The organism is Streptomyces sp. NPDC006463, assembly GCF_042870715.1.
Classification (GTDB): Bacteria; Actinomycetota; Actinomycetes; order Streptomycetales; family Streptomycetaceae; genus Streptomyces.
Genome location: NZ_JBIAHP010000021.1, coordinates 1 through 57,671, shown reverse-complemented (window position 1 = coordinate 57,671; position 57,671 = coordinate 1). Strand labels below are relative to the sequence as shown.

Sequence of the window (57,671 nt, the reverse complement as noted above, 5' to 3'; positions counted from 1 at the left end):
GGCAGGGCAGTCCGCGCGAGGGGTCGCGCACCTCCACCCGGATCCAGCCGCGCCGCCGCTTCATCTGTAAGCCGAAGGTGCGGGCCCCGGTGTGCCTGACCGCGTTGCCGACGAGTTCGGAGACCAGCAGGACGGCATGCTCGGCGATCTGCGGGGAGAGGCCCCAGAGGCGGACCACCACGCACTGGGCGAGCCTGCGCGCGGTACCGGCCGATTCCGGCATCGACGGCAGGATCACCTCGCCCTCGGCCGGGTTCCCGTACAACTCCAGCGCTTTGAAACCCTGTTCGTCCTCGACCGCCGCCGTGAGCCGTACGGCCGAAGCGCTGCCGCGCTGCCGCGGCTGTTCCACACCCTCCAGGCCCGCCATGCACCCATCATGGACGGCCGCCCCGTCCGTCCGGGCCGTTCCACAGGAAAACACCCCCCGGATCCGATGGACCCGAGGGGGTGTCCTGTCATATGCGTAAGGCAAGCGGAGGGTGCCGCTACACGCCCTGACCTGCCGTGACGCAGCGCACAGAGATGATCACCATGAGTGGATCAACGATTTCGCTTAAGGCTCTTTTAAGGCCTGGCTAATCCACCCACAGGGAGGAACGGGCCGCCGCGCCCCGCACGACCGCGCCTATACGAACTTGGCCTTGCCCGGCCCCTCCTCGACGAAGCTGCGCATGCCGCGCTCGCGGTCCTCGGTGGCGAACAGGCCCGCGAACCAGTTGCGTTCGATGGTCAGACCGGTGTCGATGTCGGCCTCCAGGCCCGCGTCCACGCACTCCTTGGCGGCGCGCAGCGCGATCGCCGGCCCCTGGGCCAGCTTGGCGGCCCAGGCGTGGGCCTGCTCGTACACCTCGGCGGCGGGGACCACCCGGTCGACCAGGCCGAGGGCCAGCGCCTCGTCGGCCTTGACCATGCGCCCGGTGAAGATGAGGTCCTTGGCCTTGGACGGGCCGATCAGCCGGGACAGCCGCTGGGTGCCGCCCGCACCCGGGATCAGACCGAGCAGGATCTCGGGCTGGCCGAGCTTCGCGTTGTCGGCGGCGATCCGGTAGTCGGCGCACAGCGCGAGCTCGCAACCGCCGCCCAGCGCGTAGCCGGTGACGGCCGCGACCACGGGCTTGGGGATCCGGGCCACGGCGGTGAAGGCGTCCTGCAGCGCGCGGGACCGGGCGATCATCGCCGCGTGGTCCATCGCCTGCATCTCCTTGATGTCCGCGCCCGCCGCGAACACCTTCTCGCCGCCGTAGAGGATGACCGCTCGGACGTCGGCCCGGTCGGTCGCCTCCACCGCGAGCTCGCGCAGCCGGTCCTGGGTGGCGATGTCCAGGGCGTTCATGGGCGGCCGGTCCAGGCGGATGGTGCCGACGCCTTCGGAGACTTCGAGAGAGATGGTCATACGAGGAAGGTTAGCGGCGGTTAACGGCAGGTGGCCCGGTGCTGTGTGTCACAGCACCGGGCCACCTGGAACTACGTACGGGGGACTACTTGATCCACTCCGCCCAGTCCATGTTCCAGCCGTTGAGGCCGTTGTCCGGGGCGATCTGCTTGTCCTTGGAGTTCTTCACGATGACCACGTCGCCGATCAGCGACTCGTTGAAGAACCAGGCGGCGGGCTGGTTGCCGTCGCCGGCGCCGCGCACGTCCTTCAGACCGACACAGCCGTGGCTGACGTTCTCCGAGCCGAAGGTGCCCGAGGAGGCCCAGTAGTTGCCGTGGACGAAGGTGCCCGAGTTCGACAGCCGCATCGCGTGGGGGACGTCGGAGATGTCGTACTCGCCGCCGAAGCCGACGGTCGCGCCGTTCATCCGGGTCACCTTGTACTTCTCGCTGATGACCATCTGCCCGTTGTACGTGGTCGTCGACGGGGCGCCCGCGGTGATCGGGACGTTCTTGAGCACCTGGCCGTCGCGGACGACCTCCATGGTGTGCTCGCTCGCGTCGACCGTGGAGACCTGGGAGCGGCCGACGTTGAAGGTGACCGTACGGGTCTGCTTCCCGTAGACGCCGGGGCGGCCTTCGACTCCGTCGAGGGCCAGCTTCACGGTGACCTTCGTGCCCGCGGCCCAGTACTTCTCGGGGCGGAAGTCGAGGCGGTCGTTGCCGAACCAGTGGCCCTCGACCGGCACGGCCGGCTCGGCCGTCACGGTGATGGCCTTCTCGACGGCCTCGGGGTTGGTGATGCCGCGGCTGAAGTTGATCGAGACCGGCATGCCCACGCCGACGGTGGCGCCGTCCTCGGGCGTGTAGTGGCCGACGAAGGTGTTCGTCGGGGTCAGCGTGGTGAAGGTGGTGTCCTTGGCGGACTCCCGGCCGGCCTCGTCCTTGGCGACCGCGTGCACCTTGTACTCGGTGGCGGAGGCCAGGTGGCGGGACGGCTCCCAGCTCGCGCCGTCGTCCGCGACCTTGCCCTCGACCGCGTTGCCCTTGGTGTCGGCGACGGTCACCGTGGTGAGCTTGCCGCCCGTGCTGGTTATCTTCAGGATGCCGCTGGTCGCGACCTCCTTGGCGCCGTCGTCCGGCTTGACGTTGACCACGGCCTTGGACGCCTCGGTGCCGGTCTTGGCACCGTCCCCCGCCTTGTCTCCACCGCTGCCGCTGCTGTTGCCGCCGCCGCCACTGCACGCGGTGGTCAGCAGCAGGGCCGCCCCCAGCAGAAGGGCCGGCAGGCCGGTGCGGGCGCGGCCGCGTATCGGCTGCAGGTTCACTCGTGTTCTCCCCATGTCCCCCGCGCGCGGGCAATCGCGCGCATGTCGACAGGTAATCACATGGGGAGGGCACGTAAAGCCACGGTCTTGTCACCGTTCCGTCCCAACTGTCGGTGCGGAAACGGTGACGGTGTCGCAGGTCAGTCGTCGGTTCCGGGTTTGGTGCCCCAGACGTAGACGGCGTCGCCCTCGGTCAGCAGGTTCCAGAGGCGTTCGGCGTCGGACACGGTGAGGTTGACGCAGCCGGCGGATCCTCCGTGGGCGTAGAGGTAGCCGGTCCGGCCGTGCAGGGCCTGGCCCCCGTCGAAGAACTGGGAGTACGGCATCGGGGAGTCTGCGTACAGCGTGGACTTGTGGTCCTTGCTGCGCCAGTACACCTCGTGCCAGCCGGGACGGGTCTCCTGGGTGTCGCGGCCGGTGCGGATGGGCACGACCGGGAAGACGATCCGGCTGCCCTGCTGCACCCAGAGCAGCTGCCGGTCCATGTCCACGCACGTCACACGGTACGAGCGGACGGGGCAGTCGCCCTCGGCGTTGGGGTTCGGGCGGGCGGCAACGACGAGCATCGTGCGGTAGGTGGCCACGCCCGGGTAGCCGTCCGCGGGACTGACGCCGTTCTCCCGCTGGAAGGCGCGGACGGCGAAGCAGTCCGCCGAGGACTGCACCCCGTCGACCGGCCGGCCCAAGTGCTCCTCCAGCTGCCGCTGGTAGGGACCGGTGCCCGCCGCGCACGCGGACTCCGGGCCGGGCCCGGGCGCCGCTGCCGCTGCCGCCGGGTTCAGCCCCGCCAGTACGAGCAGGGCGCCGAGCACGGCCGCCCGGACACCGCCCCGGGGGCTCGTCGCCTGACCTGTAGTCATCCCGGCCTCCTCGGGCCCGCCAGCCGGACCCTCGCAGCCCAGCTAACCCGCGGGGCGGGCGGACGGCCCGTGCTGCTCCGCCGAGGGGGTGAGCGGGCCACTCCGGCGGCGGACCCGCCGGGCGGCCTTGTCCTCGTCCGGGTCCGTGATGGGGACGCCGGCGTAGGCGTCGCGCTCGTTCTGGAGGGTGACCACGCGCCGGCCGCCCGGGGTGTCCTCGTCCAGGCGGAGCGGGCCGGTCACCGTTCTCGCCGGCAGGACGTACCCCTCGGGGACGTCCGTCTCGACCAGGTAGTACTCGCCGTCGGGGAGCCCGTCGAAGTCGCAGACCCCGTCGTCGTCGGTGGCGCAGCCGGGCCTGACCCGCTGGTCGGCGTTGATGCCCCGGGTCTGGAGTCCCTCGGTGCTGTTGGTCTCCTTCCAGAGCTCGAACACCGCGCCGCCCAGCGGTGACCCGGTCTTGGCGTCCTCCTTCAGGACCCGGACGGCCCCGCTGTACACCGCGCCGCGCTTGCGGTGCGGGACGTTGAGGACGATCCCCGCCGTGGCGTCGGCCTCCTTCACGGTGAAGCCGGTGACCGGGTCCTCGGGGGCGTCGTACCCGGCGGGGACGACGGTCTCCCGCCAGTAGTACGTCTCGCCGACCGGCAGCTCCACCGTGCAGCTGCCCTTGCCGTCCGTTTCGCAGGCGCCCTCGTTCTTCTCGTCGGCGGCCGGTCCGGCGGTCTGGAGTCCCGGCTGGTCGTTGACCTCCCGCCACAGCTCGAAGCGGGCACCGGGCAGCGGTGTGCCGGTGTCCAGGTCCGTGTTCCGCAGCACCACCTGGGCGCTGGGCACCGGTCCGTCCACGCCCGCGCCGTGGGCCGGGGCCGCCGCGACGACCACCGCTGCGGCGGCGAGGCCGAGCGGCCACACCCTTGCTGTCCTGGCTGCCATGACACTCCGTCCGTCGCCTGGGGCTGTCGCGCCCTGACAGGCTGGGGGAGCTTCGTACGCGAGTACGGGAGGACACTCGGCCGCTACGGCATTCCGGTCATACCGATCACCCTCCCGTGGCCACGGGAGGGTGATCGGGCGCGGCGGGCGGCGGCCCTCAGGCGATGGCGGAGCCCGCGACCCAGTCGGCCCAGGACATGTTCCAGCCGCCCAGGCCGTTGTTCGGGGCGACCGTCTTGTCCTGCGAGTTCACGACCTCCACGACGTCGCCGACCAGGGTCCGGTCGAAGAACCAGCCGGCCGGGGTGTCCGAGCCGCCGCCCTTGTCGTCGCGCAGGCCCACGCAGCCGTGGCTCATGTTGCTGCTGCCGAACGTGTCGGGGCTGAGCCAGTAGTTCCCGTGCAGGAAGGTCCCGGAGGAGGTGAGACGCATGGCGTGCGGGACGTCGGGGATGTCGTACTCACCGCCGAAACCAACGGTCTGGCCGTTCATCCGGGTGACGTCGAACATCTCCATCACCACCATTTTCCCGTTGTACGTGGTGGTCTTGGGGGCTCCGGCGCTGATCGGCACGGTCGACAGCAGCTGCCCGTCCCTGCGGACCTCCATGGTGTGCGCGGCCGCGTCCACGGTGGAGATCTGGGAGCGGCCCACGGTGAAGGTGATCGTCTTGTCCTGGATGCCGTAGGAGCCGGGTGCGCCTTCGATGTCGCGCAGCTTCAGCTTCACCGTGACCTGGGTGCCCGCCTTCCAGTACTCCTTGGGCCGGAAGTCGAGCCGCTCCTTGCCGAACCAGTGGCCGACGACCTGCACGGCGGGGGCGGAGGTGACGGTGATGGCCCGCTCCACCTCTGCCCGGCGTTCGATGGCCCGGTTGAAGTTGAAGGAGAGGATCATGCCGGTGCCGACGGTGGAGCGGTTCTCGGGCTTGAAGTAGCCGATGAACCGCTCCTCGGGGACATAGGTGGTGAAGGTGGTGTGCCGGGCCTGGCGGCGGTTGTGCCCGTCGAGGGCGACGGCGTCCACGGTGTACTTGGCCGCGAGCGAGAGCCGGGCGGCCTCGGGGTCCGGGCTCCAGCTGAGTCCGTCGGCGGCGATGGCACCGGGGACCTGTTCCTCCTGCGCGTCCTCCACCTTGGTGACCACGACCCGCTCCAGCCGGCCCTCGGGCACGGTGACGCCGATGCGTCCGTCCGCCGGGACCGCCTTGGCGTTGTCGTCGGGGGTGATCCGGATGGCCTCGTCCGGCGAACGCGGTTTGCCCGGCAGCTCGATCTCGACCGGGGCCCGGCCGTCCTGGGTGCATCCGGTCAGGCCGCCGAGGAGGCCCGCCCATGCCGCCACGGCGGCCAAGCCCGCCCCTGCCCGCCTCGTCAGAAGTGTCACGATCCCTCCAACGACCGGCCCCCTCCGGGGGAAACGTGGGCGGGCTGCACGTTCCGGCCGGATCAGTCCGGGCAGAACAGTGGGAAGGACCAGACGGGGGCGGGCCCTGGCCGGGACGCCGGGGCCGCACTCCCCTCCCCGCAGGTACCCAGGAGCCGTGGAGGCGGGCAGTGTCGAGCGCAGCCGAGCAGGAAGAGGCGGTGGAAGCCGTCGGGAACACGGTGGACGCCGTGGATGCGGCGGATGCCGTTGATGCCGTGGACGGGGTGGCGAGCGGCCGCGCCGCGCCCGCGCCACGGCTGGACGAGCCGCCCGGCGGGCGGCAGAACGGCCAGGTCAGAGGGCAGGTCTTACGGGCGTCCGGGCGCCCGGGACCACAGGTGTGGCCCGGGTCCTCGCATCCCCTGGGGGCGCGGTTCCATCACGGTCCGGACGGGACGGCGGGCACCAACTTCGCCCTGTGGGCGCAGGGCGCGGAGGCGGTGGAGGTCTGCCTGTTCGATGCGGGCGGGGCCGAGACACGCTGCGCCCTGACGGAGCTCACGCACGAGATCTGGCACGGATTCGTGCCGGGCGTACGCCCCGGGCAGCGGTACGGATTTAGGGTGCACGGGCGCTGGGACCCCTGGACGGGCGCCCGGCACAATCCGGCGAAGCTGCTGCTGGACCCGTACGCCCGGGCCGTGGACGGTGACTTCAGGCTGCCGCCGGAGGTGTACGGGCACGTCCGGGACTGGCCGCAGCAGTACATCGCCGACACCGTGCGCGACGACCGGGACTCGGCGCCGTTCGTCCCCAAGGGGGTCGTGGTCCACGATCAGGACGACTGGGCGGACGACGTCCGGCCGAAGACCCCCTGGGCCGATTCGGTGATCTACGAGCTGCACGTGCGCGGCTTCACGATGCGCCATCCAGGGGTTCCCGAGGAGCTGCGCGGCACCTACGCGGGTCTCGCGCATCCGGCGGCCGTCGAGCACCTGGTGAAGCTGGGCGTGACGGCGGTCGAGCTGCTGCCCGTGCACCAGTTCGCGCACGAGGACCACCTGCTGCGCAGGGGGCTGCGCAACTACTGGGGCTACAACTCGATCGGCTACTTCGCGCCGCACGCGGGGTACTCGTCGAGCGGTACGGCGGGCCAGCAGGTCGGGGAGTTCAAACGGATGGTGCGGGCCCTGCACGCGGCCGGCATCGAGGTCATCCTCGACGTGGTCTACAACCACACGGCGGAGGCGGGCGAGCTGGGTCCGACGCTGTCGCTGCGCGGGATCGACAACCGGGGCTACTACCGGCTCCAGTCGGACCAGCGCCGGTACGCCGACTACACGGGCTGCGGGAACACCCTGCACGCGGGCCGCCCGCACGTGCTGCGCCTGATCACGGACTCGCTGCGCTACTGGGTCACGGAGATGGGAGTGGACGGCTTCCGCTTCGACCTGGCGGCGGCGCTGGCTCGCTCGATGCACGACGTGGACATGCTGTCGCCGTTCCTGGCGGTGATCGCCCAGGACCCGGTGCTGCGGCGGGTCAAGCTGATCGCGGAGCCGTGGGACGTGGGCTCGGGCGGCTACCAGGTGGGCGCCTTCCCGCCGCTGTGGACGGAGTGGAACGACCGGTACCGGGACGCCGTACGGGACTTCTGGCGGGGCGCGCTGCCCGACGTACGGGACCTCGGGTACCGGTTGTCGGGGTCGAGCGACCTCTACGCGTGGGGCGGGCGGCGGCCGTACGCCTCGGTGAACTTCGTGACCGCGCACGACGGTTTCACGCTGCGGGACCTGGTGAGTTACGAGCGCAAGCACAACGAGGCGAACGGGGAGGCGGGCCGGGACGGGACGAATGACAACCGGTCGTGGAACTGCGGCGCGGAGGGCGAGACGGACGACGCCGGGATCGCCGCGCTGCGCCGCCGGCAGCTGCGGAACCTCCTCACCACCCTGCTGCTGTCGACGGGCGTGCCGATGCTCGTCGCGGGGGACGAGTTCGGGCGCACCCAGGGCGGCAACAACAACGCGTACTGCCAGGACAACGAGACGGGGTGGGTGGACTGGTCGCTGCTGGAGGACCCGGCGTGGCGGGAGCTGTTCGCCCTGACGGCGCGGCTGATCTCGCTGCGGCACGCCCATCCGGTGCTGCGCCGACGGGCGTTCTTCTCGGGGCGCCCGCAGGGGGTGGACGGGCTGCGGGACCTGGCCTGGTTCATGCCGACGGGTGCGGAGATGACGGAGCGGGACTGGTACGCGCCGGGCGCCGCGCTGGGGATGTACCTGTCGGGGCGGGACATCCCGGGCCGCGACGAGCGGGGCCGGCAGGTGACGGACGACAGCTTCCTGGCCCTGCTCCACACCGGGGACAGGCCGGTGGCGTGGGTGCTGCCGGGTGCGCCGTGGGCCGACGGCTACGAGGTCGTCCTGGACACCTCCCGCGAGGACCAGTCCGCCGCCCCGCTCACCCGCCACCGCGGCGGTGAGACCGTGACGGTGCCGGCCCGGTCGGTCGTGCTGCTCAGGGTGGTCGGCTGAGTCGCGGCCCAGGGTCCGGCACGGAGCCCGTACTCCAGTTCGCCCTGCGATGATGTGTTCGACATCGTCACTGAGGGGGTCCCTGCATGGGCAGAGTCGGAGCCGCGCTGCGGGAGTTGCGCGGGGCGCAGAAGTCGGCGAAGGGGGTGTCGCTCTACTCGCGGTTCGTCAACCGGCCCGCCGGACGCTACCTGGCCGCCGGGTCGTACGGGCTCGGGCTCACCCCGAACCAGGTGACGCTGGTCAGCGCCGCGTTCAGCTTCGCCGCCGCGGCCGCGGTCGCGCTGACCGAGCCCTCCTGGGGGCTCGGGATCGCCGTCTGGGCCGCGCTCGCCGTCGGGTTCGCCTTCGACTCCGCCGACGGGCAGCTGGCCCGGCTTCGCGGGGGCGGCAGCGCGGCGGGTGAGTGGCTCGACCACGTCGTGGACTGCGCCAGGCTGACGGCCCTGCACTCCTGTGTGCTGATCGCCTTCTACCGCTTCCCCGACTCTTACGGGATCGGCGGGGCCGGGACGGGCGGCGACGGCTGGCTGCTGGTGCCGCTCGGCTTCCAGTTCGCCGCGATCGTGACCTTCTTCGGCGGACTGCTGACCGAGAAGCTCAAGCCCAGGCCTGCTCCGGGGAGTCCAGCCGCCGCGCCGTCGACCGTACGCGCGGTGGCGTTGCTGCCCGTGGACTACGGGGTGTTCTGCCTGGTGTTCCTGCTGCTCGGCGGCGGCGGGCTGTTCCGATGGGCGTACGCGGGGCTGGGGGCGGTCGCCGGACTGTTCCTGCTGGCGTTCCTCGCCAAGTGGTACCGGGAGCTCAGCGCCGTTCCGCGGTGACCGGCTCCGTGAGGGGTTCGGCGAGCGCGTCCAGCGCCCGGCGCAGCTGGGTGCTGGAAGTGTGGACGGTGTAGGGGAAGTAGACGACGTCGACGCCGTGGGCGGCGAAGTCCTTCTCCAGCTTGTCGCCCTTGGGGGTGCCCCGCCAGTCGTCGCCCTTGAAGATGACGTCGAAGCGGACCTGCTTCCAGGTCTCCACCTTGTCCGGGACCGTCTCGACGAAGGCGGCGTCCACGTACTTCACGCTGCGGACGATCTCCAGCCGCTCGACGAGCGGGATCATCGGGCGGCGTCCCTTGGCGAGTTCGGCCATCTCGTCGGAGACGACTCCGGCCACCAGGTAGTCGCACTGGCTCCGGGCGTGCCGAAGGATGTTGAGATGTCCGATGTGGAACAGGTCGTATGCGCCCGGCGCGTAGCCGACTCGATACGGTTTGCGCGCGGACGCGCGAAGTTCGGACATGTCACGGTCCGTCATCTCTTACCCCCCAGCAGCCACACCCCCCGGCGTAGCGGATTAGCAGACAATAGCGTGCACGTTCCGCACCGTGCGGGTGAACGAATAGGGTGACGTGCGCATCATCCTGGGGAGAAGGGGACGTTCAGTGTCGAGATCCGGTCACCGGCGCATGCTGCTGGTTTCCACCAACTACGCTCCCGAACACGCGGGGATTGGGCCGTACGCCACCCAAATCGCGGAGCACTGGGCAGATCTCGGCCACGAGACCCACGTCCTCGCCGGAATGCCGCACTACCCGGCGTGGTCGCTGGAGCCGGAGTACCGGGGGGCCCTGCGGCGCACGGAGCAGCGCGCGGGGGTCACCGTGCACCGGCGTGCGCACACCGTGCCGCAGCAGCAGACCGCCGTGAAGCGGGCCCTTTTTGAAGGATCGATTCTGCTGCACGGCGCCGTGGCCCCGCCCCGGATGCCCAAGCCGGACGCGGTCCTCGCCCAGATGCCCAGCCTGGCCGGCGGCGTGCTGGCCGCCCGGCTCGCGGCGCGGTGGAAGGTCCCCTACGTCCCGGTCGTCCAGGACCTGATGGGCGCCGCCGCCGCGCAGAGCGGGATCAGCGGCGGCGACAAGGCGGCCGCGGTCGCCGGCCGCGCCGAGGCGTACGCGCTGAAGCGTGCCACCCTCGTCGGCGTCATCCACCAGACCTTCGTGGACCGGGTCGTGGGCATGGGCGTGGATCCCGGCAGGATCCGCCTCGTCCCCAACTGGTCCCACGTCGCGGTGCCCACCAAGCCGCGCGGCGAGACCCGTCACCACCTCGGCTGGGCCCCCGGCCAGACCGTCGTGCTGCACTCCGGGAACATGGGCCTGAAGCAGGGACTGGAGGTCCTCGTGGGCGCCGCCCGGCTGGACCCGAGCGTCCGCTTCGTCCTCATGGGTGACGGCAGCCAGCGCTCGGCGCTGGCCGAACTCGCCGCCGACGTCCCGAATCTGGACATCATCCCCCCTGCCGCTGACGGCGAGTTCCCCGATATCCTCGCGGCGGCGGACGTACTCGCGGTCACACAGCACGCCGCCGTGCTGGACATGAGCGTTCCGTCGAAGCTCACCTCCTACTTCCAGGCGGGCCGGCCGGTCGTCGCCTCCGTGGCGGCGGAAGGCGGAACCGCCCAGGAGGTGGAGCGCTCGGGGGCAGGGGTGCTCGTACAGCCCGAGGACCCCGGGGCCCTGTTGAAGGCCGTACGGGCCCTGGCGGAGGACCCCGAAGGCGCGGACGCACTGGGAGCGGCCGGACCCCGCCACGTGGCTGCCCACCTGAGCCGCGAAGCGGGTCTGGCCCGCATCGACGCACTGATAGACGAAGCACTTGGGGGATCCCGGCCGTGATCGAGACGAACCGCCCAGCAGCGGCCCCGGCCGAGGACGAACCGGACCTCCTCCGGGATCAGTTCCGCCAGCTCCTGCGCTACCGCAGACTCCTCGGCGCGGGCATCGGGGTCGGCCTGCTGGGCGGCGTCTACCTCGGCATCTCCACGGCCGACACCTATGTCGCGACCGCCGACGTCGTCCTGCGCGCACCCACCGACGACCCCTTCAACCCGAGCCTCGCCCCCGACAAGGCGATCAACATCGGCTCGGAGCGCCAGGTCGCGCTCAGCTCCTCCATAGCCAACGAGGCCGCCAAGAAGCTCGGCGTGTCCGCGTCCGGCTTCGCGGCCCTGCGCAGCGGTCTGCAGGTGACCAACCCTCCGCAGACGATGGTGCTCCGCTTCACCTACACCGCGTCCTCCCCGGGCGAGGCCGCCAAGCGCGCCAACGCGATGACCGAGGCGTATCTGCTCAAGCGTCAGGAAGCCCTCGACGCCACCCGCGACAAGATGGTCAAGGGGTACAAGGAGCAGCGCGATCCGATCGCCAAGCAGCTCGACGAGCTCTCCAAGGAGATCGCCCGGATGCCCGCCGGCTCCGGGCGCGACGCGGCCTCCTCGGCCAAGACGGACCTCCAGAGCGAGGTCGGCGGCTACAACACCAAGATCACCAAGCTCGAAGCCCTCGACATGACCCCGGGCCGGGTCACCAGCGCCGCGACCGCGCCCACCGCGACGGACGGGCCCGGCATCGTCATGTCGCTCGCGCTCGGCGCGGCCGTGGGCCTCGCGCTCGGCCTGCTGGCCGCCTGGGTCCGGCTGGTCTTCGACCCGGCACCGCGCTCCGAGGGCGATGTGGCGCGGTCCCTGCGCGCGCCCGTACTGGGCTACCTCCCCCGGGACAGGACGGGCGGCGGACCGCTGCTCGCCGCCGGCGAGGCCGATCCCCGGGTCGCCGAGGAGTACCGCTCGGTGGCCTTCCGGCTCGCCTACGACTCCCGCTTCGCCGACCGGCGCCGGCTGCTCGTCGTCGCCCCTCGCGGCAGCAGCGAGACCGCCGCCGCGGTCGCCGTCAACCTCGCCGCCTCCTTCGCGGAGACCGGCAAGGACGTCCTGCTCATCGAGGCCGACCTGCGCACCCCGGTACTGGCCAGCCAGCTGCCGACGGACGCCGGCGGCCGGCCCCGGTGGAGCCGGACCCCGGGCAGCCCCGCCGCCGCCGGACGCCACGCCGACTCCGAATGGCCCGACGGACGCCAGCTCGTGGTCGACGCCGGGGAGTCCGGCACGTTCGAACTGATTCCGGGCGAACGGGCTCGCAACGTCCCGCGCGCGCTGACCTCCGCCCGCGCCACCCAGCTGATCTCCGAGGCCGACTCCCCCAACTCCACCGTGGTCGTGCTCGCACCCCCCGTGCTCTCGTACGCCGACGCCCTCGCCCTCGTCGACCGTGTCGACGGCGTCCTGGTGGTCTGCAACCCGCGCGCCGTCCACCGCAGCGACCTGTCCCGGATCCGCGAGCTGATCAGCGGCGCCGGCGGCACGGTGCTCGGCGCGGTGCTGCACGCGCCGCTGCCCGGCGAGAAGCGCGGCCGGAGCAAGGACAAGGGCGTCCCGGCCGCCGGCGGCCCGGCCGCAGGCTCCGGAAAGTCCGGGAAGCCCGCCGCGCAGCCCCAGCCGATCGCGTACGAAGTGGCCGAGCCCGAGCAGCACATTCCCGGTGACGGCACCGACACCGTCGCGCTGCGCACCGTCCGCCAGGGCCGCAGATGAGCCGACGCGGCCTCGCCGCCGTCGCGTCGGTGCTGGACCAGGCCGCCTCCAGCGCCACGAACATCCTGGTGCTGGTACTGGCCGCCCGGCTGTCCACGGAGTCCGGCTTCGCCGCCTTCTCGATGGTGTACGTGACCTTCACCGTGCTCCTCGGGCTGAACATGGCCTACGTCGGCCAGAGCGTCGTCCTGGAGAACGGCGCGGGCGTCCCGCCCGACCAGGCCCGGCAGAGGCTGGGCGAGGTGTGCCGGTCGGCCGTGGGCTTCACCGGGGCGGCCTCGGTGGTGGCCGGGGCCGCGGTGGCGGCCGTGGGCCTGGCCTTGTCCGGCGCCGCCGGACGGGCGTTCCTCGCGCTGGGCCTCGTACTGCCGCTGGTACTCCTCCAGGACGGGCTGCGGTACTGCTTCTCGGCGCTGCGCGCCCCCGAGCGGGCGCTGGCCGCCGACGCGCTGCGGCTGGTGTGCGTGGTCGCGGCGCTGGCCGCTCAGCCGTCCGGGGCCTCCGCGGGGCGGCTGGTGCTGGTGTGGGGCCTCTCCGCGCTGCCGGCGCTGGGCCTCGGGCTGTGGCTGCTGCGGCCGTACGTCCGCGGGGCGCGGGCCGATCTGCGGCCGTACGTGCGGCGCGGGCACCTGGGGCAGCGGTTCGTGGTCGAGTTCGCGGTGGGCAACGGCTCCAGCCAGCTCGCCGTACTGGGCCTCGGAGTCTTCGCGACGCCGCTGGCCGTCGGTGCGCTGCGGGGTGCGACGACCCTCTTCGGGCCGCTGAACGTGCTGTTCAACTCTGCGAACTCCTTCGGGCCGCCGGTGCTGTCGCGGCTCGGCGGCAAGCGGGCCACGGTCCGGGCCACGGCGCTGCTGGGCGTGGTGCTGGCACTGCTCGGTGCCGGGTGGGGGGCCGTGCTGTACGCGCTTCCCGAACGGGCGGGCCGTCAGCTGCTCGGCGACACCTGGGCCTCGGCGTCCGCGCTGCTGCCGGCCACGGGTGCCCAGTACGCGGTGATGGGTCTGGGCACCTGCGCGCTGCTCACCCTGCGGGTGCTGGCCCCCAAGGCCACGCTGTCCCTGCAGGTGGTCTTCTCGCTGCTGTCGGTGGGGCTGCTGCTGGGCGGCTACGCGGCGTTCGGTGTGGCGGGCGCGGCCTGGGGCCTGGTGGCCGGCTCCGCGCTGAAGGCCCTGGCCGCCTGGCTGCGGGTCGCCCGCCTGCGGACCCCCGCTCCGCAGGATCGCGAACCCGAACCCGCCACCGCCGCCTGATCCGCTGTCAGCGCAGTGTGGTGGACCGGTCCTGGCGGTAGGTCGCGACCAGCGCCAGGCACAGGGCCGCGATCGCGACGCGCCCCGACGCCTGGAGGAGCGGCCCGCGCAGCAGGATGAAGGAGTAGCCCGCGACCAGCGGGACCACCACCGAGATCAGACTCCCCGGCGGGGAACGTCGCGTGGCGCGCTTCGCGTAGCGCCGGTCGACGCGGGCGGAGGCGTACCCCATGGCCAGCAGCCCGGCGCCCATGCCCAGCGGCCCGAAGTCGATCCACAGCTCCGCCCAGATCGGGGAGGAGAGGTTGGTGTTGACCGTGCCCATCCACTGGCCGACCATCACGCCCGTGTCGCGCGGCTTGCCCGGCCACACCGAGCGCGGCACCGCGAAGAAGACCGACCCGGCCAGCTGGCGGCCGTAGAAGTGCCCCGGTCCGGAGTTCGAGAAGGTGATGGTGTTCGCGAACATGCCGATCTGGTCGTAGTCCTTGAGCGCCATCGGCTCCAGGAAGGACGTGGTCTCGACCGGCCGGTAGTTCTTCTCGTCGTACCGGAAGCGGTCCGCGAAGGGGAAGACGAGCAGGGCGACGACCACGGCCATCGACAGGGCCACCCGGTACATCGCCGCGCTGACCGGGAAGACCGTGAAGAGCAACGCGAACATGACCGTCAGGAACCAGTAGCGGGGGTTCGAGATCGGGTTGTTGACCACCAGGTTCAGCAGCACCAGCGCCGACCAGGTGACGATGATCGAGACCTTGCGGCGGGCGAACTTCGAGGTGATCAGCCATCGCGTGTAGAGCAACAGCGAGAGCAGCGCGGGCACGGTGCCGAAACCGCGCAGCAGGGCCTGCCCTGCCTGGCCGTCGCCGTTGGAGACGCCCGCCTCCTGAATGCCCGCGATGATCTCCTGGCGGCTGGAGAAGAAGACCGCCGGACCGCCGAGTTTGATCACGAAGGCCGCGCTGCACGCGAAGGACAGGGCCGTGAGCAGCTGGAGCCGCCGCCGGTGCGCCATGACGGGGCGCGACTCCTTCTGGGAGCCGCCCGCGCGGCCGGCGGGCCGGTGGCGGGCGAGCAGGACGCCCACGTCGAAGGCGGTGCAGCCGAGCAGCACCAGGCCGATGGCGACGGTGAGGTCGGAGCGGGGCCCTACGACGGGCGTCGGGACCTGGCCGAGGACGGCCTGCGCGAGGGGGGCCACACCCATGGCCATGTAGACGAACAGCCAGAAGGAACCCTGGAGCAGCTTGCGACGGCTGGTGAGCACCATCGCGGAGAGGCGGGCACCCGCGTACATGGTGAGCAGCAGCTGGAGCCAGAAGGCCGCGTCGCGCTGGCCCGCACCGTGCTGGACGGCGACGAACAGCGGCAGGAAGACGGTGAATCCGAGGGCGAGCGGGACGGACAGCGCGCGGGAGAGCAGGGTGCGCGGGGTGGTGACCCGGCCCCACAGGGTCTCGTCCTCAAGGGGGTGCGGCACCGGCGCTACGGAAGGCGTGCGTATGTCCGTTGCCACTGCTGCCCCCACCCCATGTGCCTGGCTCCGCGCGCAGTCTAGTCTGAGCGGGCGGCGCCCGGGGAGGCGCTGGGGGTCCCTCCGACGAGGTCGGGGGGAGGGTGGACGATCGGGGCTTCAGTTGCGTGACCTTCCTGCCTTCACGCTGGCCGGATACGACAAGGGGCGGGGTCTGCTGACGCAGGCGCTCTGGTTCGCCGTGATGAACACGCTGTTCATGAGCTGGTTCTGTCCGGCGCGGCTGCGGGTCGCGCTGCTGCGCGCCTTCGGCGCGAAGATCGGCGAGGGCGTGCTGATCCGCCACCGGGTGCGGGTGCTGTGGCCGTGGAAGCTGACCGTCGGGGACCACACGTGGATCGGTGAGGGCGTCTGGCTGCTGAACCTGGAGCCGGTGACGATCGGTTCGCACGTGTGCCTCTCGCAGGAGGCGATGCTGTGCACCGGCTCGCACGACCACCGGGCCGCCGACTTCCGCTACCGCAACGCCCCCATCACGGTCGGGGACGGCGCTTGGGTGGCGGTGCGCGCGACCGTGCTGGCCGGGGTGACGGTGGGCCGCTGCGCGGTCGCGGGCGCGGGCGCCGTCGTACACAAGGACCTGCCGGAGCTGACCCTGCAGACCCAGGACGGGCGGCGCCGCCCGGTGGAGGAGCCGAAGTGAGAGTCCTGCACGCCGTTACGCTGCACTCCCCCACGCACGCCTTCGGCGGGCCGGTCCGGGTCGCCCTGAACCTGGCGAAGGGACTGCGGGCCCGCGGCCACGAGGCGCGGCTGCTGGCGCTGGGCGAAGACTTCGATCCGTGGCCCACCAACGTGGAGGGCGTGCCGGCCAAGCTGTTCCCGGCCCGGCGGCTGCTGCCCCTCGGCTTCAGCGGGATGACCTCGCCGGCGCTGCTGGCGTCGGCCGGGCGTCTGGTCCGTGACGCCGATGTCGTCCACGTCCACCTGGCCCGGGACCTGGTGACCCTGCCGGTGGCCCTGGCCGCGCTGCGGGCCGGGAAGCCCCTCGTCCTGCAGACCCACGGCATGGTGGACCCGAGCGAGAAGCTGCTGGCCAAGGTGCTGGACGCGGTGGCGGTACGCCGGCTGCTGCGCGGCGCGGACGCGGTGCTCCACCTGACCCCGCACGAACGTACGGGCCTGGACGCGGTGGTGGGGACGCCGCCGCTGGCGAACACGGTCCGGCTGGTCAACGGCACCCCGGCACAGGAGGAGCGTCCCGCTCCGTCCGGCCCGCCGCGCGTCCTGTACTCGGCGCGCCTGCAGGCCCGTAAGCGGCCGGTGGACTTCGTGGACGCGGCCCCGGCGGTCCTCGCCGCGCATCCGGAGGCGCACTTCGTGGTCGCGGGCCCGGACGAGGGCGAGCTGGCGGCCGTCCGCGCCCGCATCACGGCGCTGGGCCTCTCGTCCCGCTTCACCGTCCCGGGAGCCCTGTCCGGCGGGGAGGTCCTGGCGGAGCTGCGCCGTGCGCACGTCTACGTACTGCCTTCCGTGGACGAGCCGTTCCCCATGTCGGTCCTGGAAGCCCTCGCGGTGGGCGTCCCCCCGGTGGTGACCCACTCCAACGGCCTGGCCCGGGACATCGCGGCGGCGGGCGCGGGACACGCGGTCGACCCGGGCCCGGCGGGCGTGTCGGGTGCGGTCCTGTCCCTGCTGGACCCCGCGGCGAACGCGGCGGCCTCTCGCGCGGCCCGCAAGCTCGCCGCGGAGTCGTTCTCGATGGACGCGGTCCTGGACACCCTGCTCCCGGTGTACGAGGCCGCCCGCCGGAACTAGAGCCGCTCTAGACGCCGTCCCGGCGGCGTTCCTCCACCACCGGGATGGCGCCCGCCGTGCGACGGCGCCCCAGGACCCTGGAGTACACGGCGAGCCCGATGGCTCCGGCCGCCATCATGATGAGGCCGACCAGGTCGAGGTCGACGCTGCGCATCTCCCAGTCGGTGGCGAAGGTGAGGATGGCCCCCACCACGATCAGGCCGATGCAGCCGCCCAGTCCGCGCATAGGATCGCCTCCGGATGCCGGTGTCGTGGTTGCGTACTGGCACGCGGTTACCCGGCGCGGAGACACGAAAACGCCCCCGGGCAGGGGCAGTCCGGCCCCGGGGGCGTTCTCGTACGGCAGTGGCCCTCAGGCGGGCAGCCAGGCGTAGCAGCCCGAGGAGTTGAACTCCGCCGTGCCGGACGGGATCGTCGCGGTGATCTTGTCGCCCGCCTTGGGCTGGGTCTCGGGGCCCGAGGCCAGGATCGAGCCGTCCTTGGCCTTGGCCTCCCACGTGCAGGTGGTGGCCTGGGTCAGCGCCCGGTACGTGCCCGCCGCGGGCGCCTGCCGGGAGCCCTCGGGGAAGCCCTTCTCGGCCGCCGCGAGGATCGGCTTCTGCTCCGGGCACAGCAGGGTGATCGCGTCCTTCGCGCCCGGGATCTCCCCGGTGATGACCGCGCCGGTGGCCGCGTCCTTGTCGCGCTTCGCGGTGCGCTCCACGCGCTGGCAGGACTCCTGGCCGCTCTGCAGGACGGCCGCCGGGTCCATCTTCTCCGGGACGCGCCCGCTCAGGTACTTCTTCTCCTGCGCCGTGAAGCTGCCCGTCTTCGGGGTGAGCTTCGCGTCGGGCAGGACGGGGCCCGTCGGCTTCGCCTCGGGCGCGGACGCCGAGGGCGCCGCGCTGTCCGCGGGGTCCGGAGCCGCCGACGAGGCCGGGGGCTTCGCCTTGGCCTCCGCGCCGGAGTCGGCCTTGCCCGAACTGCAGGCGGTCAGCGTCAGGGCGGCGGTCAGCAGAACAGCAGCCGCTGCGGAGCGTCGGTACATCGGATGGCTCCCGTACTTACTGGGTGGGACAGGAGTGCGGGGCCCGGCCACGTAGAGCCGGGCCCCGCACGCCGTCAGGCGGTTACTTCGGTTCTCGTCGCTACTTCGCGCCGAAGGTGAGAACCAGCTGCGGGATGCCCTCCGCGGCCGTGGACTCCGAGGACCAGATCCACAGCGGGTCGGTGCCCGTGCTCGTCAGGCCCATGCTGTAGCTGGTGCCCAGCACCGCGGAGACCGCGGCGGTGTCCAGCTCGACGTTGTGGACCGCCGAACCGTCCGGCACGCCCGCGATGGTGCCGAGCGGGGTGGTGCCGAGGGTGGGCTTGGTGTTGAAGGTCGTGCCCGCGCCGCTCCAGGTGCCGGTGACCGGGACCACGGACACGGTGTCGGCGGTGCCTGCGCCCGTCTGCGTGGTGGTTTTGACCTGCAGGGAGGCGGACTTGAGGACCTGGCCGGCCGGGGCGGCCGGGAGGTCGAAGCGCAGGTACGTCTCGTACGCCGAGCTGCCGCGCACCGCGAGCGAGCTCGACGTGCCGTACGCGGTGCTCGGGGCGCCCTGGTTGATGTAGGTGTCCTCGGTCGCGTTGACCTTGGAGACCGTGTCGGTGGGCGCCTTGGCCAGCGTGAAGTGGTTCTTGACCTGGGCCTCGGTGAGCGCCGACGGGTAGACGGCCGTCTCGTCGATCTGCCCGGAGAAGAAGTTGCTCGTCGGGCGGGTCGGCCAGCTGGCCAGGTTGTCGCCGCCGACGTGCCAGTAGCCCGCGTAGGTCGTGTTGCTGGTGGCGTTCAGCGAGCCCTTGTTCTGGCCGTCGACGTACAGGGTGATGCCGCCGGGGCCCTGGGTGCCGACCACGTGGTGCCACTTGTTGTCGTTGTACGTGTCGAACAGGCCGGTGGTGACGGTCCGGGTCGAGCCGTTGTAGACGCCGAAGACCAGACGACCGGTGTTGGTCATGTAGATCTGCCGGTCGTACGAGCCGCTGTTGCGCTCGGTGTTGTTGCCGAAGCCGATCAGCTTGCCGCCGCGCGTGGTGCCCGTCTTGAACCAGGTCTCGATGGTGAACGCGTTGCCGACCGTCTGGCGGTGGTCGCTGTAGACCTGCTGGCTGGTGCCGTTGAAGCCCATCGCCGTGCTGGTGCCGGAGACCGCGCCGGGGGTCTGGCGCAGGGCCGGGGCGTTCAGCTGGACGCCGCCGGTGTTGCCGCTGACCGAGGAGTCGGCGACGTACGGGCTGACGGTGTCGTCGTAGCGCCAGTACAGGTTGGCGCCGTCCGCGCGGACCTGGTTCGGGTACGACTGGGCCGTGGTCGGGACCGTCACCGAGACGTTGGCCGACAGGGCGCTGGTGTTGCCCGCCCCGTCGGTCGCGGTCACGCGGTAGCTGTACGACTGGCCGGCCTTGACCGTGGTGTCGACCCAGGAGGCCTGGGGCCGCTCGAACTCCAGCGAGTCCGCGTTCACCGTGGCGGCGGGCGTGGCCGAGCCGTTGCGGTAGATCCGGTAGGTCAGCTTGCTGTCGTCCGCGTCGTAGCTGGTGCGCCAGCGGACCTGCGCCTCGCCGGGCTTGACGCTCGCGGCGCTGACCACCGGGGTGGTCGGGGCGCCGACGTCGCCGGTGGAGGCGAAGCGGGTCAGGGCCTTCTGCGGCTTGCCGTTGATGAGCGTGAACTCACCGCCGACCCACATGTACTTGACGTCGTTCTTCTCCGCGACGGACATGACGCGCGGGCCGATGCCCTCGCCGATGCCGTCGTTGGCCGTGGGGAACCAGCCGAGCTTGCGCGGGCCGCGGACGAAGCCGTCCACGGGCGCGGGGGCGGCGCCGGTGTGGTCGGTCGGCTGGGCCAGCAGGAAGTGGCGCTTGCCGTCGGGGTACTCCAGCTCGGTGGAGCAGTCGTGCGCGTGCGAGGAGCTGTAGAGCACCCCGTCGTACGGCAGCACGTACTGGGTGGCGCCGAGGCAGCGGTCGCGCCACTTCTCGTTGAAGTCGGTGCCGAGGCCGATGCGGCCGTCGAAGACACCGCCGCCGGATCCCTCGCTGCCGGTGTAGTAGCCCGTCGCGTCGGCCGAGATGTCCTTGACCACGGAGTTGGACGGGATGTTGGTGTACGTCTTGGTGACCGCGCCGGTGGTGGCGTTCACGACGGCCAGCGCGTGCGTGTTGGCACCGTTGACCGAGAAGAAGTCGCCGCCGAGCAGGACGTTCTTGCCGTCGTTGCTCACCTCGATGGCGCGGCCGGGCTCGTCGGCGTTGGCGACGAAGGGCTTCAGCGCACCGGAGGAGGCGTCGACCGCGGCGAAGCGCTCGCGGGTCTGGCCGTCGACCGCGCCGAAGTCGCCGCCGACGTACAGGGTGTCGTCGGTGACGGCGAGCGCGCGCACGGTGGCGGGGACGCCCGGGTGGAACGCGGCCTTGGGGGTGCACGTCTCGATGTCGACCGCGGCGAGGCTGGAGACCGGCGTGCCGTTGACGGCGCCGAAGTATCCGCCCGCGTAGAGGGTCTTCTTGTCCTTCGAGACGACCAGCGTGCGGACCGTCGCGGTGCCGTCGCCGATCGTGAAGGCGAGCTTGCACGAGGTCGGGTTGCCCGTCGCGGCGTCGAGCGCAACGAAGTTCACGGCCTCCTGCTCGGTGCCTGCGGCGCCGTCGGGCGGGCTGACGGCCGAGAAGGTGCCACCGGCGAAGACGGTGCCGTTCGCCTGGGCCATCGCCCACACGACCCCGTTGGGCTGCCACGTCGGCAGGTCGTCGGCGGTGAACGCCACCGGAGCCGTGATGGCGGACGCCTGCGGCATCAGCACGAGGCCTATACCGGTGCCGGCGCCGGCCAGTGACAGGACGAGGGCAACGGTCAGCCCTCTGGATCTACGCATGAGCCCCCCAGGGCAATCGCCCGGTTTGATGGCTGGAACTATCCGAACAGCCATATGTACTGGCGCAGACTAGGGCTCACGCGAGGGCCCGGTCACCTCACTTGACCCATTGCATACCAACTTGGAATCAACAGGGTTCAGCATGGAGGGCGCACTTCGGACATACAGCAGGTTTGACCCGGCCGCACCCACACGGACCTGCGAAGTACGGCCGGGGCAGGGCAAATCGTAGGGGAAATATAAGGCCTCAGCGGTCAATGCGTACTGTCACGCCCGCCAGTTGGTCCTCGACCTGGCGGATGTCGGCATCGACCATGATCTCGGCCAGTTCGGAAACCAGGACCGTCGGCTTCCAGCCGAGCCGGTCATGGGCCTTGGAGGCGTCGCCGATGAGGGCGTCGACCTCGCTGGGGCGCTCGTACTTGGGGTCGTAGCGCACGTGCTCGTTCCAGTCGAGACCGGCGTGCCCGAACGAGGCCTCGACGAACTCGCGGACGGTCGCGGCCACACCCGTGGCGACCACGTAGTCGGTGGCCTCGTCCTGCTGCAGCATCCGCCACATCGCGTCCACGTACTCCGGGGCGTAGCCCCAGTCGCGGACGGCGTCGAGGTTGCCGAGGTAGAGCTTCTCCTGGAGACCGGCCTTGATGCGGGCGACCGCGCGGGTGATCTTGCGGGTCACGAAGGTCTCGCCGCGGCGTGGGGACTCGTGGTTGAAGAGGATCCCGTTGACGGCGAACATGCCGTACGCCTCGCGGTAGTTCACGGTGGTCCAGTACGCGAAGACCTTGGCGGCGCCGTAGGGGCTGCGCGGGTGGAACGGAGTGCCCTCGTTCTGCGGCGGCGGGGTGGCGCCGAACATCTCGGACGACGAGGCCTGGTAGATGCGGGTGTCGATGCCGCTGGCCCGGATCGCCTCCAGCAGCCGCAGTGCGCCGAGGCCGGTCACGTCGCCCGTGTAGAGGGGCGCGTCGAAGGAGACGCGGACGTGGGACTGCGCACCGAGGTTGTAGACCTCGTCGGGGCGTATGTCGCGCAGCAGGTTCACCAGGGCGACGCCGTCGGAGAGGTCGGCGTGGTGCAGGACGAAGGACCGGTTCGCGGTCTGCGGGTCCTGGTAAATGTGGTCGATCCGCTCCGTGTTGAAGCTGGAGGACCGCCGCACCAGACCGTGCACCGTGTAGCCCTTGGAGAGCAGGAGCTCGGCGAGGTACGAGCCGTCCTGCCCGGTGACGCCGGTGATCAGTGCGGTCTTGCCCATGAGGTCCCCCTGGTGATGGTTGCTGGTCGTTGTCCTGAGCGGGCTGCACCCCCGGCAGCGCCCGGCCCGCCGGGGCGCGTGCCCGGGGACTGGATGCGTACCGTACACGCCGGGTCCGGCCGCGTTTGCGGCGGATTCCGCAGTGCAGCAAGGGAGGTGGGGGCAGAACTCCCGCGGAAGGGCGGCCGGAGCCGGTCCGGGCGTACGGACTGCCGCCGCCTCGGCGGGAGCGGACTGGCATCATCGGCGGTATGACAAGTTCGCTGCCGCTGCTGCCCCCGAACGCCCGTGTCTTCGTCGCGGGCCACCGCGGCCTCGTGGGGTCCGCGGTCGCCCGCCGGCTCACCGCCGACGGCCACGAGGTGCTCACCCGGGGCCGCGCCGACCTCGATCTGCGCGACGCCGCCGCGACCGGGGCGTACCTCAGGGACGTCCGCCCGGACGCCGTGGTGCTGGCGGCCGCCAAGGTCGGCGGGATCATGGCCAACAGCACGTACCCGGTGCAGTTCCTGGAGGACAACCTCAAGATCCAGCTCAGCGTCATCGCCGGTGCGCACACCGCCGGTGTGAACCGCCTGCTGTTCCTCGGCTCGTCCTGCATCTACCCGAAGCTGGCTCCGCAGCCGATCAGCGAGGACGCGCTGCTGACCGGCCCGCTGGAGCCGACCAACGAGGCCTACGCCCTCGCGAAGATCGCCGGCATCGTCCAGGTCCAGTCGTACCGCAAGCAGTACGGGGCCTCGTACATCTCGGCCATGCCGACGAACCTGTACGGCCCGGGCGACAACTTCGACCTGGAGTCCTCGCACGTCCTGCCCGCCCTCATCCGGCGCTTCCACGAGGCCGCCGCCGAGGGCCGCGAGGAGGTCACCCTGTGGGGCAGCGGCACTCCGCGCCGGGAGTTCCTGCACGTGGACGACCTGGCCGCCGCCTGCGCGGTGCTGCTCGGCGGCTACGACGGCGACGAGCCCGTCAACATCGGCTGCGGCGAGGACCTGACGATCCGGGAACTGGCCGAGACGGTCGCCGAGGTGACGGGCTTCCAGGGCAGGCTCGCCTGGGACACGTCCAAGCCGGACGGGACCCCGCGCAAGCTGCTCGACGTCGGCCGTCTGACCGCCCTCGGCTGGAAGCCCGGCATCCCGCTGCGGGACGGCATCGCCACCACCTACCGGTGGTGGCGCGAGCAGAACGGCTGATCCCAAACCAGAGCCTCTCAGTACGCTCCGCGGCCGTCGACGACGGCGCGGAGGGTACGGCCCATCACGTCGACGTCACTGGTGAAGGACCAGTTGTCGACGTACTGCAGATCGAGCTGGATCGTTTCATCCCAGGACAGGTCAGACCTCCCGCTTATCTGCCACAAGCCGGTCATACCGGGCCGCACGGTGAGCCGGCGCAGTTCGACCTCGTCGTACTTCGCCACCTCCTCCGGCAGCGGCGGGCGGGGGCCGACCAGCGACATGTGTCCCGTCAGGACGTTGACCAGCTGCGGCAGTTCGTCCATCGACGTGCGGCGCAGCAGCCGGCCCACCCGGGTCACGCGCGGGTCGCGGCGCATCTTGAACATCAAGCCGTCGTTCTCGTTGGACCCGGCCAGCTCGGCCTTGCGCGCGTCGGCGTCCACCACCATCGTGCGGAACTTCCACATGACGAACGGGATCCCGTCGCGGCCGATGCGCCGCTGACGGTAGAAGGCCGGGCCGCGCGAGCCGAGCCGTATCGCCAGGACGATCCCGAGGAACAGCGGGGAGAGCAGCAGCAGTCCGGCCGCGGCCCCCGCCCGGTCCAGGACCGACTTGAGCAGGGTCTGCAGGCCGCGGCCGACGGGCGGCGCGACCCGCAGCACGGCGAGTCCGCCCGCGGACAGGGTCTCCAGGCGCTTGACGGAAACCTCCACCAGTCCCGGGAAGACGGCCAGTTCCAGCCCGGCGTCGTGCAGGGCCCAGGCCACCCGGCGCAGCCGCTCCCCCGCGATCCGCGCGCCGGGGGCCACCAGGACCAGGTCGGCGTGGTGGCTGCGGACGGCTCCGAGCACGGCCGTGGAGTCGCCGGTGGGCGCCGCGGGCATCGCCGAGTCGAGCCGGGCCGCCACGGGCACCCCGCTGGCGAGGGTCCCGGCGCCGACCGGGACCACGCCCACGACCACGTACGGATGGTCGGTCCGCGCGGCGAGGTGGCCGATGACGTCCTCGGCGGCGTCGGGCTCCCCTATCACCAGGACCCGGCTGACGGCGTGGGCCTCGCGGCGGGCGGCCGAGAGGTGACGGTAGGTCAATTTGTGGCAGGCGACGGTGATCAGCAGGGCGGGCAGCAGTGCCCCGAGGGCGGAGAGCCGGGGTGTGTCCTCCTCGGTCACCACGCGGGCAACGGCCAGTACGCCGATCAGAATCAGCCAGTCGTGCACGACAGGCAGCACTCCGCGCGATTCTCCGAGCGCCCGGGCCGCGTACCGCCGGCGCAGCAACTGCACGCCGGTCCACGCCAGGGCGGCGCCGAGGGCGCAGTAGAGGGGCCGGACCTGCTGGGCGGCCGCGAAGACGAGTCCTACGGGAACGGCCGCGCCGAGGAAGTCGGCGGTGACGGCGGCGGGCAGGTACCAGCGGGCCTTGTCACCGAGGCGCCGTGCGGACTCATGGGCCGTTCCGGTCACCCTTTGCGCAGGAAAATGGACATGCCTCATGGGCCCCCCTGGCACGTGGTCTATGACAGCGACGAGTCTCCACGGCTTCCCCAGGCAGCGGACACCTGTCGCACCGGGAAACAGTACGACAAACACCCGTTCGCCAGTTGCCGTTTGGGGCATCACGACCTCCTGTTGCTCAAGTGTTAGCAACTGATATAAGCCGTTCCGCATCCCGGACGCCCCCTTGGCACGCAAAGGTGAATGGTTCGGATACCGGATATGACTGATCGGACAACGAACTGTTTCCGGCCAACCTTTTGACGCGCTCCTGACATCATGGCCAGCAGGTGGCACTCTTCGACCGTTCATCGCACCAGCCCTGATCTGCCCGGAGGCCCACCCAGCCATCCGGAACCCCCCTTGCAGAAGGAGTCTGCGTTGAGAGCCACCCCCCAGAGGCGTGCCACCGCAGCCGGCGCACTCGTTGCCGCGGCAGCCCTGCTCGCCGTCGGCATACAGGCCGGCACCGCGACCGCCGACGCCACCGCGTCGCAGGCCCGCCAGGCCGTCAAGTCCAACCCGGGCGCGGCCAACCGCGTACTCAGCGCTTCGGAGCGTGCGACGCTCCTCGCCGAGGCCAACTCGACCACCGCGCAGGCCGCCAAGGCGCTCGGCCTCGGCGGCGGCGAGAAGCTCGTCGTCCGCGATGTGGTCAAGGACGCCGACGGCACCACGCACACCACGTACGAACGCACCTACAACGGTCTGCCGGTGCTCGGCGGTGACCTCACCGTCCACGCCAAGGACGGCGTCACCAAGAGCGTGACCAAGGCGACCAACCACGAGATCAAGGTCGCGGACACCGACGCCACGGTCACCCCGTCGGCCGCGGAGGGCCAGGCGGTCGCCGCCGCCAACGCCGCCGGCTCCAAGGACGCCAAGGCCGCCAAGGGCGCCCGCAAGGTGATCTGGGCGGCCGAGGGCGCTCCGGTCCTCGCCTTCGAGACCGTCGTCGGCGGCCTCCAGGACGACGGCACCCCGAGCCAGCTGCACGTGGTGACGAACGCCAAGACCGGCGCGAAGATCACCGAGTGGCAGGCCATCGAGACGGGCACCGGCAACACGCAGTACAGCGGCCAGGTGACCCTCGGAACCTCCCAGTCGGGCAGCAACTACACGCTGACCGATGCCGGGCGGGGCAGCCACAAGACGTACAACCTGAACCACGGCTCGTCCGGCACCGGCACGCTCTTCACCGGCACGGACGACATCTGGGGCAACGGCCTGGCCTCCAACCTGGAGACGGCCGGCGCGGACGCCCACTACGGCGCTCAGGTGACCTGGGACTACTACAAGAACGTGCACGGCCGCAACGGCCTGCGCAACGACGGCGTGGCCCCGTACAGCCGGGTCCACTACGGCAACGCGTACGTCAACGCGTTCTGGGACGACTCCTGCTTCTGCATGACCTACGGCGACGGTGAGGGCAACAACAAGCCGCTCACCTCGATCGACGTGGCCGCGCACGAGATGACGCACGGCCTGACCTCGGTCACCGGCAACATGACCTACAGCGGTGAGCCCGGCGGTCTGAACGAGGCCACCTCCGACATCATGGCGGCGGCGGTCGAGTTCTACGCCAACAACCCGCAGGACGTGGGTGACTACCTCGTCGGCGAGAAGATCGACATCAACGGCGACGGTACCCCGCTGCGCTACATGGACAAGCCGAGCAAGGACGGCGGCTCCAAGGACTCGTGGTACTCGGGCATCGGCTCCATCGACGTCCACTACTCCTCGGGCCCGGCCAACCACTGGTACTACCTGGCCTCCGAGGGCTCCGGCGCCAAGGTCATCAACGGCGTGAGCTACGACTCGCCGACCGCCGACGGCCTCCCGGTCACCGCGATCGGGCGCGACGCCGCCTCCAAGATCTGGTTCCGCGCGCTGACCACCGGTCTGTTCAAGTCGAACACCAACTACGCGGCCGCGCGTACGGCCACCCTGCAGGCCGCCGCCGACCTGTACGGAGCCGGCTCGGCCACGTACAACAACGTCGCGCACGCCTGGGCCGGCATCGGCGTCGGCTCCCGTCCCCAGGTCGGCGTCTCGGTCACCAACCCGGGTAACCAGACCACCGTCACGGGCGGTGCCGTCAGCCTGCAGATCCAGGCCACCAGCAGCAACGCCGGTGCGCTGAGCTACTCGGCGACCGGTCTGCCGGCCGGGCTGTCGATCAACGCCTCCACGGGCCTGATCTCGGGTACCGCCACCACCGCGGGCACGTCCAACGTGACCGTCACGGTACGGGACTCGGCGAACCAGACCGGTACTGCGGCGTTCACCTGGACGGTCGGCACCACGCAGCCGAACGTCTTCGAGAACACCACCGACTACCAGATCGCGGACAACTCCACGGTCGACTCCCCGATCACCGTGAACCGCACGGGCAACGCCCCGAGCACCCTCAAGGTGGACGTGAACATCGTCCACACCTACCGCGGTGACCTCCAGATCGACCTCATCGCCCCCGACGGCACGGCGTACCGGCTGAAGAACACCTCCAGCTCGGACTCCGCGGACAACGTCGTCGCCTCCTACACCGTGAACGCCTCCTCCGAGGTCGCGCAGGGTGTCTGGAAGCTGCGGGTCAAGGACGTGTACGCGGCCGACACCGGCTACATCAACAGCTGGAAGCTCACGTTCTGACCCCCACGGGGCCGTGTGAGAAGAAGCTGACCAGATAGACCACGGGGCCGCCCGGGAGAAGACCTCCCCGGGCGGCCCTGTTCCATCGGACCCGACGAGGCCCGGCGCCCCTGTGCGGGACGCCGGGCCTCGTCGGTCAGAGTGCCGCCGGATCAGCCGATGGTGCGGAAGACCCGGTCGAGGATGTCCTCGTCGTCCATGTCGCCACGGGCCTGGTCCTGGCGGGCCTGGTCCTCACGGGCCTGGTCGTCACGGGCGGCCTGGTCGTCACGGGCCTGGTCCTGGCGGCCCTGGTCCTCACGGGCCTGGTCCTGGCGGGCCTGGTCCTCACGGGCCTGGTCCTCACGGGCCTGGTCCTCACGGGCCTGGTCCTCACGGGCGGCCTGGTCGTCACGGCCCTGGTCCTCACGGGCCTGGTCGTCACGGCCCTGGTCGCCCAGGCCCGCGTCCGGCTGGTCGACCGGCTTGAAGAAGACCGAGACGGCCTCCACGTCCTGCGCCCGCTGGCCCGGCTCCAGGACCCGCTCCGCCTTGCCGGCGCACGTCCCGTTGTCGAAGAGGACGGCCAGCGACTCCGTCTCGTTGTGCACCTCGACGGTGGGCTCCGAGCCGGCGGCGCGCGTCAGTACGTAGCAGGTGTCGTTCTCCGCGGGCCGGAGCTGCGCGCTGCGCTCGTCGCCCTGGTCGTCGACGAACTGGTAGTGCAGCGTGCCGAGGGTGCGGCTGCCGTTGTCGTCGGCCAACGACGGGCCGGCGGTGGGCAGGACGAGCGCGAGGGCGCCGGCGAAGACGGCGGCGGTGGTGCGAAGACGCATGGAAAGTCCGTTTCTCGGGGTCCGCGGATGCCGGGTCCGGTGGCATCCGCGGGCCAACGTAGGAGCGGACGGGGGTGGTGAAACGATTCGGCGGGCTCAGCGCGTTCGAAGGTTCACTCGTGAGATACCAGGGCCACCCGCCTTATGGCCGGGTGCAGTTACCGGCTGGCCGCAGGACTCCCCTGCGCCGGGGCCGCCTGCGCCGGGACCGCCGGGGCGCCCGGAGCCGGTCGCGGGCCGGTGCGGACCAGCAGGAAGACCGCCAGGGCTCCGGCCAGTCCCATCGCCCCCGAGACCAGGAACGTGTCGCGCAGCCCGCTCGCGAAGCCCGCGTCCACCAGCGCGGTCAGCGCCTCGCGCGCCGCTCCCGCCGGGGCCTCGGCGAGCAGCCGCCCGGCGCCGCCGGAGGCCAGCGGCTCCGACAGCTCCCGGCCGCCCTCACCCAGGCCGCCGCGCAGCCCGGCGTGGAAGACCGCGCCGAGCACGGCGATCCCGAGGGCCGTGCCCAGCTGCCGCACGGTGTTCAGGGCTCCGCCGGCCATGCCCGCCCGGGCCGGGGCCACGGCCGCCATCGCGGTCGCGGCCAGCGCCGGGGTCGCGGCTCCCACTCCCACGCCGGTCACCAGCAGCCCCGGCACCATGGCCGGCCAGCCGTCACCCGCGTCCAGCATCCAGGCCAGGATCAGCGCGCCGACCCCGATCAGCAGCAGCCCGCCGCCGATGGTCAGCCGCGCCGGCATGGCGTGCAGCAGACGTCCGGCCACCGCCGAGACGACGAGCGCGGCCGCGGCCATCGGCATCAGCACCAGGCCCGCCCCGACCGGGGTCATCCCCCGGGCGGACTGCAGCCAGAGGGAGACGTACATCAGGTACGAGAACGCCGCGCCCGACAGCAGCAGTGCGGCGGCCATGACCGCCACGAAGGTGCGGCTGCGGAACAGCGCCAGGTCCAGCATCGGGCGGGAGCTGCGCAGTTCGACGAGGACGAAGGCGGCGAAGGCGGCGGCGGCGAGGCCCAGGAGGCCCAGCGTGGTGGGCGAGCTCCACCCGTTCTCGCCGCCGCGGATCACGGCGTACGTGACGGCCCCGGCGCCCGTGGTGAAGGTGGCCATGCCCGGCAGGTCGAGGCCCTTGGCGTGCGGATCGCGGGACTCCGCGACGGCCTTGAGGGTCACGTACACGGCCAGCGCGCAGACGGGCAGGTTGATGAAGAAGATCCAGCGCCAGCCGAAGTGCTCGGTGAGCAGCCCGCCGATGACGGGGCCGGCCGCGGCGGCGGCGCCGTTGACCGAGCCCCAGACGCCGAAGGCGATCCCGCGGTCGCGGCCTTGGTACGCCCCGCTGAGCAGGGCCATGGTGGTGGCGAACATGGCGGCTCCGCCGATGCCCTGGACGGCGCGGAAGGCGATCAGCTCGTCCGGGCCGGTGGCCAGCCCGCAGACGAGCGAGGCCGCGGCGAACAGCACGAGCCCCCCGAGGTAGACGCGGCGGCGGCCGATCCGGTCGGCGAGCGAGCCCGCGCCGAGCAGCAGGGCCGCCAGCGCCAGCGCGTAGACGTCCATGACCCACTGGAGTCCGGCGAAGCCGGTGTGCATGTCGGCGGCCATGTCGGGCAGGGCGACGGTCACGATCGTGACGTCGACCAGGAGCATGAAGGCCCCGAGGCAGACGGCCGTCAACGGCAGCCATTTGCGCATGGGAGTTCTCCTCTGATTGCGGAGGGGCGGAGGGACCCGGGGCGGATCCCGGTGACCCCAAGTTCTCAGCGCCCCGCACCGCACCCCCACCCAGACGCCCTCACTTGCCGGATTTCCATCACCGAAGCCTCTGTCATGATGGAAACCGTGAACGACACGGAGCTGGACGTACTCGACCGTTCGCTGGTCCAGGCCCTCACGATCGACGGCCGGGCCGCCTTCAGCCGCCTGGCCGAAGTCCTGGAGGTATCCGACCAGACCGTCGTGCGCCGCTACCGGCGCTTGCGGACCGCCGGCCTGATCCGGGTCGTCGGGCTGCCTACGGGCAGCCGAGTCGGGCTGTTCGAGTCCTGGCTGCGGGTGCAGTGCGCCCCGGACGCGGCGCTCCCGGTGGCCGAGGCGCTCGCCCGCCGCCCGGACATCGCGTGGGTGACCCTGAATTCGGGCGGCACGGAGATCCACTGCATGACCCGGTCCCGTACCCGCAAGGACCGGGACGGCCTGCTCCTGGACAAACTGCCGCGCACCCGCCGGGTGACCGGCATCAGCGCCCACACCATCCTGCGGAAGTTCTTCGGCGGACACGACGCCTGGGTGGGCCTGGACGTGCTGCGCCCCGACCAGATCGCGGCCCTGGAGCGGCCGCGTGTCGAACCCGCCCCGGACCGGTACGCCCTGGACGAGGCGGAGCTCGCGCTGCTCGCCGTACTGGGCCGGGAAGGACGCGCCGGATACCCGGAACTCGCGCGCGCCACCGGCCTGACGGAGTCCACCGCCCGCCGCAGGCTGGAGCGGCTGCGGGACCTCGAAGCGCTCTTCTTCGACGTGGAGTTCGTACCCGCGCTCTTCGGCTACGAGGCGGAGGCGACCTTGGTACTGACCGTTCCGCCGGCCCGGCTCGCGGAGGTGGGCGCCGCACTGGCGAGCCACCCCGAGGTGGCCTTCGCGGCGGCCGTGACCGGAGCGGCCTCCTTGGTGGCGGTGGTGGTGTGCCGGGACACCGAGGCCCTCTACACGTACCTGACCGAGCGGATCGGCGCGGTGGACGGCGTCGGCCAGGTGGAGCTGATCCCGACGCTGCGCAGCGTCAAACGGGCCGGGATGCTCGTGGAGGACGGGCGGCTGGTGGACCCGCCGCCCGTCCCCCGGTGAGGGGTCACCGCAGCAGTACGCCGCCTCCCGCGTCCGAGTCCACCGGGGCGGCGACCAGGCCCAGTTCGGCCGGATTCGCCAGCAGCGGGTGCGCGGGCAGGATGCGTACGGTGTATCCGTAGGGTCCCGTACGGTCGAGGGCGAGCGGGCCCTCGTACACCCAGCGGCCGTCCAGGTCGGGCCCGGCGGCCGGCTTCAGCGGGAAGGTCCGCCCGTCGCGGATCACGTCCTGCGGATCCACCCGCCCGGCGAAGGCCTGCACCTCCACGTCCTCGGGCGCCAGCGCCTCCAGCGACACCTGCACGCGCAGCGTGAGGGTGGCCCCGAGCTCGGCGGTGCCGCCCACCGGGGCCGCGGCGAGGGCTTCGACGTGTTCCACGCCGACCCGCGGCCAGGCGGCCCGGACCCGGCCCTTCCACCAGGCGAGGTCCCGTGCCGCGTCGGGGGTGAGGGCGCGGTGGGCGAGCGCGGCCGGCGCGTACAGCCGTTCCACGTACTCCCGCACCATCCGCCCGGCCAGCACCTTCGGCCCCAGCGAGACGAGCGTGCGCCGGACCATCTCGATCCACCGCGCCGGGAGCCCGGTACGTCCGACCCGGTCGTAGAAGCGGGGCGCGACCCGGCCTTCGATCAGCTCGTAGAGCGCGTTCGCCTCCAGGTGGTCCCGGCGGTCCTCGTCCGCGCCGAGTCCGTCGGCGGTCGGGATGGCCCAGCCGAAGTCGGGCTCGAACCACTCGTCCCACCAGCCGTCCAGCACGGACAGGTTGAGGCAGCCGTTCAGCGCGGCCTTCATCCCGCTGGTCCCGCACGCCTCCAGCGGCCGCAGCGGGTTGTTCAGCCAGACGTCGCAGCCCGGGTAGAGCTTCTGCGCCATGGCCATGCCGTAGTCGGGCAGGAAGACGATCCGGTGCCGCACCCGCGGGTCGTCCGCGAACCGCACCAGCTCCTGCACGAGCCGCTTCCCGCCGTCGTCGGCCGGATGCGCCTTGCCCGCCACCACGATCTGCACGGGCCGCTCCGGGTCCAGCAGCAGCCTGCGCAGCCGCTCGGGGTCGCGGAGCATCAGGGTCAGGCGCTTGTAGGAGGGCACGCGGCGGGCGAAGCCGATGGTGAGCACGTCCGGGTCGAGTACGGAGTCCACCCAGCCCAGTTCGGCGTCGGCGGCCCCGCGCTGGCGCCACGAGGCCCGCAGCCGGTCCCGTACCTCCTGGACCAGCTGCTCGCGCAGCACTCGCCGCAGGTCCCACACGTCCTGGTCGGGGATGTCGGCGACCGCGTCCCAGCGGGCGGAGCCGCCGACCGACAGGGCGTCCTCGGTGCGGCCGGCGCCGATCTGGCGGGCGCCGAGCCGGACGACCTCCGGGGCCACCCAGGTCGGTGCGTGCACCCCGTTGGTCACCGAGGTGATGGGCACGTCGGACGGGTCGAAGCCCGGCCACAGCCCGGCGAACATCTCCCGGCTGACCGCGCCGTGCAGGGTGGACACCCCGTTGGCGCGCTGGGCCAGGCGCAGCCCCATGACGGCCATGTTGAACACCCCGGGGTCGCCCCCCGGGTAGGACTCGGCGCCCAGCTCGAGGATCCGGTCGACCGGTACGCCGGCCAGCTCCCCGCCGTCCCCGAAGTGCCGGGCGACCAGGGCCCGGTCGAACCGGTCGATACCGGCGGGGACGGGGGTGTGCGTGGTGAACACGGTTCCGGCGCGGACGGCCTCGACGGCGGCGTCGAAGTCGAGGCCCTGCTCCCTCTCCAGTTCCCTTATGCGTTCGAGTCCGAGGAAACCGGCATGCCCCTCGTTGGTGTGGAAGACCTCGGGGCCGGGGTGGCCGGTGAGCCCGCAGTAGAGGCGGACGGCGCGGACGCCGCCGATGCCCAGCAGCATCTCCTGGAGCAGCCGGTGGTCGCTGCCGCCGCCGTACAGCCGGTCGGTCACCTCGCGGGCCGCGGCGTCGTTGTCCTCGACGTCGGAGTCGAGGAGGAGCAGGGGCACGCGGCCGACGCGGGCCTGCCAGATGTGTGCGTGCAGGGCGCGGGCGCCGGGGAGGGTGAGCGAGATCCGGGCCGGGGAGCCGTCGTCCTGGCGGAGCAGGGCGAGCGGGAGTTCGTTGGGGTCGAGTACGGGATAGTGCTCCTGCTGCCAGCCGTCGCGGGAGAGCGACTGGCGGAAGTAGCCGTGCCGGTAGAGCAGTCCCACGCCGATGAGCGGGACGCCGAGGTCGCTGGCGGCCTTCAGGTGGTCCCCGGCGAGGATGCCGAGGCCGCCGGAGTACTGCGGCAGGGCGGCGGTGATGCCGAACTCGGGGGAGAAATAGGCAATGGCGGCGGGCAGTTCCGTGCCGTTCTCCTGGCTCTGGTACCACCTCCCGCCGTTCACGTAGTCATCGAGGTCGGCTGCGGCGACGGCGAGCCGCCGCAGGAATCGGCGGTCGCCGGCCAGCTCCGCGAGGCGGGCGGCGGGGACGGCGCCGAGCAGCCGGACGGGATCGCCCCCGGCGGCCTGCCAGCCCTCGGGGTCGACGGATTGGAAGAGTTCGCGGGTCTCCGCGTGCCACGACCAGCGCAGGTTGCGCGCGAGGTCGCTGAGCGGCAGCAGGGTCTCCGGGAGGACGGGGCGCACGGTGAATCGACGGATAGCCTTCACGTGTTCCACCTTCGCAGGGGATTACGGATCGGAGCGGCCGCACCACGCTGTGCATCCGCGCATCACCCCCGGAAGGCTAGCGCCGCCCCGTCCTCGCGGCCATGCCGCCTCGGGCGGGCCCGTACGGCAGGTCGGCGGTATGAACGCTGGGGCGGGGGCTCCGCCGGGCGCCTGGCTCCGGCCGGACCTCGCGGCGGTGGTCGAACAGGCGCGGCGCTCGGCGCCGGCCACGCACGCGCACCAGGAGTTCCTGCGCGAGGCGGCGGCCCGGGTGGCGCCCCCGCCGGCGGATCTCGGCGCCGGACACGGTGCCGTTCGCATTGTGGTGCGCGGCCGGGCTCCCCCGACGACCTCCCCGAGGCGCTGTGGCGACGCACCGTGGAGGGCTGGGCGGCGTGGTCGCCGCCCGCACGTCCCCGTCCGCCGCCCCTAGTGGGTGTCCACGTTCCACTCGGCCGGCAGGTCCGCGTCGCAGAACACGCACACGAACCACGCGTCGCGCACCACGTTGCATTCCCCGCAGGCGGTGCAGCGCCGGAACACCACCGCGTGCGTGAACCCTTCGGGACGCCCGATCCCGGCCCGGTCCAGCGCCTCGGCCACCGCCCGCCAGGACGCAAGGTCGGGGCAGTAGCCGGTCGACAGGTTGCTCACCTCGTCCGCCTCCCACGCCGGTTCTTCACCCGGGCGGGCGATGAAACATATCTCCCCGGCCGCCAGTACCGGATCGCCGCCCGCGCACGCCACGTGCTCGCTGCGCCGTGGGGCGAGCCGAAGCACACCCGCCCCGTCCACCACATAGGTGCACGGCTCGGTGAGAACGCCGTCCCACTCCGTGAGATCACGAGCAGTCCGTACCGACCGCCCCCGAACCCCGGACCGCACGGGACCGGCCAACTCCGGCGGTCCCACATAGCGGTACGCCCGCATTCCGGCATCCACGTTTCGCCCCCCATTCTCCCCGTTCGTCCCCGTGGCCCGACGGACCTGAAGTAACCCGTGGGACTGATGAGAAGCACGTTGTCCGTCACTACATCAGGTAGTCCTGGCCGACTTGACGGAGCCCCGGCGGATGTCGATCCGGGGCTTGGTATCGGGCGTGCCACTACGTACGAGTAGTTAACCAAGCGCGCGGATTGGGCGGGGAGAGAGTGGGAAGGGCTCACCGGGTACACGTCGTACACGCACGGCGCACCCGCCCCCAACCTCTCCCGCCACCCGAGTGAACGCGGACAGGAGCGGCCATGCCCGCAGCCCAGCCGTCCACCGAGCGGCTAGAAACAGAGCGAACAGAGCGTGCACTACCAGCCGCGATACCGGCTGGCCTGTTGTCACCGAGCCCTGCGAACTGCCCCCAGGTGAGCCCATCATGATCGGTCGCATTCCCGTGCTGGACGTCCGCCCCGCCGTCGACTGCGGCGCCAGACCCGCCAAGGCGGTCGTGGACGAAGTCTTCGAGATCTCAGCCACCGTGTTCCGCGAGGGACACGACGCCGTCTCCGCACACGTCGTGTTGCGGGATCCGAGCGGGCGGCTGCGGCCCCCCGTGCCGCTGCGCGAGCTCGCCCCCGGAACCGACCGGTGGGGGGCCCGGGTGTCCGCCGATACCGAGGGGAGGTGGACGTACACCGTCGAGGCGTGGAGCGACCCGGTGGCCACCTGGCGGGCCCACGCGGCGATCAAGATCCCCGCCTGGATCGACACCGGCCTCACCCTCCTCGAAGGCGCCGAGCTCTACGCGCGCGCCGGCGCCCGGATCCCCAAGCGGGACGGCCGCGAGGCCGTGCTGGCCGCCGCCGAGGTGATGCGCGACGAGGACCGGCCGGCCGCCGAACGGTACGCGGCCGCCCTCGCCCCGGCCGTGGACGCGGCGCTCGCCAAGCGCCCGTACCGCGAGCTGGTCACCTCCGCCAAGCCGCTGCCCCTCCTCGTCGAACGCAAGCGCGCCCTCTTCGGATCCTGGTACGAGATGTTCCCCCGCTCCGAGGGAGCCGTCGTCGAACCCGGCGAGGCTCCGGTCAGCGGGACCTTCCGGACCGCCGCCGAGCGGCTGCCCGCGATCGCCGCGATGGGCTTCGACGTGGTCTACCTGCCGCCCATCCACCCCATCGGGAGCACCTACCGCAAGGGTCCGAACAACACGCTGTCCGCCGGTAGTTGGGACCCGGGCGTACCCTGGGCCATCGGCTCCACCGAGGGCGGCCACGACGCCGTGCACCCCGAACTCGGCACCATCGAGGACTTCGACGCCTTCGTCGCGCGCGCCCGGGAGCTGGGCCTGGAGATCGCCCTGGACTTCGCCCTCCAGTGCTCCCCCGACCACCCCTGGGTGGAGAAGAACCCGCAGTGGTTCCGCCACCGCGCCGACGGGACGATCGCGTACGCCGAGAACCCGCCGAAGAAGTACCAGGACATCTACCCCATCCACTTCGACACCGACATGGCCGGCATCGTCGAGGAGACCTGCCGGATCCTGCGGCACTGGATGGACCACGGCGTCCGCATCTTCCGGGTGGACAACCCGCACACCAAGCCCGTCGTGTTCTGGCAGAAGGTGATCGCGGACATCAACAAGTCCGACCCCGACGTGATCTTCCTGGCGGAGGCCTTCACCCGTCCCGCGATGATGCGCGCCCTGGCCGCCGTCGGATTCCAGCAGTCGTACACGTACTTCACCTGGCGCAACACCAAGGCCGAGATCACCGAGTACCTGACCGAGCTGTCCGACACCCCGTCGGCCTGCGTCATGCGGCCGAACTTCTTCGTCAACACCCCCGACATCCTCCACGAGTACCTCCAGCTCGGCGGCCGGCCCGCCTTCGAGGTGCGCGCGGTGCTCGCCGCCACCCTGTCCCCCACCTGGGGCGTCTACGCCGGCTACGAGCTCTGCGAGAACACCCCGGTGCGGGAGGGCAGCGAGGAGTACCTGAACTCCGAGAAGTACGAGCTGCGGCCGCGCGACTGGGCCGCCGCCGACCGCGAGGGCCGCACCATCGCCCCGCTGATCACCACCCTGAACCGGATGCGCCGCCGCAACCCGGCGCTCCAGCAATTGCGCGACATCCACTTCCACTCGACCGACAACGAACAGGTGATCGCCTATTCGAAGCACGCGGAAGGCAATTCCGTACTGGTGGTCGTCAACCTCGATCCGCACCACACCCAGGAGGCGACGGTCTCGTTGGACATGCCGGTACTCGGCCTCGACTGGCACGGGTCCCTCGCGGTGCGCGACGAGCTCACCGGCGATACCTACCACTGGGGCAGGGCCAACTACGTGCGCCTAGAGCCGGGCCGCACGCCCGCGCACGTACTGGCGGCTCTGCGACCGTCCCCGCCCACCGGAGGGTCACCCACCACATGATGATCAACGATCCCGTCCACGACACCTTCGAGGACACCCCCGCCAAGGACCGCGATCCCGACTGGTTCAAGCGGGCCGTCTTCTACGAGGTCCTCGTCCGCTCCTTCCACGACAGCAACGGCGACGGCGTGGGGGACCTCAAGGGGCTCACCGCCAAGCTGGACTACCTCCAGTGGCTCGGCGTCGACTGCCTCTGGCTGCCGCCGTTCTTCGCCTCACCCCTCCGCGACGGGGGCTACGACGTCTCCGACTACACCTCGGTGCTCCCCGAGTTCGGCGATCTCGCCGACTTCGTGGAGTTCGTGGACGCCGCGCACCAGCGCGGTATGCGGGTGATCATCGACTTCGTCATGAACCACACGAGCGACCAGCACGAGTGGTTCCAGCAGTCCCGCAAGGACCCCGACGGTCCGTACGGGGACTACTACATGTGGGCCGACAACGACAAGCAGTACCAGGACGCCCGCATCATCTTCGTCGACACCGAAACCTCGAACTGGACGTACGACCCGCTGCGCAAGCAGTACTACTGGCACCGCTTCTTCTCGCACCAGCCGGACCTGAACTTCGAAAACCCGGCCGTCCAGGAGGAGATCGTCTCCGCCCTCCGCTTCTGGCTGGACCTCGGCATCGACGGGTTCCGGCTCGACGCCGTCCCGTACCTGTACGCCGAGGAGGGCACCAACTGCGAGAACCTGCCGCGCACCCACGAGCTGCTCAAGCGGGTGCGGGCGGAGATCGACGCGCACTACCCCGACACGGTGCTGCTCGCCGAGGCCAACCAGTGGCCCGAGGACGTCGTCGACTACTTCGGGGACTACGCGAAGGGCGGGGACGAATGCCACATGGCGTTCCACTTCCCGGTCATGCCGCGCATCTTCATGGCCGTACGAAGAGAGTCCCGCTACCCCGTCTCCGAAATCCTGGCCAAGACCCCGGCGATCCCGGACCGCTGCCAGTGGGGCATCTTCCTGCGCAACCACGACGAGCTCACCCTCGAAATGGTCACGGACGAAGAGCGCGACTACATGTACGCCGAGTACGCCAAGGACCCGCGGATGCGGGCCAACATCGGCATCCGGCGCCGGCTCGCCCCGCTCCTGGACAACGACCGCAAGCAGATGGAGCTGTTCACGGCACTGCTGCTGTCGCTGCCCGGCTCGCCCGTCCTCTACTACGGCGACGAGATCGGCATGGGCGACAACATCTGGCTTGGCGACCGCGACGGCGTCCGCACGCCGATGCAGTGGACCCCGGACCGCAACGCCGGTTTCTCCTCCTGCGATCCGGGCAGGCTGAACCTGCCGGTCATCATGGATCCCGTCTACGGCTACCGGGTCACCAACGTCGAGGCCGCGATGTCCTCGCCCTCGTCGCTGCTGCACTGGACCCGTCGGCTGATCGAGGTCCGCAAGGCGAACCCTGCCTTCGGACTCGGCTCGTACACCGAACTGCCCTCGTCCAACCCGGCGGTGCTCGCGTTCCTGCGCGAGTTCGGGGACGACCTGGTGCTGTGCGTGCACAACTTCTCGCGCTTCGCGCAGCCCACCGAGCTGGATCTGCGGCGTTTCAACGGGCGGGTCCCGGTGGAGCTCACGGGTGATGTGCGCTTCCCGCCGATCGGCGAGTGGCCGTACCTGCTGACCCTGGCGGGACACGGCTTCTACTGGTTCCGCCTGCGCACCGAGCAGCGCGCCGAGCAGTAGCCGGGTACGGGGCGGGCAGCGCGAATGGGTCAATCGCCCGCCCCTGTACGGATCATCCTGACCCGACACTCGCACACGCCGGAGAAGCAACTGCCGCACATCCGGGACACTCTGCGCATTCTGTGACGGCCCGGGGAAAGGACGCGACGCCATGTCGGAGGCTGCATCCGCCCGGAGCCGGCTGACGGCCGACCGGGCCGCCGGGATCGGCCCGCTGGAACCGATGCTGAGGGCCTGGCTGCCCGCACAGCGCTGGTTCGCGGGCAAGGGCCGCACCATCGGCACACTCAAAGCCGTATCGGCGGCCGAACTGCTGCCGCCGGGATCCACCCCCGGACTCCTGCACCTGCTCCTCGACGTCGACGGGGACTGCTACCAACTCCTGCTGGGCATCCGCCCGTCCCTGCCGCCCGCGCTCGCGCCCACACTGATCGGGCACGCCGAGGACGGTCCGTACGCGGGCCGGGCGGTGTACGAGGCGCTGGGCGACCCCCGGCTCGCCACCATGCTGCTGGAACGATTGCGCTCCCCCGGCAGTCTCGGCCCGCTCCGCTTCGACCGGGACCCGGACGCGCCGGTGCCGACCGGGCTCGCACCCCGGCCGCTGTCCGGCGAGCAGACCAACTCCTCTTTGATCTACGGGGATTCGTACATCCTGAAGGTGTTCCGCCGGGTGGGCCCCGGGGTCAATCCGGACCTGGAGCTGCCCCGGGCCCTGGCCGCCGCCGGCTGCGCCCGGGTCCCGGCGCCCGTCTCCTGGTACGAGGCCGAGCTGCCCGGGAGCGAGCCGCTGACCCTGGGCGTGCTCCAGCCGTACCTGCGCGGCTCCGACGACGGCTGGCAGCTCGCCCTGCGCCGGCTGGACGCCGGGGAGGACTTCACGGCCGAGGCGTACGCGCTGGGCCGGGCCACCGCCGAGGTGCACAGCGCGCTCGCCGCCGCGCTGCCCACCGTGGCGCTCGGCCCGGAGCAGACCGCCCGGCTCGCCGCCGGGATGACGGCCCGGCTGGCCGCCACCGCCCGGGAGGTGCCCGCGCTGCGGCCCTACGAGACGGGGCTGCGGGGGGCGTTCGACGCGCTGGCCGCCTCCCGGGGGGCCGGGGTACCCGCCCAGCGGATCCACGGGGACCTCCATCTGGGGCAGACCCTGCGTACCCTCGACGGCTCCTGGTCGTTGATCGACTTCGAGGGAGAGCCGGCCCGGCCGCTGGCCGACCGGCGCCGCCCCGAACCGGCCGTTCGCGACATCGCCGGGATACTGCGCTCCTTCGACTACGCCGCGCGCTCGCACCGGCCGTTCGCCCCCGCCTGGGCGGACGACTGCCGGGCCGCCTTCTGCGAGGGCTACGCCCGCACCACGGGCCGCGACCCCCGCGAGGACCCGGTGCTGCTGCGCGCGTACGAGACCGACAAGGCGGTGTACGAGGCGCGTTACGAGTCCCGGCACCGCCCCGACTGGCTACACGTCCCGATGGCCGCGATCCGGCGGCTCTCCGAGCCGCAGCGGCCCGCCCACCGGGTACCGCCGACCCCGCCCGTCCCCGGCTCCATCTCCGCGCATCCCCAACCCCATCAGAAGCCCCCGAGGAGGCCGCTCGCGTGAGCGCCGCACGACAGCCGTCACCGACCGTCCACGACGAAGCCGCACCCGTCCCGGCGTCAGCCAAGAAGCCGCGCGCGCCACGGGCCCGCCGCCCCGCCCCGCCCCGCGGGGTCCGGCCGGCGCCCGCGCTCGGCGCGGAGGAGCGGGCCCGGCTGCTGGAGGGCCGCCACCACGATCCCCACGCGGTGCTGGGCGCCCGTGCCCAGCGGGGCGGGGTGGCCGTCCGCGTGCTGCGCCCGTACGCCAAGACGGTCACCATCCTCGCCAAGGGGCTGCGCACCGAGCTCTTCGACGAGGGCGACGGGCTGTTCTCCGGGCTGCTGCCGCTGACCGGGGTGCCGGACTACCGGCTGCTGGTGGCGTACGACAGCGACGAGATCGAGATCCACGACCCGTACCGGTTCCTGCCCTCGCTCGGCGAGCTGGACCTGCACCTGATCGGCGAGGGCCGCCACGAGCAGCTGTGGAAGGCGCTCGGCGCCGAGCCCATCGAGCACCAGGGGGTGGCCGGCACCCGGTTCACGGTGTGGGCGCCCAATGCCCAGGGGGTCCGGGTCACCGGTGACTTCTCGTACTGGGACTCCGTCGCCTACCCGATGCGCTCGCTCGGGTCGAGCGGCGTGTGGGAGCTGTTCCTGCCGGGCGTGGGCGCCGGGGCGCTGTACAAGTTCGACATCACGCGCCCCGACGGCAGCCACACGCTGCGCGCCGACCCGATGGCCCGCTCCGCGGAGGTCCCGCCGGCGAACGCCTCACGGGTGACGGCGAGCGAGCACGAGTGGCGGGACGCGGAGTGGATGGCGAACCGCGGCGCCCGCGCACCGCACCAGGCCCCCTTCTCGGTGTACGAACTGCACCTGGCGTCCTGGCGGCCCGGGCTCTCCTACCGGCAGCTCGCCGAGCAGCTCCCCGCGTACGTGAAGGAACTCGGGTTCACGCACGTGGAGCTGATGCCGGTCGCCGAGCACCCCTTCGGCGGCTCCTGGGGCTACCAGGTCACCGGCTTCTACGCGCCCACCTCGCGGATGGGCACCCCGGACGACTTCCGCTTCCTGGTGGACGCGTTGCACCGGGCCGGAATCGGGGTGATCGTCGACTGGGTGCCCGCGCACTTCCCGCGCGACGACTGGGCGCTCGCCGAGTTCGACGGGCGTCCGCTGTACGAGCACCAGGACCCGCGGCGGGCCGCCCATCCGGACTGGGGGACGCTGGAGTTCGACTACGGCCGCAAGGAGGTCCGCAACTTCCTCGTCGCCAACGCCGTGTACTGGTGCGAGGAGTTCCACGTCGACGGGCTGCGCGTGGACGCTGTGGCCTCGATGCTCTACCTCGACTACTCGCGCGGTGAGGGCGAGTGGGCGCCGAACGAGCACGGCGGACGGGAGAACCTGGACGCGGTGGCGCTGCTCCAGGAGATGAACGCGACGGTGTACCGGCGCTGCCCCGGCGTGGTGACGATCGCGGAGGAGTCCACGGCGTGGGACGGGGTCACCCGGCCCACGGACTCGGGCGGGCTGGGCTTCGGCCTGAAGTGGAACATGGGCTGGATGCACGACACCCTGCGCTACATGTCGAAGGAGTCGGTGCACCGCAAGTACCACCACCACGACATGACCTTCGGGATGATCTACGCCTTCAGCGAGAACTACGTGCTGCCCATCTCGCACGACGAGGTGGTGCACGGCAAGGGCTCGCTGGTGTCGAAGATGCCCGGCGGGGACTGGTGGCAGCAGCGGGCCGCGCACCGGGCGTACCTGGGCTTCATGTGGGCCCACCCGGGCAAGCAGCTCCTGTTCATGGGACAGGAGTTCGCCCAGGGGTCGGAGTGGTCGGAGACGTACGGGCCGGACTGGTGGCTGCTGGACGACTCCTACGCGGCGGCCGGCGACCACCGTGGCGTGCGCACCCTCGTGCGCGATCTGAACCGCGCGTACACGGCGGCGCCCGCCCTGTGGGAGCGGGACACCGTGCCGGAGGGCTTCGCCTGGGTGGAGGCGGACGCCGCGGAGGACAACGTCTTCGCCTTCCTGCGGTACGCGCAGGACGGCTCGCAGCTGCTGTGCGTGTCGAACTTCTCGCCGGTGGTCCGGCACGGGTACCGGATCGGCGTCCCGGAGGACGTCGCGCTGTGGCAGGAGGTCCTCAACACGGACCAGGAGCAGTACGGCGGCAGCGGCGTGCGCCACCTGCAGCCGTTGCGGCCCGAGCCGGTGCCCGCGCAGGGCCGGCCGGCGAGCCTGCGGATGACGCTCCCGCCACTGGCGACGGTCTGGCTCAGGCCGTAGCGAGCTGCTCCTCCAGTTCCTGCAGCAGGCGGCGCTTGGCCCGGGCGCCGACGATCTGCTGCACGGGCTCGCCGTCGCGGAAGACGAGCAGGGTCGGCATGGACAGCACCCCGTACCGCGTGACGGCGGCGGGGTTGCTGTCCGCGTCGATCTGCACGACCTTGAGGCGGTCGGCCTCCTCGGCGGCGATCGCGGACAGCACGGGGGCGAGCTGGCGGCAGGGGCCGCACCAGTCCGCCGTGAACTCGACGAGGACGGGCCTGCCCCGCTCGCCGAGCACCTCCGCCTCGAAGTCCGCGTCGGTCACTTCTGCGACACCCTGTGCGTGGATCATGCTCGTGTCCCCTCTTGTGTCGGTCGTGTGTGCGGGCCGTTCAGCCCGTCATCTCGCAGCGCGGGGCGGCCGCCTCTCCGGCGGCCTCCTCGGCGTCGGCCAGCCGGCGCGCGACCTGGTCCCGTACGTCGGCGAGCTGGCCGATCAGGCCGTCCAGCTCGGCGAGCTTGCGCCGGTACACGGCGAGCGAGGCCGGGCAGGAGTCCCCGTCCGGGTGGCCTGCCCGCAGGCAGTCCACGAAGGGCCGGGTCTCCTCCAGCTCGAAACCGAAGTCCTGGAGCGTGCGGATCTGGCGCAGCAGCCGCAGGTCGTCCTCGTCGTACGTCCGGTAGCCGTTGTCCGCCCGCCGTGCGGGCAGCAGCCCGCGCGACTCGTAGTACCTGAGCGTCCGGGTGCTGGTCCCGGCCCGCTCCGCCAGTTCGCCGATGCGCATGGACCGACCGTATTCCTTGACGCCGACGTCAAGGCAAGAGGAGGTGTGGGGCGGGCGGCCGGGGGCGGGGCCCTCGCCACCCCCGTCCGCGAGGGCCCCCACAGGGATCACGCACGGGGTGGACGTGCGGTTCAGGTTTGTGCAGGGGCTGTGAGGGGCCTTGCGCTGAGGGGCGCTGGCTGGAACCGTACAGGTGCAGTCGATCTTCGAGTCGCACCGATTACCGGTCAGTCGCACAGGAAACCGATAAAAGCCCCTAACTCCATAGGACGTTCCTACGAGTTATGGGCTTGTTTGATTGGTCTGTAGTCGCCACAGCCCGGCCACTCCTACGGTGTGCCGTGTGCACTCCAGCCCACCCTTCAATGCCCCCGCCGCGCGTCGCCTGCGCGCGGCCCTGGGCATGGCTCCCGGTCATGTCGCCTATGGCCTGCGCGCCCAGTACGGACTGATCGTCGCGCCCGAGACCGTGATGGCCTGGGAGCGTGGCGAGATATCGCCCACCTCGACCGAGCTCACGGCCCTCGCCGGCGTCCTGTGGTGTTCGCCCGGGGAGCTGCTGGCCGAGCCGGTCACCCTGCGCGAGCACCGGATCGCCAGGGGGCTGGCCGCCGAGGAGCTGGCCCGGCGGATCGGGCTGGAGGCGAACTCGTACCAGAAGATGGAGGACACCGGGCGCTGGAAGGGCAACGAGCGCCAGTCCGCCTCCCTCGCGACGGTGCTCGGGCTGACACTGGCCCAATTCGTGGCGGCCACCGGCAAGCAGGAGGAGCTGGCGGAGCTGCTGCGCAGTGCGGTGACCACGCGCTGGCAGGCGTACGTGAAGCCGCTGGGCAAGCTGCTGCCGATCCCCAAGGCCAATCTGGAGCGGGTGCTGGAGCACCTGCACGGGGACTACCAGTCGCGGATGGTGGCGACGCTCAGCTGGGGTGGCGGCGAGGGTGAGGCGGGCAGCGGCGACGCGGGCCGGGAGTTCCTCGCCGAGATCGTGGACCGGTTCTGGCACCTCGCGGGCGGCGCGGCATAGGCCGTGTCCGGCGGCCCGACCCGCCTGGCGAAGGTCCGGAGCACGGCGAGGCCCCGGAGCGCTGGGCTCCGGGGCCTCGTCGCACGGATATCGGGGCCGCAGGCGGTGGTCAGAAGACCGACTCGGCCTCGTACATGCGGTTCTCGGGGACGGTCTTGAGCTCGGTGACGGCCGCGGCCAGCGGGGCCATCACGATGTCGGTGCCGCGCAGGGCCGTCATGTTGCCGAAGTCGCCGCGGTGGACGGCCTCGACGGCGTGCCAGCCGAAGCGCGTCGCGAGCACGCGGTCGTACGCGGTGGGGGTGCCGCCGCGCTGGACGTGGCCGAGGATGACCGGCCGGGCCTCCTTGCCCAGGCGGTGCTCCAGCTCGACCGCGAGGCGGTTGCCGATGCCGGCGAAGCGCTCGTGACCGTACTGGTCGATCGCGCCCTTCTCGTACGGCATGGAACCCTCGGCCGGGTGCGCGCCCTCGGCGATGCAGACGACGGCGAACTTCTTGCCGCGGGCGAACCGTTCCTCCACCATCTTCACCAGGGCGTCCACCTCGAACGGGCGCTCCGGCAGGCAGATCCCGTGGGCGCCGCCGGCCATGCCGGACTCCAGGGCGATCCAGCCCGCGTGGCGGCCCATGACCTCGACGACCATGACGCGCTGGTGCGACTCCGCGGTGGTCTTCAGGCGGTCGATGGCCTCGGTGGCGACCATGACGGCGGTGTCGAAGCCGAAGGTCCGGTCGGTGGAGGAGATGTCGTTGTCGATGGTCTTCGGTACGCCGACGACCGGCATTCCGGCGTCCGACAGCATCCGGGCGGCGGTCAGGGTCCCCTCGCCGCCGATCGGGATGAGGGCGTCGATGCCGTACCGCTTCGCCAGCTCCTGCGCGTTCTCGGCGGCCTCGTGCAGACGTGCGCGCTCCATGCGGGCCGAACCGAGGATCGTGCCGCCGCGCGCCAGAATGCCGCTGACGGCATTGATGTCGAGCGGGCGGAAGTGGCCGTCGAGGAGTCCCTTGAATCCGTCTTCGAAGCCGATGACCTCATCTCCGTGCCCGACCATGGCACGGTGTACGACCGACCGGATGACAGCGTTGAGGCCCGGACAGTCGCCGCCTGCGGTGAGAACTCCGATACGCATCGTGCTGTGTCTCCTGCCGTACATATGAAGGGCGTAATGGTGAAGCCTGTCCGATTCTTCCACGGGCCCGGGGTGCCGCGCGTCTTCTGCTGCTCCGCCCTCCAGGCCTTTCGACCCTTCCGGCCAGGCCTTTTCCCGGGGGGCGCCCTATCCAGCGGCAGAGGTATTGTCAAGAGGTCAAGCCAGACTAAACAGACATTCACAGCAAGGGATGGAGAGCAGGCGTGACGCGCAGCGTGTATGTGACCGGCATCGAGCGGGGGGACGGCCGTCAGGTCGTCGAGCTGGGGATCATGGAGCTCCTGACCCGCCAGACGGGCCGGGTCGGCGTCTACCGCCCGTTGCTCCACGACGGACCGGACCGGCTCTTCGATCTGCTCAAGGCCCGCTACCGGATCGATCAGGACGCGGCGACCGCCTACGGCATGGAGTACGACGAGGCCTCGGTGATCCTCGCCGAGAAGGGCACCGACGAGTTGGTCTCCCAGCTCGTCGACCGCTACCACCGGGTGGCCCGCGGCTACGAGGTCATGCTGGTCCTCGGCACCGACTACGCCGACACCAATCTCCCCGACGAGCTGGCGCTCAACGCCCGCCTCGCCAACGAGCTGGGCGCGGTCGTCGTTCCCGTCGTGGGCGGCACCAAGCACCCCGCGGAGGCCGTGCGCGCCGAGGCCCGCAACGCCTACCGCGCGTACGAGAGCCTGGGCTGCCACGTCGTCGCGATGATGGTGAACCGGGTGGCCGCCGAGGACCGCGACCTCATAGCCGAGCGCCTGGCCGCCCGGCTCCCCGTGCCCTGCTACGTACTGCCGGACGACAAGTCGCTGTCCGCCCCCACCGTCGCCCAGATCACCCGCGCGCTCGGCGGCGAGGTGCTCCTCGGCGACGACGCCGGGCTGGCCCGCGACGCGCTGGACTTCGTCTTCGGCGGAGCCATGCTGCCGAACTTCCTGAACGCCCTGACGCCCGGATGTCTGGTCGTCACCCCCGGGGACCGCTCCGACCTGGTCATCGGCGCGCTGGCCGCGCACACCTCGGGCACCCCGCCGATCGCCGGTGTGCTGCTCACCCTGAACGAACGCCCGGGTCCGGACATCCTGACGCTCGCCTCGAAGCTCGCCCCGGGCACGCCCGTGGTGTCGGTCGCCGGCAACAGCTTCCCGACCGCCGCCGAACTCTTCGCGCTGCAGAGCCGTTTGAACTCCGCGACCCCGCGCAAGCTGGAGACCGCGCTCGGCCTCTTCGAGCGGCACGTGGACACCGGCGAGTTGCGCGACCTGCTGTCGGTGACCCGCTCGGAGCGCGTCACCCCGATGATGTTCGAGCACGAGCTGCTGGAGCGGGCCCGCTCCGAGCGCCGCCGCGTGGTGCTGCCCGAGGGCACCGAGGAGCGCGTGCTGCGCGCCGCGGACGTGGTGCTGCGCCGGGGGGTCTGCGAGCTGACCCTGCTGGGCGAGGAGCCGGCGATCCTGAAGAAGGCCGCCGACCTCGGCGTCGACATCTCGGCCGCGCAGCTCATCGACCCGGCGACCTCCCCCCTGCGGGAACGTTTCGCCGAGTACTACGCCAAGGCCCGCGCGCACAAGGGCATGACCGTCGAGCTGGCCAACGACGTGGTAACCGACGCCAATTACTTCGGCACCCTGATGGTCCAGGAAGGCCTGGCCGACGGAATGGTCTCCGGCTCGGTGCACTCCACCGCGGCGACCATCCGCCCCGCCTTCGAGATCATCAAGACGAAGCCGGAAGCGTCCATCGTCTCCTCGGTCTTCTTCATGTGCCTGGCCGACCAGGTCCTCGTCTACGGCGACTGCGCCGTCAATCCCGACCCCGACGCCGAACAGCTCGCCGACATCGCCGTCCAGTCGGCCGCCACCGCCGCCGCCTTCGGCGTCGAGCCGCGCATCGCGATGCTCTCGTACTCGACCGGCACCTCGGGCAGCGGCGCGGACGTGGAGAAGGTCCGCAAGGCCACCGAGCTCGTCCGCGAGCTGCGCCCCGACCTGGCCGTCGAGGGCCCGATCCAGTACGACGCGGCCGTGGAGCCCTCGGTCGCCGCGACGAAGCTGCCCGGTTCCGAGGTGGCCGGCCGCGCGAGCGTGCTGATCTTCCCCGACCTCAACACCGGCAACAACACGTACAAGGCCGTGCAGCGCTCGGCGGGCGCCGTGGCGGTCGGCCCGGTGCTCCAGGGTCTGCGCAAGCCGGTCAACGACCTCTCGCGCGGCGCGCTCGTCCAGGACATCGTCACCACGGTGGCCATCACCGCGATCCAGGCGCAGGGCGCGGCCGCGCCCACCGCCTGACCTCCCCACCACCGTCTGCGACAAGGAAAGACCTCCACCGTGACCGCATCGCGCGTACTCGTCCTCAACTCCGGCTCCTCGTCGGTCAAGTACCAGCTCCTCGACATGGCGGACCGCTCCCGGCTCGCCGTCGGCCTGGTGGAGCGCATCGGGGAGGAGACCTCCCGGCTGGTGCACGAGCCGCTGACCGGGCCGGGCGCCGCGGGCGGCAAGCGGGAGAGGCTCGGCAGGATCGCCGACCACGAGGCGGCCCTCAAGGCCGTCGCGGCGGAGCTGGCCGCCGACGGGACGGGCCTGGACTCTCCCGAACTGGCCGCGGTGGGACACCGGGTGGTGCACGGCGGGACGAGGTTCACGCAGCCGACCGTCATCGACGACGAGGTGCTGGCGGAGATCCGCAGCCTGATCCCGCTGGCCCCGCTGCACAACCCGGCGAACGTGACGGGCATCGAGGTGGCGCGCACGCTGCGCGGGGACATCCCGCAGGTGGCCGTCTTCGACACGGCCTTCCACTCCACGATGCCGGAGTACGTGGCGCGGTACGCGATCGACGCCGCGACGGCCGACAAGTACGCCATCCGGCGGTACGGCTTCCACGGCACCTCGCACGCGTACGTCTCCCGGGCGACGGCCGCGCTGCTGGGCCGGCCGGTGGAGGACGTGAACGTGATCGTCCTGCACCTGGGCAACGGCGCCTCGGCCTCGGCCGTCCGCGGCGGGGTGTGCGTGGAGACGTCCATGGGCCTGACCCCTCTGGAGGGTCTGGTCATGGGTACCCGTTCAGGCGATCTCGATCCGGCGGTCGTCTTCCACCTGGCGCGGGTGGGCGGCCTCTCGGTGGATGAGATCGATTCGCTCCTGAACAAGAAGAGCGGTCTGCTGGGCATGTGCGGCGACAACGACATGCGCGAAGTGCTGCGGCGGGCGGGCGAGGGCGACGAGGCGGCGAGCACCGCCTTCGCGGCGTACGTCCACCGCCTGAAGAAGTACATCGGCGCCTACTCGGCGGTGCTCGGCCGGGTGGACGCGGTGGCGTTCACGGCCGGGGTCGGCGAGAACGCCCACCAGGTCCGGGAAGCTGCGGTGGACGGCCTGGCCGAGCTGGGCCTGGCGCTGGACCTGGCGGCCAACGCGGTGCGCTCGCCCGAGCCCCGGCTGGTCTCGGCGGACGGTGCCCGGGTGGCCGTCGCCGTGGTCCCGACGGATGAGGAACTGGAGATCGCCACCCAGGCGTATGCGCTGGTTACTCATTAGTCACTTGGACTTTCCGCCAGACGGAATATTCCGCTACGAAACAAACCGATAGGATCCGCTCCATGCGCCGTTCCAAAATCGTCTGCACGCTGGGCCCCGCCGTCGACTCGTATGAGCAGCTGAAAGCGCTCATCGAGGCAGGTATGAACGTGGCCCGATTCAACTTCAGCCACGGATCCCAGGCAGAACACCAGGAGCGGTACGACCGCGTCCGGAAGGTCTCCGAGGACACCGGGCGTGCCGTCGGCGTCCTCGCCGACCTCCAGGGCCCGAAGATCCGTCTTGAGACCTTCGCCGAGGGTCCCGTCGAGCTGGTGCGCGGTGACGAGTTCACCATCACCACCGACGACGTCCCGGGTGACAAGTCCATCTGCGGCACCACCTACAAGGGTCTGCCGGGTGACGTCTCCAAGGGCGACCAGATCCTGATCAACGACGGCAACGTCGAGCTCCGGGTGACCGAGGTCGAGGGCCCCCAGGTCAGGACCATCGTCATCGAGGGCGGTGTCATCTCGGACCACAAGGGCATCAACCTGCCGGGGGCGGCCGTCAACGTCCCCGCCCTGTCGGAGAAGGACGTCGACGACCTCCGGTTCGCCCTGCGGATGGGCTGCGACATGGTCGCCCTGTCCTTCGTCCGCGACGCCAACGACGTCAAGGACGTCCACAAGGTCATGGACGAGGAGGGCCGCCGGGTCCCCGTCATCGCCAAGGTGGAGAAGCCGCAGGCCGTCGAGAACATGGCGGCGGTCGTCGCCGCCTTCGACGCCGTGATGGTGGCCCGTGGCGACCTGGCCGTCGAGTACCCGCTCGAAAAGGTCCCGATGGTCCAGAAGCGGCTCATCGAGATGTGCCGCCGCAACGCCAAGCCGGTGATCGTCGCGACCCAGATGATGGAGTCGATGATCACCAACTCCCGCCCGACACGCGCGGAGGCGTCCGACGTCGCCAACGCGATCCTCGACGGCGCGGACGCGGTCATGCTGTCGGCCGAGTCCTCGGTCGGTGCCTACCCGATCGAGACCGTCAAGACGATGTCGAAGATCGTCGCGGCGGCCGAGGAGGAGCTCCTCTCCAAGGGCCTCCAGCCGCTGGTCCCGGGCAAGAAGCCCCGTACGCAGGGCGGCTCCGTCGCCCGCGCGGCCTGCGAGATCGCGGACTTCCTCGACGGCAAGGCGCTCATCGCCTTCACCCAGTCCGGTGACACGGCCCGCCGGCTGTCGCGCTACCGCGTGACCCAGCCGATCCTGGCCTTCACCACCGACGCCAACACCCGCAACCAGCTCACGCTGAGCTGGGGCGTCGAGTCGTACATCGTCCCGCACGTGGACAACACCGACGCCATGGTCGACCTGGTGGACGGCGAGCTGCTCAAGCTGGGCCGCCACAACCCGGGCGACACCATGATCATCACCGCCGGCTCGCCCCCCGGCGTCCCGGGCACCACGAACATGGTCCGGGTCCACCACCTGGGTGGCGACACCACCCAGGCCTGATCGGCTCCGCCACGCAGAGGCCGAGGGCGGCGCCCCGATCCCGACAGGGATCCGGGGTGCCGCCCTCGGTGTTTTCCCAGCCCGGCGGAGCCTGTGGATTGCCCGTGCATTTGCTACTCCCGGGTAGACATGGCTGAAAATGCGCTACCAGCGGTAAGTCTGATCATGAAACTGTCAGTTCACGCCTTGGGGGAAGGCATAGAACTCATCACTCGCGCCTGACCAGCGCATACACGTCCACATGCCTTCCTTCGGGCTGCCCATTTCAGTTCCGAAGGAACAGGCAAACACGTGCGCAGATCCACACTCTTGCGGGGGAGAAGCCCGGCCGTCCGGGCCGCCGTACGGCGCGGCCTCGCCGGCACCGCCCTGGCCACCAGCGCCGCCCTGCTGGCCGGCCTCATCGGTGCCGCCCCGGCCTCCGCCGTCGAGGTACCGCCGGACACCAATCCGCCCTACCTGCCGATCAGCCTGGGCGAGCAGGCCCGTCTCGACCGCTGTGCGGGCGGATTCGCCCTGCACATCGGCGGCCCCGAGATGAAGGGCGCCGCGGCCAAGGCCCTCACCGGCACCCCGGCGGCCCTCGCCACGGCGACCGACCCGGTCACGGGCATGGACACCCTGCGCCAGGCGATGGTCAAGGACCGGGACTCATACGAGGGCTCCCCCGTCGCGTCCACCGAGCGGCGCGAGCGCTGGGAGAACGCGAACCACCCCTACTGGAAGTCGGGCACCGCGGCGGGCATCCCGCAGTACGCCCCGCAGTTCGACAAGGACGTCGTCGCCTTCACCCTGGGCCCCCAGCGCGACCTCTACTACCAGTTGGGCGGCGACGGCCACGCCGTGGCGTCCAAGGCCTCCCTCGACAAGGCGAAGGCGCTCGCCGCAGAACTCAAGGGCCAAGACCCCAACCACGACTTCGTCACGAAGGACCTGCTGCGGGACGCGGAGAGCAGCAACTACCGCTCCCCCACGGCGAGCGACATCGGCCGGTACCTGCGGCTCGGCGGCTACATGAAGGAGACGCCGGCCGAGGACTCGGTCGAGTTCCGTCTTGAGGTCGAGGCGCTGAAGGCCGCCTGGGGCGCGTGCGACAGCCGCAATCCGCTCGACTTCTACCGGGTCATGTCGCCGATCGTCGTCACCGCGCACATGGAGTGGGAGCAGGAGTACGCCGCCCAGAACACGCCGCGCAACGAGATCGTCAACGCCGAGGTCACCGCGGCCGCGGAGGCCCGCAAGGCCACCGAGGCCATGATCGAGTCGCTCGGCCAGGCATGGCTCGCCGACCAGATCCTGACCTGGCAGAAGTACTGGGGGGCCCAGCCGGCGAACGCGTCGGGCCGACCGGCGGCAGCCGCCTTCACCCAGGCCACCAAGGACCTGGCGGCGGCCCGCACCAAGGCCGCCGAGCAGGCGAAGATCGCCGCGACTGCCTCGGCCGCCGCCAAGACGGCGTCCGACAAGGCCGACTCCTCCCAGAACGCGGCGTGGGCCATCGCGGACGTCGCCAAGACTCCGCGCGGCCGCGGCCTGCTGTTCGCACAGCAGTCCGTCCAGGTCGCGAAGGCCTCGGCCGCCGCCGCCGAGGCCGCCGCCAAGGCCTCGCTGACCGCGTCGAACGCGGCGAAGGCGACCGTCGCGGACAGCAAGACTCTGTACGCGCTGGCCCAGACCCAGTCGCACGCGCTGAACACCGAGTTCCGCCGAGTCGCCGCCCAGGAGGCCGCCGCCCAGGCCAAGGCCGCCGCCACCTCGGCTGCGGCCCAGGCCAAGGAGGCCGCCGACAACGCCACCAAGGCGAAGGCGGCGCAGGCCAAGGCCGAGACGGCTCAGGAGACCGCCCGCAAGGCCGCCGAGACGGCCAAGACCGAGCGGGCGAAGGCCGAGAAGGAGAAGGCCACCGCCGTCAAGGAGCGGCAGACCGCCGCCACCGAACGCGGCAAGGCCCAGGCCGCCGAGCAACGCGCCGCGACCGAACGCGAGGCTGCGGGCCGGGCCCGTGCCGAGGCCGAGGCACAGGCGACGACCGCGCACGACCAGTTCGGTTTGGCTCTCGACGCCGAGGGCAAGGCCGCCGAGGCACGTGAACGGGCCGAGGCCGCCGAAGCCGAGAAGAACGCCACCGCGTCACGCGCCGCCGCGCTGGAAGCCGCCGCCGCGGCAGCCGTCGGTACGCCTGCGGCCGCGGAGACCCGGGAGGCCGCGACGGCCGCCCGGGCCGCCGCGAACGATGCGGCCGGCGCCGCCGGTCGCGCCCGTACGGAAGCCGGCACCGCGACGACCGCCTCGGTCAACGCCCGGGCCGCCTCCACCCGCGCGGACGGTGCCGCGCAACGGTCCCAGGCGTCCGCGGACAAAGCGTGGTCCGCTTGGGAGACGAGCTTCTCCGCGTCCCTGACCGCACACGCCGCCGCGGCCGACGCCATCGACGCGGCCGAGGCCGCATCGGTCAACGCCACCAAGGCCGAGGCCGCAGCCAAGAAGGCCCAAACCGCTTCGCTCGAAGCCATCAGCAACGCCGCGGCCGCCCGTACCGAGGCCGTCAAGACGGCCGCGTGGTCGGCCGTCACCGCCGGACACGCCTACGCCACCTCCATGGCGGCCACCGCCGCACGCGACTCCGCGGCGCAGGCCGTCCAGCCCGCCAACACCGCCATCGCGATCGGCACGGCCTACCGTGAGACCGATTCGGCGGCCGCGTTCGCCGCGCTGGTCGGTCAGTCCGCCAAGACCCACGCCGAACAGCAGGCAGCAGCAGCCACCGCCAAGGCCGACGAGGCCACCAAGGCCGCGGCGACCGCCAAAGCCCTCGCCGACAAGGCGGCCGGCGATTCCAAGCTCGCCGCCCAGGCGGCAGCCGCGGCGGCAGCCGACACGGCGGCCGCGCTGAAGTCCATGGCAGCCGCCCGCGCCTCGGCGTCGGAAGCCGCTCGGGCCGCCGACGCCGCCAAGAAGGCCGACGACAGGACGAAGGAGTACAGCACCCAGACGGGCACCGACGCCCTCTTCGCGAAGAGCGCCTCCAAGGACGCCTCGGACGCGGCGCTCGCCGCCAACAACGAGGCCACCGAGGCGGAGAAGAGCGCGGCCAACGCCCACGCGTCCGCTGACGCCGCCACCCGCGACGCGAGCGCCGCCGACTCCGCCGCGACCCAGTCCGAGAAGGACGCCGTCGGCGCCGAGAAGGCCGCCGCCAACGCCGTCCAGGACGCGAAGGACGCCGAATCGGCTGCCGACCGCGCCGAGGAGGAGTTCCGCAAGAGGCAGGAGGAAGCGCGCAAGGCACTGGTCGAGGCTCCCCCGCTCAACACGGGAGCGGACCTCTCGCAGGACGAAGAGGCCCTGCTGCTGGCGAACTGCGGGCAGTCGTGTGTCGACGAGTTCCGCGAGGCGAAGAAGCTCGCGGGCCAGGACGTGCTCGACTGGGTGATCGAGAACGGCGGGCAGATCCTGCTCGACGAACTCGGCTACACGGATGCCAAGAAGTGCTTCGGCCAGCGTGACGTCGAGAGCTGCCTGTGGACCCTGGTCAACGTCGTAATGGTCGGTGTGGCCGTATCGAAGATCCCCGCCGTCGCCAAGGTGATCTACCGGGTGGGCAAGGGCGTCAATGCCTTCCTGGACGGCATGGACCGGGCCCGCTTCACCCTGGAGCGGCTGCGCAAGCTCCTCGACACCCTCAAGAAGGGCCAGCCGGTCGTCGAGTGTCTCATCGACGCGGCGTCGGGCAGCGCCGCGCAGAGCGCTCCCGCCAAGCACTCGTTCCTGAGCGCTGCGGCGGCTCCGTCGGCCGGGCCGACCCTTCCGAAGAAGCTCTGCCCCACGAAGTCGTTCAAGGAGCACTCGGGCCTGCTCGACATCATGAGGGACTCCGCGAAGAACCAGGACGTGGCCCGGGACTTCAACAGTCTTGAGGCCAAGCTCAGGGAGAACCCCCCTTCGGGGCCGGTCACCGAGATCCCGCAGGGCTTGGGCACCAGAAACCTGAAGGGAGCCAAGGGCGTCATGTACCTGAGGGCCAAGAACGGCGCGAGGGTCTTCTTCCGCCGGGTCGGAGACAATTACGATATCGTCGGAATGACCGACAAGGCCCATGAAACGACCGTGATCAATCTACTGAAGCGGCAGTATGGCTGAGGATCCCCTCCACATCGTGGAGACGCCTCGGTTCTCCATCACGTACATCCTCGGCTCCGAGGACGATCCCCTGACCGTGGAGAACACCGACGCGATCGTCACCGCGCCTGACGGCACTAGGTGGAGTGCTACGCTCCTGACCCTCGACGAGGTCGCCCGGGTCATGGACAGCTGGACGACCACCGGTGAATGCGCCGACGGTTCCTACCTCCAGGTCAAGGATCTGGTGATCGTCCGCGAACCCGGTGTGGAAGCCATGACCCGCGCGCTGGTGGGCATCTTCGACGAGTACGGGATGAACACCGAGGTCCTGCCCCGGTTCGACGCCTGAGCACCACGCGCACGACTGAGGCCCGCTCCCTGTGGGGAGCGGGCCTCTTGTCTGTGCGGGACCGCTACTCCGGCGGGCCGACGTAGTTGTGTAGGCCCGGGACGGTGAGCGTGCCGCCGAACTGGCCGGCCTGGACGACCTTCACGTTCGTGAAGAACGCGAACGGAACGTTCAGCGGCGGCGGGCTGTTCGGGGTGAACTCGATCGGGATCAGGCCGAAGAGGTTGCCCTTGAGGCTCTCGGTGTACATCGTCACCGTGGCGCCGCGGATCTTGGACGTGGAGCCCGGACGGGACTTCAGGTGGGCGACGTTCCCCTCCTTGCCGACCGTCTGGTAGAGGTCCTTGATGTCCAGCGAGTCCGCGGTGAACTTCAGGACCTTCTTGGTCTTGCCGCCGGCCGTCTTCACCTCCACGATGCCGTGGTAGTCCAGGCCGTAGAGGGTCAGCAGGGAGCTGTCCAGGTACCAGGGCTCATCCGGCAGGAGCGGGATGCCCTGCTCCAGCTCGGCGTCGGCCAGCGCCTTGGCGTCGTAGGTCGGGCAGGGGAAGGGTTCCTTCCCGTCCGCGTCCTTCTTCTCCTCGGACTTGGCCTTGTCGTCGTCGGCCTTGGCCTCGCCCGTCTCGTCCTTCGGGGTCTTGGCGGTGTCCTTGACCTCGTCGGAGAGCTCCTTGACGTCGACGCCGGCGTTCTTCGCCGCGTCGCGGATCGCGTCCGCCGCCGGGTCCTGAGTCTTGGTCGGGGCCGGGGCGGGCGTCTGCGGAGCGGTCGTGGAGGGCGCGGGCGTCGGGGTCGCCGTCTTCTGCGCGTCCTTCAGGGGCGCGCCGAGCCCGTCGACGAGGTCCTTGAGCGCGTCGCCGACGCCCAGCGGGTCCAGCGGGTTCGTGGTCTTGGCCGGCGACGGAGTGATGGACGGTGACGGGGTCGTCTTCGGCGCCGGGGCGTCGGCCTGCTTGTCCGCCGCGGGCTTGGTCGCCGACGGGGACGGGGACGTGCTCGGCTTCGGCTTCGCGGCGCTCGACGCGGACGGCGAGGGAGTCGCGCTGGGCGACGCACTCGGCGAAGGCGACGTCGAGGGCGACGGGGAAGCAGACTCGGCGGGCTCGTCGGACCGCGTCACACACGGGCCGGGCGCGAAGGGGATGTCCTTCTCGTCGGCCAAGGCCAGCTTGGGCGCCATGCCCATCCCGACGAACACGGCCGTCGGCATGGCCGCCAGCGCCATCGTCTTGCCGACGGGTATCTGGAGCTTGTTCAGCAGCGATTTCCTGGGCGCCGCGTGCCGCGGCCCCTTGATCTCGCGGGACTCTGCGCCTGGGGCCACGCCCCGCTGCGTCTCGTCACCCCGCACTGTTCCTCCCGCCATCGGCGTGGGCATTCGTCTCGGTCGCGTACGCCGTTTCCGTGTCGTAGGGGCCGGGGGCTCCCAGGGGGCCGTCCGCGAACATGTCCGCCTCGGCCGCCGCGTCCTGCGCGTCCTCCGGGTCCGCCGGCTTGCCCGGTGCCCACGACAAGGCGAGGGCTCCGCCGAGCAGGGAGAACAGGAAGCCGAGGAAGAAGCCGCCCAAGTTGGACACCGGCAGGGAGACAAGGGCAAGGAGGATCGACGCCACTCCGGCGAAGACCCGGATGCCCTGCTGGAACCAGAGGGCCACGCCGAGGGTCATCAGCAGGATGCCGATGATCAGCGAGCCCGCGCCGGCGGTCGTCGCCATGGCGATGGTGATGTTGCCCAGCCGGAGGTCCGCGTAGGGGAAGTACGCGATGGGGATGCCGCCGATGAGAGTGAAGAGGCCCGCCCAGAAGGGCCGGTCACCCCTCCAGGCGCGGAAGCGGTAGTACACCACGGTGAGCCAAGCGTCGTCTGCGGCGCGAACCGGGGCCTGGGGGTTCATGGACAACAGCTCCCTGGAAACGGTGGTACGGAGAACTATGTGGAGCCCGGTGGGACGGGGGGGGGGCCCCGCCCCCCCCCCCCCCCCCCCGTCACCTGGCCGGGGGGGGGGGGTGTAGTCCTGGTTGCACGGCGGGGGGCCGCGCAACAGCCCCCCCGAGTGGGGGGGGCGCGTGGTAGTTC

At 71.4% G+C, this 57,671-nt stretch carries 42 protein-coding genes (1 of these 42 running past the window's edge); 20 read left to right on the top strand and 22 right to left on the bottom strand.

Translation table 11 applies throughout. From position 1 onward, the window contains the following. The 6 genes from ACFYOB_RS30940 to ACFYOB_RS30915 form a co-directional block, all read right to left on the bottom strand. Nucleotides 1-370, bottom strand: the 5' portion of a protein-coding gene (locus tag ACFYOB_RS30940; RefSeq protein ID WP_388565373.1) for an ATP-binding protein. The gene continues 143 nt to the left of window position 1, outside the view; only the first 370 of its 513 coding nucleotides appear in the window; its start codon is at nt 368-370; its stop codon lies off the left edge, out of view. Between the two features lie 258 nt (nt 371-628). Then, nucleotides 629-1,396 carry an enoyl-CoA hydratase/isomerase family protein gene (locus tag ACFYOB_RS30935; RefSeq protein ID WP_388565371.1) on the bottom strand — a complete coding sequence of 256 codons (768 nt, stop codon included), beginning with the start codon at nt 1,394-1,396 and terminating at the stop codon, nt 629-631. A gap of 85 nt (nt 1,397-1,481) precedes the next feature. Continuing rightward, entirely contained in the window at nt 1,482-2,720 is a 1,239-nt protein-coding gene (locus ACFYOB_RS30930) for an Ig-like domain-containing protein (RefSeq protein ID WP_388565369.1), read from the bottom strand. Nucleotides 2,721-2,845: 125 nt separating this feature from the next. Further along, nucleotides 2,846-3,565 carry a L,D-transpeptidase family protein gene (locus ACFYOB_RS30925; protein ID WP_388565366.1) on the bottom strand — a complete coding sequence of 240 codons (720 nt, stop codon included), beginning with the start codon at nt 3,563-3,565 and terminating at the stop codon, nt 2,846-2,848. Between the two features lie 42 nt (nt 3,566-3,607). Next, a complete protein-coding gene (locus tag ACFYOB_RS30920; protein WP_388565363.1) occupies nt 3,608-4,501 on the bottom strand; it encodes a collagen binding domain-containing protein in 894 nt (297 codons plus the stop codon). 157 nt (nt 4,502-4,658) lie between these two features. Next, nucleotides 4,659-5,879 (bottom strand): Ig-like domain-containing protein, encoded by a 1,221-nt coding sequence (locus tag ACFYOB_RS30915; RefSeq protein WP_388565571.1) that lies wholly within the window; start codon nt 5,877-5,879, stop codon nt 4,659-4,661. A gap of 179 nt (nt 5,880-6,058) precedes the next feature. On the opposite strand from ACFYOB_RS30915, the gene glgX reads away from it, so the two are divergent. Both glgX and ACFYOB_RS30905 read left to right on the top strand, forming a co-directional pair. Next, entirely contained in the window at nt 6,059-8,407 is a 2,349-nt protein-coding gene (gene glgX, locus ACFYOB_RS30910; RefSeq protein WP_388565360.1) for a glycogen debranching protein GlgX, read from the top strand. Nucleotides 8,408-8,493: 86 nt separating this feature from the next. Further along, a complete protein-coding gene (locus tag ACFYOB_RS30905; protein ID WP_388565357.1) occupies nt 8,494-9,231 on the top strand; it encodes a CDP-alcohol phosphatidyltransferase family protein in 738 nt (245 codons plus the stop codon). Here ACFYOB_RS30905 and ACFYOB_RS30900 read toward each other — a convergent pair. After that, nucleotides 9,212-9,694: an adenylyltransferase/cytidyltransferase family protein gene (locus tag ACFYOB_RS30900; RefSeq protein ID WP_328927745.1), complete on the bottom strand. Its 483-nt coding sequence runs from the start codon at nt 9,692-9,694 to the stop codon at nt 9,212-9,214. The genes ACFYOB_RS30905 and ACFYOB_RS30900 overlap by 20 nt on opposite strands. Before the next feature lie 166 nt (nt 9,695-9,860). Here ACFYOB_RS30900 and ACFYOB_RS30895 point away from each other — a divergent pair, with 166 nt between their 5' ends. Genes ACFYOB_RS30895 through ACFYOB_RS30885 form a run of 3 tightly spaced genes read left to right on the top strand, consistent with a single transcriptional unit; the run spans nt 9,861 to nt 14,079 of the window. After that, entirely contained in the window at nt 9,861-11,072 is a 1,212-nt protein-coding gene (locus ACFYOB_RS30895) for a glycosyltransferase family 4 protein (RefSeq protein ID WP_388565568.1), read from the top strand. After that, nucleotides 11,069-12,826, top strand: coding sequence for a lipopolysaccharide biosynthesis protein (locus ACFYOB_RS30890; RefSeq protein ID WP_388565355.1), 1,758 nt, complete (start codon nt 11,069-11,071; stop codon nt 12,824-12,826). The genes ACFYOB_RS30895 and ACFYOB_RS30890 overlap by 4 nt, the downstream gene beginning before the upstream one ends. Continuing rightward, the gene (locus ACFYOB_RS30885; RefSeq protein ID WP_388565352.1) at nt 12,823-14,079 is read left to right on the top strand and encodes a hypothetical protein; all 1,257 of its coding nucleotides are present in this window, start codon (nt 12,823-12,825) and stop codon (nt 14,077-14,079) included. The genes ACFYOB_RS30890 and ACFYOB_RS30885 overlap by 4 nt, the downstream gene beginning before the upstream one ends. Before the next feature lie 7 nt (nt 14,080-14,086). Here the strand turns inward: ACFYOB_RS30885 and ACFYOB_RS30880 are convergent, their stop codons facing one another. After that, complete coding sequence (locus tag ACFYOB_RS30880) at nt 14,087-15,562, bottom strand: hypothetical protein (protein ID WP_388565349.1); 1,476 nt, start codon at nt 15,560-15,562, stop codon at nt 14,087-14,089. Between the two features lie 157 nt (nt 15,563-15,719). Between ACFYOB_RS30880 and ACFYOB_RS30875 the strand changes: the two genes are divergently transcribed. Further along, nucleotides 15,720-16,259 (top strand): WcaF family extracellular polysaccharide biosynthesis acetyltransferase, encoded by a 540-nt coding sequence (locus ACFYOB_RS30875; protein WP_388565346.1) that lies wholly within the window; start codon nt 15,720-15,722, stop codon nt 16,257-16,259. Continuing rightward, nucleotides 16,256-17,374 (top strand): glycosyltransferase, encoded by a 1,119-nt coding sequence (locus tag ACFYOB_RS30870; RefSeq protein ID WP_388565344.1) that lies wholly within the window; start codon nt 16,256-16,258, stop codon nt 17,372-17,374. The genes ACFYOB_RS30875 and ACFYOB_RS30870 overlap by 4 nt, the downstream gene beginning before the upstream one ends. Nucleotides 17,375-17,381: 7 nt before the next feature. Here the strand turns inward: ACFYOB_RS30870 and ACFYOB_RS30865 are convergent, their stop codons facing one another. From ACFYOB_RS30865 to gmd, 4 genes are all read right to left on the bottom strand, one after another. Continuing rightward, nucleotides 17,382-17,600 (bottom strand): DUF6458 family protein, encoded by a 219-nt coding sequence (locus ACFYOB_RS30865; RefSeq protein ID WP_328927739.1) that lies wholly within the window; start codon nt 17,598-17,600, stop codon nt 17,382-17,384. Between the two features lie 126 nt (nt 17,601-17,726). Beyond that, nucleotides 17,727-18,401, bottom strand: coding sequence for a hypothetical protein (locus ACFYOB_RS30860; RefSeq protein ID WP_388565341.1), 675 nt, complete (start codon nt 18,399-18,401; stop codon nt 17,727-17,729). Between the two features lie 100 nt (nt 18,402-18,501). Then, nucleotides 18,502-21,276, bottom strand: a complete 2,775-nt coding sequence (locus ACFYOB_RS30855) for a DNRLRE domain-containing protein (protein ID WP_388565338.1) — start codon at nt 21,274-21,276, stop codon at nt 18,502-18,504. A 247-nt stretch (nt 21,277-21,523) separates the two neighbouring features. Continuing rightward, nucleotides 21,524-22,537, bottom strand: coding sequence for a GDP-mannose 4,6-dehydratase (gmd, locus tag ACFYOB_RS30850; protein ID WP_388565335.1), 1,014 nt, complete (start codon nt 22,535-22,537; stop codon nt 21,524-21,526). A gap of 251 nt (nt 22,538-22,788) precedes the next feature. Here gmd and ACFYOB_RS30845 point away from each other — a divergent pair, with 251 nt between their 5' ends. After that, complete coding sequence (locus ACFYOB_RS30845) at nt 22,789-23,736, top strand: GDP-L-fucose synthase family protein (RefSeq protein ID WP_388565332.1); 948 nt, start codon at nt 22,789-22,791, stop codon at nt 23,734-23,736. Nucleotides 23,737-23,753: 17 nt separating this feature from the next. Here the strand turns inward: ACFYOB_RS30845 and ACFYOB_RS30840 are convergent, their stop codons facing one another. After that, complete coding sequence (locus ACFYOB_RS30840; protein WP_388565330.1) at nt 23,754-25,220, bottom strand: sugar transferase; 1,467 nt, start codon at nt 25,218-25,220, stop codon at nt 23,754-23,756. 381 nt (nt 25,221-25,601) lie between these two features. On the opposite strand from ACFYOB_RS30840, the gene ACFYOB_RS30835 reads away from it, so the two are divergent. Next, a complete protein-coding gene (locus ACFYOB_RS30835) occupies nt 25,602-27,872 on the top strand; it encodes a M4 family metallopeptidase (RefSeq protein ID WP_388565328.1) in 2,271 nt (756 codons plus the stop codon). Nucleotides 27,873-28,024: 152 nt separating this feature from the next. Here the strand turns inward: ACFYOB_RS30835 and ACFYOB_RS30830 are convergent, their stop codons facing one another. Continuing rightward, nucleotides 28,025-28,687 (bottom strand): hypothetical protein, encoded by a 663-nt coding sequence (locus tag ACFYOB_RS30830; protein ID WP_388565326.1) that lies wholly within the window; start codon nt 28,685-28,687, stop codon nt 28,025-28,027. Nucleotides 28,688-28,845: 158 nt separating this feature from the next. After that, nucleotides 28,846-30,384, bottom strand: a complete 1,539-nt coding sequence (locus ACFYOB_RS30825) for an MFS transporter (RefSeq protein WP_388565323.1) — start codon at nt 30,382-30,384, stop codon at nt 28,846-28,848. A 138-nt stretch (nt 30,385-30,522) separates the two neighbouring features. On the opposite strand from ACFYOB_RS30825, the gene ACFYOB_RS30820 reads away from it, so the two are divergent. Next, on the top strand, nt 30,523-31,536 hold the full coding sequence (locus tag ACFYOB_RS30820; RefSeq protein WP_388565566.1) for an Lrp/AsnC family transcriptional regulator: 1,014 nt from the start codon (nt 30,523-30,525) through the stop codon (nt 31,534-31,536). A gap of 4 nt (nt 31,537-31,540) precedes the next feature. Here the strand turns inward: ACFYOB_RS30820 and glgP are convergent, their stop codons facing one another. Together glgP and ACFYOB_RS30810 are read right to left on the bottom strand one after the other, a co-directional pair. Next, complete coding sequence (gene glgP / locus ACFYOB_RS30815) at nt 31,541-34,177, bottom strand: alpha-glucan family phosphorylase (protein ID WP_388565320.1); 2,637 nt, start codon at nt 34,175-34,177, stop codon at nt 31,541-31,543. Nucleotides 34,178-34,606: 429 nt separating this feature from the next. Continuing rightward, nucleotides 34,607-34,957 (bottom strand): hypothetical protein, encoded by a 351-nt coding sequence (locus ACFYOB_RS30810; protein WP_388565318.1) that lies wholly within the window; start codon nt 34,955-34,957, stop codon nt 34,607-34,609. A gap of 589 nt (nt 34,958-35,546) precedes the next feature. Between ACFYOB_RS30810 and ACFYOB_RS30805 the strand changes: the two genes are divergently transcribed. The 4 genes from ACFYOB_RS30805 to glgB all read left to right on the top strand — a co-directional run bounded on the left by ACFYOB_RS30805 (nt 35,547) and on the right by glgB (nt 43,135). Further along, nucleotides 35,547-37,541 (top strand): maltotransferase domain-containing protein, encoded by a 1,995-nt coding sequence (locus tag ACFYOB_RS30805; protein ID WP_388565316.1) that lies wholly within the window; start codon nt 35,547-35,549, stop codon nt 37,539-37,541. Next, nucleotides 37,538-39,247: a maltose alpha-D-glucosyltransferase gene (gene treS, locus ACFYOB_RS30800; RefSeq protein WP_388565313.1), complete on the top strand. Its 1,710-nt coding sequence runs from the start codon at nt 37,538-37,540 to the stop codon at nt 39,245-39,247. The genes ACFYOB_RS30805 and treS overlap by 4 nt, the downstream gene beginning before the upstream one ends. A gap of 151 nt (nt 39,248-39,398) precedes the next feature. Further along, nucleotides 39,399-40,850 (top strand): phosphotransferase, encoded by a 1,452-nt coding sequence (locus ACFYOB_RS30795; protein WP_388565311.1) that lies wholly within the window; start codon nt 39,399-39,401, stop codon nt 40,848-40,850. Further along, nucleotides 40,847-43,135: a 1,4-alpha-glucan branching enzyme gene (glgB, locus tag ACFYOB_RS30790; RefSeq protein ID WP_388565309.1), complete on the top strand. Its 2,289-nt coding sequence runs from the start codon at nt 40,847-40,849 to the stop codon at nt 43,133-43,135. The genes ACFYOB_RS30795 and glgB overlap by 4 nt, the downstream gene beginning before the upstream one ends. Here glgB and ACFYOB_RS30785 read toward each other — a convergent pair. Together ACFYOB_RS30785 and ACFYOB_RS30780 are read right to left on the bottom strand one after the other, a co-directional pair. Continuing rightward, nucleotides 43,125-43,469, bottom strand: a complete 345-nt coding sequence (locus tag ACFYOB_RS30785; RefSeq protein ID WP_388565306.1) for a thioredoxin family protein — start codon at nt 43,467-43,469, stop codon at nt 43,125-43,127. The genes glgB and ACFYOB_RS30785 overlap by 11 nt on opposite strands. A gap of 40 nt (nt 43,470-43,509) precedes the next feature. Next, nucleotides 43,510-43,902, bottom strand: coding sequence for a MerR family transcriptional regulator (locus ACFYOB_RS30780; RefSeq protein ID WP_388565304.1), 393 nt, complete (start codon nt 43,900-43,902; stop codon nt 43,510-43,512). 403 nt (nt 43,903-44,305) lie between these two features. On the opposite strand from ACFYOB_RS30780, the gene ACFYOB_RS30775 reads away from it, so the two are divergent. After that, complete coding sequence (locus tag ACFYOB_RS30775) at nt 44,306-44,929, top strand: helix-turn-helix domain-containing protein (RefSeq protein WP_388565563.1); 624 nt, start codon at nt 44,306-44,308, stop codon at nt 44,927-44,929. Nucleotides 44,930-45,038: 109 nt separating this feature from the next. Here ACFYOB_RS30775 and ACFYOB_RS30770 read toward each other — a convergent pair whose 3' ends face one another. Beyond that, a complete protein-coding gene (locus ACFYOB_RS30770) occupies nt 45,039-46,064 on the bottom strand; it encodes an ATP-dependent 6-phosphofructokinase (protein WP_388565302.1) in 1,026 nt (341 codons plus the stop codon). 224 nt (nt 46,065-46,288) lie between these two features. On the opposite strand from ACFYOB_RS30770, the gene pta reads away from it, so the two are divergent. The 5 genes from pta to ACFYOB_RS30745 all read left to right on the top strand — a co-directional run bounded on the left by pta (nt 46,289) and on the right by ACFYOB_RS30745 (nt 55,594). Beyond that, nucleotides 46,289-48,373 carry a phosphate acetyltransferase gene (gene pta / locus ACFYOB_RS30765; RefSeq protein ID WP_388565299.1) on the top strand — a complete coding sequence of 695 codons (2,085 nt, stop codon included), beginning with the start codon at nt 46,289-46,291 and terminating at the stop codon, nt 48,371-48,373. A gap of 39 nt (nt 48,374-48,412) precedes the next feature. Then, nucleotides 48,413-49,627: an acetate kinase gene (locus ACFYOB_RS30760; protein ID WP_388565297.1), complete on the top strand. Its 1,215-nt coding sequence runs from the start codon at nt 48,413-48,415 to the stop codon at nt 49,625-49,627. A gap of 62 nt (nt 49,628-49,689) precedes the next feature. Beyond that, complete coding sequence (pyk, locus tag ACFYOB_RS30755) at nt 49,690-51,123, top strand: pyruvate kinase (protein WP_388565295.1); 1,434 nt, start codon at nt 49,690-49,692, stop codon at nt 51,121-51,123. A gap of 291 nt (nt 51,124-51,414) precedes the next feature. After that, nucleotides 51,415-55,263: a hypothetical protein gene (locus tag ACFYOB_RS30750; protein WP_388565293.1), complete on the top strand. Its 3,849-nt coding sequence runs from the start codon at nt 51,415-51,417 to the stop codon at nt 55,261-55,263. Then, nucleotides 55,256-55,594 carry a hypothetical protein gene (locus ACFYOB_RS30745; RefSeq protein ID WP_388565291.1) on the top strand — a complete coding sequence of 113 codons (339 nt, stop codon included), beginning with the start codon at nt 55,256-55,258 and terminating at the stop codon, nt 55,592-55,594. The genes ACFYOB_RS30750 and ACFYOB_RS30745 overlap by 8 nt, the downstream gene beginning before the upstream one ends. Before the next feature lie 64 nt (nt 55,595-55,658). On the opposite strand, the gene ACFYOB_RS30740 is transcribed toward ACFYOB_RS30745, so the two are convergent. Beyond that, nucleotides 55,659-56,945 carry a hypothetical protein gene (locus ACFYOB_RS30740; protein ID WP_388565561.1) on the bottom strand — a complete coding sequence of 429 codons (1,287 nt, stop codon included), beginning with the start codon at nt 56,943-56,945 and terminating at the stop codon, nt 55,659-55,661. Continuing rightward, on the bottom strand, nt 56,935-57,489 hold the full coding sequence (locus ACFYOB_RS30735; protein ID WP_388565288.1) for a DUF6114 domain-containing protein: 555 nt from the start codon (nt 57,487-57,489) through the stop codon (nt 56,935-56,937). Before ACFYOB_RS30735 ends, ACFYOB_RS30740 begins: the two co-directional genes overlap by 11 nt. Nucleotides 57,490-57,671: the final 182 nt, after the last annotated feature.

Excerpts from the sequence above, each read along its gene's own strand:
- ACFYOB_RS30935 (WP_388565371.1), bottom strand. The coding sequence starts at position 1,396 with ATGACCATCTCTCTCGAAGTCTCCGAAGGCGTCGGCACCATCCGCCTG.
- ACFYOB_RS30930 (WP_388565369.1), bottom strand. The coding sequence starts at position 2,720 with ATGGGGAGAACACGAGTGAACCTGCAGCCGATACGCGGCCGCGCCCGC.
- ACFYOB_RS30925 (WP_388565366.1), bottom strand. The coding sequence starts at position 3,565 with ATGACTACAGGTCAGGCGACGAGCCCCCGGGGCGGTGTCCGGGCGGCC.
- ACFYOB_RS30920 (WP_388565363.1), bottom strand. The coding sequence starts at position 4,501 with ATGGCAGCCAGGACAGCAAGGGTGTGGCCGCTCGGCCTCGCCGCCGCA.
- ACFYOB_RS30905 (WP_388565357.1), top strand. The coding sequence starts at position 8,494 with ATGGGCAGAGTCGGAGCCGCGCTGCGGGAGTTGCGCGGGGCGCAGAAG.
- ACFYOB_RS30900 (WP_328927745.1), bottom strand. The coding sequence starts at position 9,694 with ATGTCCGAACTTCGCGCGTCCGCGCGCAAACCGTATCGAGTCGGCTAC.
- ACFYOB_RS30895 (WP_388565568.1), top strand. The coding sequence starts at position 9,861 with ATGCTGCTGGTTTCCACCAACTACGCTCCCGAACACGCGGGGATTGGG.
- ACFYOB_RS30885 (WP_388565352.1), top strand. The coding sequence starts at position 12,823 with ATGAGCCGACGCGGCCTCGCCGCCGTCGCGTCGGTGCTGGACCAGGCC.
- ACFYOB_RS30865 (WP_328927739.1), bottom strand. The coding sequence starts at position 17,600 with ATGCGCGGACTGGGCGGCTGCATCGGCCTGATCGTGGTGGGGGCCATC.
- ACFYOB_RS30860 (WP_388565341.1), bottom strand. The coding sequence starts at position 18,401 with ATGTACCGACGCTCCGCAGCGGCTGCTGTTCTGCTGACCGCCGCCCTG.
- ACFYOB_RS30855 (WP_388565338.1), bottom strand. The coding sequence starts at position 21,276 with ATGCGTAGATCCAGAGGGCTGACCGTTGCCCTCGTCCTGTCACTGGCC.
- gmd (WP_388565335.1), bottom strand. The coding sequence starts at position 22,537 with ATGGGCAAGACCGCACTGATCACCGGCGTCACCGGGCAGGACGGCTCG.
- ACFYOB_RS30845 (WP_388565332.1), top strand. The coding sequence starts at position 22,789 with ATGACAAGTTCGCTGCCGCTGCTGCCCCCGAACGCCCGTGTCTTCGTC.
- ACFYOB_RS30840 (WP_388565330.1), bottom strand. The coding sequence starts at position 25,220 with ATGAGGCATGTCCATTTTCCTGCGCAAAGGGTGACCGGAACGGCCCAT.
- ACFYOB_RS30830 (WP_388565326.1), bottom strand. The coding sequence starts at position 28,687 with ATGCGTCTTCGCACCACCGCCGCCGTCTTCGCCGGCGCCCTCGCGCTC.
- ACFYOB_RS30825 (WP_388565323.1), bottom strand. The coding sequence starts at position 30,384 with ATGCGCAAATGGCTGCCGTTGACGGCCGTCTGCCTCGGGGCCTTCATG.
- ACFYOB_RS30820 (WP_388565566.1), top strand. The coding sequence starts at position 30,523 with ATGGAAACCGTGAACGACACGGAGCTGGACGTACTCGACCGTTCGCTG.
- ACFYOB_RS30805 (WP_388565316.1), top strand. The coding sequence starts at position 35,547 with ATGATCGGTCGCATTCCCGTGCTGGACGTCCGCCCCGCCGTCGACTGC.
- treS (WP_388565313.1), top strand. The coding sequence starts at position 37,538 with ATGATGATCAACGATCCCGTCCACGACACCTTCGAGGACACCCCCGCC.
- ACFYOB_RS30795 (WP_388565311.1), top strand. The coding sequence starts at position 39,399 with ATGTCGGAGGCTGCATCCGCCCGGAGCCGGCTGACGGCCGACCGGGCC.
- ACFYOB_RS30785 (WP_388565306.1), bottom strand. The coding sequence starts at position 43,469 with ATGATCCACGCACAGGGTGTCGCAGAAGTGACCGACGCGGACTTCGAG.
- ACFYOB_RS30780 (WP_388565304.1), bottom strand. The coding sequence starts at position 43,902 with ATGCGCATCGGCGAACTGGCGGAGCGGGCCGGGACCAGCACCCGGACG.
- ACFYOB_RS30775 (WP_388565563.1), top strand. The coding sequence starts at position 44,306 with ATGGCTCCCGGTCATGTCGCCTATGGCCTGCGCGCCCAGTACGGACTG.
- ACFYOB_RS30770 (WP_388565302.1), bottom strand. The coding sequence starts at position 46,064 with ATGCGTATCGGAGTTCTCACCGCAGGCGGCGACTGTCCGGGCCTCAAC.
- pyk (WP_388565295.1), top strand. The coding sequence starts at position 49,690 with ATGCGCCGTTCCAAAATCGTCTGCACGCTGGGCCCCGCCGTCGACTCG.
- ACFYOB_RS30745 (WP_388565291.1), top strand. The coding sequence starts at position 55,256 with ATGGCTGAGGATCCCCTCCACATCGTGGAGACGCCTCGGTTCTCCATC.
- ACFYOB_RS30735 (WP_388565288.1), bottom strand. The coding sequence starts at position 57,489 with ATGAACCCCCAGGCCCCGGTTCGCGCCGCAGACGACGCTTGGCTCACC.